The organism is Terrabacter sp. FW104-15G4B (assembly GCF_058790095.1).
Genome location: NZ_JBYTCI010000002.1, coordinates 113,219 through 165,090 on the forward strand (window position 1 = coordinate 113,219; position 51,872 = coordinate 165,090).

A 51,872-nucleotide genomic window follows, 5' to 3' on the forward strand; every position below is an offset into this window, starting at 1 on the left:
CGATCGCCGTGGTCGACTCGCACGGCAGCGACACGATGGCGCACGATCTGCACGTCTACGACCAGGCGTTCGGGCTTCCCGCGATGTGCGGCGAAGAGGGGGTGCGCTGCGCCGCCGGCATGCCGACCTTCAGCGAACTGCACCTCCAGGGCAGTCCGGCCACCAAGGCGCCTCCCTCGACCAGCAAGGGGACCGGCCTGCAGGACAAGTCGGCATGGGCGCTCGAGGTCGCGCTCGATGTCGAGACGGCTCACTCCATGGCCCCCGGCGCCAACATACTGCTCGTCACCACCCCGAACTCCGAGACCCTCGGCGTCCAAGGCTTCCCGCAGATGATGGCGGCCGAGCAGTACGTCGTCGACCACCATCTGGCGAATGTCATCTCGCAGAGCTTCGGCTCGGCCGAGGAAGCCTTCGGCAGCACCCAGTCCCTGCTCAACCTGCGGCACGCGTTCGTCTCGGCAGCCCGGAGCGGCGTGACGGTGCTCGCGTCGTCGGGTGACGACGGCAGCGCGAACGGCAAGAAGCAGCCTGTGGGCACCGGAGGTGCTCTCATCCCCTACCCGACCGTGGGGTGGCCGGCCTCCGACCCGCTCGTGACCGGCGTGGGCGGCACCTATCTGTGCACCGATGCCCAATCGACTGCTGGTCGCATCACCGACCGCATCCACCCCCCGGCAAAGTGTCAGGTGAACCCGGGCGTCGCCGAAATCGGTTGGACCTTCTCGGGCGGTGGCTTCAGCCACGTCTTCGACACGCCGGCCTACCAGGCGACCCTGCCGGCCGGCAGCACGTCGATCGGCGCCAAGCGCGGCGTTCCCGACATCGCCCTGCAGGCCAGCGCAGGCACCGGGGCGCTCGTCTACCTCTCACTCCCCCCGGACGGAACGAGCGGGCTCCTCTGCGGGAACACACCCTGCAGCACCGGGTGGTACGACATCGGCGGCACGTCCCTGTCGTCCCCTGAGTGGGCCGGGCTCGTCGCCATCGCGGACCAGATCAACGGCGGCGGCCTGGGCCTGATCAACCCCGGCCTCTACCGGATCGGGGCCGACCCCACCCGGTATGCCGCGGACTTCCACGACGTGACGCTGGGCAACAACACGGCTGAGCCCGGCATCCCCGGATACCCGGCAACCACTGGCTGGGACCCGGTGACCGGTCTCGGCACACCGAACGCGGGGGTGCTACTGCCCGACCTCGTCCAGGCAGTGCACGGCCACTGAACCCCGGCTCGTGTGGGGGGAAGTGCCCACTCGATGGTCGAGTGGGCACTTCCCCCCGTCCACTGGGCGCCTTCCCCGGCCGGTGATCAGACCTCGACGCCCTCACCGAAGCGGTCGCGAGCCTCGTGCGGGATGAGCGGCTTGTCGGCGCGAGCGGAGATCTGCTGGACCGCCCACGAGTTGCCGTCCGGGTCGGAGAAGCCGAAGAAGGTGCCACCGTCTCGCGGGTCGATGACCTGGACTTCGGAGCACTCGACCCCACGGCCGACGAGCTCGGCCCGGGCCGCCTCGGCATCGGCCACGACGAGCTGGATCCCGTGCAGCGAGCCCGGCGCCATGGCCTGCTGCGAGGGCAGGTCGCCGATGACGATCGAGCAGCCAGAACCTCGTGGCGTCAGCTGGGCGACGTGCATGTGCTCGTTGTGGGTGTTGTGGTCGAGGTGGAAGCCGACCCGGTCGCGGTAGAAGGCGATCCCGGCGTCCAGGTCGCTGACCGGGACGATGACGACCTCGAGGGTCCAGTCCACCGTCAGGCCTGCCCGGTCCCGGCGGCGGCCGGCTGGGCGACGAGCTCGTCCAGTCGCTCGTAGCCCTCCGCCATGCCCTTCTCCATCCCGCTCTGCACCATCATGTCGCGGCCCTCGACCGTGCGGCCGACGCTGCGGCCCTCGAGCCGGCACCGCCCGTCTCCGAGGTCGACGAAGCGCATGAACTCGATGGCGACCTCGTCGGGCGCGCCCTCGAACTCGAAGGTCTGGATGGCGAGGTCGTTGTCGCGCACCGTGTGGAACGTGCCGCGGAAGCCGTAGACGTTGTCGCCGTCGCGGTGCGTGTAGCGGTAGCCGCCGCCGGACGTGAAGTCCCAGCGCTCGATCTGCATCTCATAGCCCCGCGGGCCGAGCCACTGGCGGACGAGCTCGGGGTCACGATGGGCATTGAAGACGGCGTCGACCGGGGCGTCGAACTCGCGCGTGAAGTCGATCCACGGGACGCCAGCGGGGATGTCGAGGTTGAGTGGGTTGGTCATGACTGGTGCTCCTGTTCGGTGCTGTGTGGTGCGGGAACTGCGGTGCGGGTGCTGCGTTCGAGCACGGCGTCGAGCGCCCGGAAGCGCTGCTCGGCAAGAAGGCGGTAGCGGTCGATCCAGGCCGTCATCGCCTCCAGTCGCGCCGACTCGAGGTGGACCGGGCGGCGCTGCGCGTCACGGGTCCGACTGACGAGGCCCGCCTGCTCGAGCACCTGGATGTGCTTGCTGACGGCCTGCTTGCTGATCTCGAACGGTTCGGCGAGCTCGTTGACGGTCGCGGCGCCCCTGCTGAGGCGGGCGATGATGGCGCGCCGGACGGGGTCGGCCAGGGCCGCGAAGGCGCGGTCGAGGTCTGCATCCGAGACGGGCGAGAGGATCATTGACAACGAGCTCCTTTATCAACCAACGTATTGATTAGACGCCGGGCCAGGCGTTCCGTCAACCCCTCCCCCATCGAAAGAGCACTTCGTCGCAACGCATCGCTCTCTCCATTCGGCGCAGTGCTGGCGCATCTGCGGGTGTACGGTCGCATCTATGCCGCATCTGCGCATCACTGAGGCTGCCGCTTTGCTCGGCGTCTCCGACGACACGGTCCGGCGCATGGTCGACTCCGGCCGCCTTGCCGGCGGCTCCGACGACGTCGGCCGGCGCACGGTCGACGGCGCCCAGCTCGCCGCGGTGGCGCAAGAACTCGCGCATCCCGCCGTGGTGGGCACGATCGGCGCTGCCTCGGCTCGCAACCGGATGCGCGGCATCGTCACCGCGATCACCCGCGACACCGTCATGGCCAAGGTCGAGCTGCAGTGCGGCCCCTTCCGCATCGTGTCGCTGTTGTCGAGCGAATCCGTAGACGACCTCGCGCTGGAGGTCGGCTCGGTCGCCGTCGCCAGCGTGAAGTCGACCCACGTCGTCGTGGAGGTGCCTGCGTGAGCACCCTCTCGCCCGCGGGCTTGGGACGCCGGACCCTCCCAGCGACGCTCGCCACCGTCACCGTCCTGCTCCTCGGCTCCTGCGGCAGCGCCGCCCCGTCCGCGAGCGAAGGCGCGCAGGCGTCCGGCGGCTCACCGACGTCGCTGAAGGGCACCGTGACCGTGCTGGCCGCCGCCTCGCTCACCGAGTCGTTCGACCAGCTGAAGAAGGACTTCGAGGCCGCCAACCCAGGCGTCACCGTCGAGACGTCCTACGGCTCCAGCGCCACGATCGTCCAGCAGGTCGACAACGGCGCACCCGCCTCGGTGGTTGCCCTCGCCGGCACCGCCGCCGCCGCGCCGCTCGACCACAGCATGGTCAAGGACACGAGGACCTTCGCCACCAACGTCCTCGAGATCGCCGTGCCACCAAGCAATCCCGGCGCAGTCAGGTCGATCGACGACCTCGCGAAGCCGGCCGTGAAGGTCGTCCTGTGCGCCGACACCGTGCCCTGCGGCAAGGCCGCCCAAGCCACGTTCGCGAAGGCTCGCGTCGTGCCCAACGTCGTCAGCAAGGAGGTCGACGTCAAGGCGACGCTCGCCAAGGTCAAGCTCGGCGAGGCCGATGCGGCCGTCGTCTACCACTCCGACGTCGTGGCCGCGAAGGACACCGTCGCGGGCGTGCTGATCCCGGCGCAGCGCAACACGAGCCTCTCCTATCCCGTGATCACCCTGTCCGAGGATGCGGCGACGAGAGCCTTCGTCGCCTACCTCCAGAGCGCCAAGGGCCAGGCCACCATGCGGTCGTTCGGCTTCGGCGCGCCCTGAGCGCCTCGCCACACAGCCAGAGGAGAGGTGACCAAGCATGAGGTATGCCGTCTCGTGGCGTTCGCGGGTCACCCTCGGCGTGCCGGCGGCGCTCGCCCTGCTGCTGCTCGTCGTCCCGCTCGTCGCCCTGCTGCTGCGGGCTGACTGGGCGCGCATCCCGTCGGACCTCGCGACACCGACCGTCCTTCCGGCACTGCGCCTCTCGCTGACGACAACCTCGGTCACGGCGATGCTGTGCCTACTCCTCGGCACGCCCCTGGCCTGGCTGCTGGCGCGCGCGAACCACCCGGCCACCAGCTGGGCACGGGCCCTGCTGACCGTGCCGCTCGTGCTCCCGCCCGTCGTGGGCGGCGTGGCGCTGCTCATGACGTGGGGGCGCAACGGGGTCCTCGGGCAGTACCTGACGCCCCTCGGCATCCAGATCCCGTTCACGACGGTCGCCGTGGTGCTGGCAGAGACGTTCGTCGCGATGCCCTACTACGTGCTCGCCGTCGAGGGTGCGATGCGCGGCCTCGACCCCCGGCTCGAGTCCGTGGCCCGGACGCTGGGAGCCGGCGACCTGCGCTACCTTCGCACGGTCGGGATCCCGCTCGTGCTGCCCGGCATCGCCAGCGGCCTGGCGCTCGCCTGGGCGCGCGCGCTGGGAGAGTTCGGGGCCACCATCACCTTCGCGGGCAACTTCCAGGGCCGCACCCAGACCCTGCCCCTGCTGGTCTACGTCGAGCTGGAGCGCGACCCGCAGGTGGCGATCTCGATCAGCATCATGCTGCTCGCGGTCAGCGTGCTCGTGCTCGGAGCGCTGCGAGGCCGGTGGCTCCGGTGAGCCGCCCGAAGCCCGAACAGGCAGGGCTCGAGGCACGAGTCCGACTCTCCCGCGGACCGATCGAGGTCGACGTCGCACTTCGCGCACAGCCGGGCCAGGTCATCGGCATGCTGGGTCCCAACGGCGGCGGCAAGACGACGACGGTGCTCGCCCTCGCCGGCGTGCTGCCCCTCGCCGAGGGCCACATCCGCGTCGGCGGCGACGTCTGGGACGACGGACGTCGGCGGCGGCCACCAGAGCAGCGCGCCGTGGGGCTCATGCTCGCCGACAGCCTCCTCTTCCCCCACCTCAGCGCCGTCGACAACGTCGCCTACGGGCCCCGCAGCCGCGGCACCGACCGTCACCGGGCACGTGAGCGGGCGCGCACCGAGCTCGAGCGGGTCGGGCTCGCGGACCGCGCGGGGTCGCGTCCGGCGGAGCTCTCGTCGGGCCAGCAGGCTCGCGTCGCTCTGGCTCGTGCCCTCGCGACCGACCCGGCGCTGCTGCTGCTCGACGAGCCACTCGCAGCCCTCGACCCGGACACGCGCGCGCGGACCCGGAGCGACCTGTCGGCCCGGTTGGCGGCCTACGACGGCGTGACGGTGCTCGTGACGCACGACCCCCTCGACGCGCTGACGCTCGCCGACCACCTCGTCTTCGTGGAGGACGGCCGGGTCAGCCAGTTCGGAACTCCGGCAGAGGTCCTCCGGGAGCCGCGCAGCGCCTACGTCGGGACCGTCGTCGGACTGAACCTGTATGCCGCACAGGGCGACACGCACGGCCACGTGCACACCGGCGATGGTGGGCTCCTCGTCACCACCAGCCCGACGGAGGGGGCGGTGTGGGCGACGTTCCCGCCGAGCGCCGTCTCCCTGCACCAGCACGAGCCGGAGGGCTCGCCCCGCAACACGTGGCACACGCGGATCGCCTCGGTGACGATGCAGGGACAGTCGGCGCGCGTGGGCCTCGCCGGTGACGTGCCGCTGACAGCCGAGGTGACGCTCGAGTCGGTCACGGCTCTGGGCCTCCAGGTCGGGCAGCAGATCTGGGCCGCCGTCAAGGCCACCGAGGTGCGCACCTACCCGCGCTGACGTCCTACGCGTCGACGGTCGCGGGCGGCGTCGGCGCGCCGGAGGTGCGGCGGACCCGGAAGAAGGCGATGACCGAGGGGGCCTGCACGACCGCACCGACGAGGAGGGCGACCGGGATCGACGTGCGGGTGGCGAGGGCGCCAAGGGGCGGGCCGCCCGCGACCTGGCCGATCGCGTTGGCCTGGCTGTTCATCGACAAGACCGTGGCGCGCGTCGGCCCCTCCAGGTTCCGGTTGACCCACGTCGCCTCGATCGGCGCGCTGAATGCCATCGCGGCGCCCCGCATCCACACGCAGACGAGCGCGAGCCAGAGGTTGCCGAGCAGCGCCACGCCCACGACCGCGAGCACCTGGGCCAGGGCGGCGAGCGCCACGGGCAGGCCGGGGCTCCCGTCGAGGATCCGCCGCGGGAGCCAGCGTCCGCTCGCCAGCGACGCGGCGAGCGACAGCATCGTCCCGACGAGCGCGAAGGCGGTGAAGGCGACCGCCTCGTCGCCGCCGAAGACGGCCGGCATCTCGAAGACGTCGAGCATCCGCACCTGCCACAGCCGGTCGAAGACCTCGCTCGCCAGCCCGGACAGCAGGCTCACCAGTAGGAAGACCCGCAGCACGCGCCGCCCCCGGGCGATCCGCAGGCCGGCGACCAGCTGGTCCCTCATGTGACCGAAGGTCTCGCGATCACCTCGCGGCGTCGGGTGGAAGTGACGTTCGGGCATGACGACCACCAGCCAGACCGCGAGGAGCACGAGGATCGCCCCGGCCGTGATGACGGGAACGCGCAGGGCCACGAGCCCAAGCGCGCCGGCAGCGAGCGTGCCGACGATGCTGAACGTGAGGTCGAGCTGGGTCTCGCGCCGGAAGACGGGCGCGACGTCCTCCTCGCCCACCTCGTCGGTGATCCACGCCTGCAGGGCGCCGGAGGTGAAGGTGTAGCCGATGCCCCAGACGACGTTGGCGACGACCGCGGCCGCGAAGGTCGCGACAACCCCCTCGATCGCGAAGCCGGCCCCGACGAGGAAGAACCCGATGATGACCGACACCCGGCGGCTGTAGAGATCGGCGACGATCCCGGTCGGCACCTCGAAGAGGAAGCAGGTCGCCTCGAGCACCGTGCCGACGAGGACCATCTGGAAGGGGTCGAGGCCGATGACGCGGTACTGGAAGACCAGGTTGAGCGTGAAGCACATGGCGAAGGCGAGGGCCGCGACAGCCGTCAGCGCGTAGAACGTGGACGTCGCGTCCGCTTCACGCAGCGGTCGCCGCAGGAGGGTGAGCACGAGCCGACGGTAGGGCGCCGAGTCGGGCCGCGTCTCGCACTTTTCGAGGCCGGCGCCGCCGTGGCCGCCGCGCTCATCTCACACTTTGGACAGAATGCTCGGACGTCCTAGTATCTGAGCATGCCAGCGACGAGGCTGATGCCCTCCGACGAAGCCACCGACCTGATCGAGCTCACCCGCGAGATCTGCCGCAAGGACCTCGCCCCGAAGGTCGACGACGCCGAGCGGGCCCGCACCTTCCCCGCCGAGACCTTCCGCACCCTCGGGCGGGCCGGCCTGCTGTCGCTGCCCTACCCGGAGGAGTTCGGCGGCGCCGACCAGCCCTACGAGGTCTACCTCCAGGTCGTCGAGGAGATCGCCTCCGTCTGGATGAGCGTCGCGGTGGGCGTCAGCGTCCACAGCCTCACGGCATACCCCGTCGCGACGTTCGGCAGCCGCGAGCAGCAGGAGGCCCTCCTGCCGGGGATGCTGTCCGGCGAGCAGGTCGGCGCCTACTGCCTGTCCGAGCCGCTCGCCGGCTCCGACATCGCCTCGATGACCACCCGGGCCACGCGCACTGTCAACGGCTGGTCGCTCAAGGGCACCAAGGCGTGGATCTCGCACGCCGGCCACGCCGACTACTACACGACCTTCGCCCGCACCTCCGACGACGGCGGCAAGGGCCTGTCGACCTTCATCGTGCCCGGCGATGCCGCGGGCCTGGCCTTCGCCGAGCCGGAGCGCAAGATGGGCCTGCACTGCGACCCCGTCGCGCAGGTCATGTTCGACGGCGTGCCCGTGGATGGCGCCCGGCTCATCGGCAGCGAGGGCGACGGCATGAAGATGGCCCTGTCGGCCCTCGACGCCGGTCGCCTCGGCATCGCCGCGGCCGCCACCGGGCTCGCGCAGGCAGCGCTCGACGCCGCCGCCGACTACGCCACGGAGCGCCAGCAGTTCGGCCGCCGCATCGCCGACTTCCAGGGCCTGGCCTTCCTCCTTGCCGACATGGAGGCCGCCGTCACTGCGGCCCGCGCGACCTACCTGCACGCGGCCCGGCTCAAGGACGCCGGCCGCGGCTTCGGCAAGGAGGCCGCCGTCGCCAAGCTCATCGCCACCGACGCGGCCATGCGCGTCACGACCGACGCCGTGCAGGTGCTCGGGGGGGCCGGCTACACCGAGGACTTCCCGCTCGAGCGCTACCTGCGCGAGGCCAAGGTGACGCAGATCTTCGAAGGCACCAACCAGATCCAGCGGGTCGTCATCTCGCGCCACCTGCTCAACCGCTGACCCCACTGCCCGAAAGGCTTGCCATGCAGCTGAACTCGTCCACCGTCGCCGTCGTCACCGGTGGCGGCTCGGGCCTCGGCGGCGCCACCGCGCGCCGCCTCGCCGCCAACGGCGCCACCATCGTCATCCTCGACCTCGCGGGCTCGACCGCACCGGCGCTCGTCGACGAGCTGAACGGCCAGCGGGAGGGCAGCGCCGCCTTCGTCGCCGCGGACGTGCGCGACGAGGCCCAGGTCCAGGCTGCGATCGACCGCGCGACCCAGCTCGGCGAGCTGCGCATCGCCGTCAACTGCGCGGGCGTCGCCACCCCCGGCCGGGTCATCGGACGTGGCGGCCCACTGGCCCTCGAGACGTTCAAGACGGTGATCGACATCAACCTCGTCGGCTCCTTCAACGTCCTTCGCCTCGCCGCCGCGGCGATGCTCGGCAATGAGCCCGTCGAGGGCGACCGCGGCGTCATCGTCAACACCGCCAGCATCGCCGCCTTCGACGGGCAGATCGGGCAGGCGGCCTACGCCGCGAGCAAGGGCGGCATCGTCGGCCTCACCCTGTCGGCCGCACGCGACTTGGCGGACAAGGCGATTCGCGTCATGACGATCGCTCCCGGCACCTTCGAGACGCCGATGCTCGCCGGCCTGCCGAGCGAGGTCAAGGAGGTCCTCGAGAGGCAGGTGCCGCACCCGTCGCGCCTCGGTCGCCCCGAGGAGTACGCGAACCTGGTGCGCCACATCGTCGACAACCCGATGCTCAACGGCGAGGTCATCCGCCTCGACGGCGCCTTGCGTATGCCGCCCCGCTGAGTCACGCGGTCATCCCCGTCGCGGCCGCGCCCGGGAGATGATGGCCACATGAACGAGCCCGGCGACGACCTCGTGATCGCAGCCGGGCCCGGCCTGCGGCGTGGCCTCGTCATCCCCGCGTCCGAGCTCCTCGAGCGGTTCAGCCGCTCGTCCGGCCCCGGCGGTCAGGGCGTCAACACGACCGACAGCCGGGTCGAGCTCGGCTTCGTCCCGGAGACCTCCACGGCGCTGACGGCGGCCCAACGGGAGCGCCTCGTCAGCGCCCTGGCCGGACGGATCGTCGGGGGCCGGATCACCGTGGTGGCGTCGGAGCACCGCTCCCAGCTGCGCAACCGCGCGGCCGCCCGTCAGCGCCTCGCCGACCTGCTGCGCGAGGGTCTCGCTCCCCCGCCGCCGGATCGCCGCGCGACGAAGCCGACGCGCGGGTCGCAGCGCCGGCGGATCGAGGGCAAGAAGCGCCGCTCGCAGGTGAAGTCGGGCCGGGGCCGCGTCCAGCCGAAGTGACGGGAAGCGCGAACTGTGCCCCCTCGACGTGCGCGAGTCCACAGATCGTGGCCGTCGACGGCGGAGGGGGCCACAGATCGTGGCCCTTCGACGGTGGAGGACGCACAGATCGTGGCCTCTCGACGGTGGAGGACGCACAGATCCTGGCCTCTCGACGGTGGAGGACGCACAGATCCTGGCCTCTCGACGGTGGAGGGGGGAGCGCTCCGCGCGTCCCCGGCATACGCCCTCGGGGTGAGTGTCAGCCGTGCGGAGGGTGGAGGACGGTCGTGCCGACGACGGCGTCCACGTCGATGGGGCCGTAGACGTGCGGGAAGGTCTCACCGGTGGCCGGGTCGCCGACCTCGTGCACGACGGGCGCGCCCAGCCGTGACTCGTCGACGTGGAGCAGCACGAGCGGGTCGGCGACGTCGGCGTAGAAGCGGGACCGCACGACCGGCCACTGCTCGGCCGAGGAGGCGTGGATGAAACCCTCCTCGGCCAGGGAGCGTCCGCGCGTCGAGCGGGTGTAGCTGCCCTCGGCCAGCGCCCGCTGCCAGTGGGCCTGCTCGGCCAGGTGGTAGATCATGCGGCGCGACGTTACCAACGACGCCCGCGGGCCGGTGACCTGTGTCTCAGGCAGCGTCCCCCGGCCGCCGGTGGAGGGACGCTGGAGGTGTGGACCGTCGCGGGAGGCGTCGCCGGGTCGCACGCATGCCAGGAGGGGCGGACCATGACCACGACCCAGGGACCGGAAGGGGACACCGAGCTGAGCTACCCGGCCAGCGTGGCGATGCTCAACGGCCACGACCTCTCCTACGTCGACACCGGCGAGGGATCGGCCATCCTGTTCATCCACGGCCTCCTCGGCTCGCACGAGAACTGGACCCACCTCCTCGACCGCCTCGGCATCGACCGCGTGACCCTCGTCGAGCACTAGCTCGGCGGCGGCATCGCCATGCAGTTTCGCTACCTCTTCCTTCCTCGCCACCACGAGGGGCGTGATGGACCCGGGCGGGCAGACCATCGGCGCGCAGGTGCACCTCACCACGGGGGACCCCATCCGCACCCTCGTCATCTGGGGCACCCGTGACCGCATGATCCCGGTCGGCCACGCCGAGCGCGCTCCCTCCATCTTCCCCGGCGCCGAGGTCGTGCTCTTCGAGGGCGCCCGCCACTTCCCGCATCTGGAGCAGCCGGACCGGTTCGCTAGCGTGCTGGAGGATTTCATCCACGGCTGAGGCGCGGCGCGCGCCGGGCTGGGTATGCCGTCAGGCGTGCCCGGGCACGTGCGCACCGTTCCCGGACCGGCGCAGGGCCGCCGGGTCCCGCACCGTCACGCGTCCACGGTCGAGAGCCACGACCCCCGCCGCCTCGAGACGGCGCAGGACGCGGTTGGCAGTCGGGCGGGTGACCCCGGCCAGCTCGGCCAGCTCGGACTGGTTCAGCTGCACCGTCACCGCCGAGCGCGCCGCTGCGCCAACGGCATACATCCCGCACAGCGAGACGAGGCTCCGCACCACGCGTAGCTCGGCCGGGGTGTGCAGGGCCTCCATGAGCGCCTCGGTCAGCCGGTTCACGCGTGCGGCCAGCAGGCGCACCAAGAGCCGGCTGACCTCGGGGTGGCGGTCGCAGAGGCGCTTGAAGTCCGCATAGGTCAGGGCCAGGGTCACTGTCGGCTCGAGGGCCTCGATGGTGGCCGTGCGTCGCCCACCACGCACGACCATTGCGAGCTCGCCGAAGGCCTGGCCCGGACCCATGACGGCATAGGCCAGCCGGTCGCCCAGCTCCGAGCAGCGTCGGGCCACGACGCGACCCTCCACGACGAAGTGCACGCTGTCGGCGGCATCCCCCTCGTGGAAGACGACCTCGCCCGTGTCGTAGGTGTGGCGGTGCATCGTCGCGACCACCTCCCGGCGCTCGGTCGCCTCGAGGTCGGACAGCAGGCCCAGGTCGAGGTTCACGGCACTGCCGCGCCACACGCGTGCGCGCGGACACGCCCCGCGTGTCGCCACGAGCACAGACGGTCGACCGCGGCCGCGGGACCGTCGGAGGTGAGCACCACGCCACGAGAGCCGACGAGGGCCTCGCGGCCGAGAGAGACAGCGACCCCCACCCTGAGAAAGGGCACGACCATGACGACGACAACAACACGACACCGGGTCCACCCGGACCTAGCGCGACACCACCCGCGGGTGAGGCGGCTACCCCTCGGCGGCTGGACATGGGAGTGCAACTGCGGCGGCGCCTCCGCCCGCTCGGCCGTGGCCCGACTGACCTGGCACCAGGCCTTGGTCGGGGCCCTCATCCACTCGGCCTCGCTCGCACCCTGAGCGGTCATCGCAGACCATCGCCGGGGCGCCCCCGGAGGGGCACGGGGAGCGGCAGCAGCGACGCACGCGCCTCGGCGAGCAACGCCGACTCCGCCCGGTCGAACACATCCTGGGCGGAGTCTGGCGTGTCACCGATCGCCGTCATCCCGACCCGACCGCACTCGGTGATGGAGCTGATCATGTGGAAGACGACGCCGGTCTGGCGGGACTGGTCGAAGTGCAGCCCGGCCCGCGCGACGAGGTCGAAGAGGTCGTCGACCCCCAGACCGCGCAGCGACTCGTCCTCGAGGTGGTCGGTCGCCACGAGGTGGCGCTCGGCCCCTGACGGGGTGACGAAGCGTCCCTCCTCGTGCACGTACGAGCCGTCCGTCAGGAACTGCAGGGTGAGGAACGGGTGCGTCGTGCCGCCCTTGCGCAGGTTGACCTCGATGGCGTGCGTCTGCCACTGCTCGCCCTGCCGGACGACGACGAAGTCGAGGGCGAAGCGGCCGAGGACGCCCTTGCCGGCCAGGACGCGACCGACCTTCTCCGCCTCCCGGGTGATCGCCGTGGCATAGGCGGGGTCGGCCGGGAACCGAGCACCGAGGTACATCTGGCCGGTCGGCCCGCCGAGGACCTGGTCGTGCGTCGAGAGGATCTCCAGCTCACCCAGCGGGGTGACGCGCAGCTGCACGCTCGGGCTGCGTACCTCGTCCCCGACCACCCGTTCCTCGACGATGCCCCCACGCTCCTGCAGGCGCCGGAGATACGCGTCGACCGCGATGCGTTGGTCCTCGAGCTGCATCCGGTCGAGGCGCTCGCGGACGGCCTCCCGCAACGAACGAACCTGCGGGACAGAGCCGCTCGCCGGCGTGGTGAGATCGCCCAGGTCGACGAGCGCGTTGCCTGACCCGGAGACGCCCTCGTTGAGCTTGACCATGGCCCACCGCGCGCCGGGACGGGACGTGTGCAGGTCGAGCACCGCGTCGACGAGGTCGTCGACCGAGTGGAGGTCCTCGGCGCCGAAGGGGTGGTCGACGCCGGCCTCGGCGAAGACGCGCCGGCAACCGGTCTTGGTCCCCAGCGGGTAGAGGCGCGGGTCAGCCGCATACATGGGGATGCCGAGCAGCAGCGACAGGTCCCGTTCGCGGGTGGTGCTGGTGTACGGGACGAGGTGCGAGCGCAGCGGGTCCGGCACGAGGCCCGCGATGCGCGCCAGCAGCCGAGGCCGGGCCAACAGCTTGTCGATGAGCGGCTCGGGCGATGAGTCACCGACGGAGACGAGCTGGAGGCGTGACCTGGCATGGCTGGGAATGACTCCGGGCAGCAGCGACAGGTAGTACTCCACGATGTGCTCGTTGATCGGCATCGACGTCACGAAGACCATGCGCAGCCGCGGCTGGCGCAGGAGCAGCAGGAGGAAGAGGAGGCGCTCCTCCAGCGCCTGGTTCAAGGCGCCCCCGGACGGTGCAAGCGTGTCGGCGCTCATCGACGGTACGACGACGACGGACTCCTGCGGATCCCCTTGGCGCATCAGCCGCCACACCTCTGGAAGCCGCTGCTGCAGGCCGTCGAAGAGCTCGCCTCGCGTGAGCTCGTCCAGCTCCTCGAGCAGGCCGCCTGACGGAGCGGTGGAAGGCGTGGCTTGGGTCAACGCGTTCATGGGTCGTCCTTCCGGGTGGTGGTGCCGATGACCTCGTGGACCTCCAGCGGCCGTGAGATGCCGCGCAGCTCGACCTGGCCCAGTGAGCGCGTCTCGAAGCGCTCGTCGAGGCCGGCCAGCACGCGGGGGCTGATGAGGATCTGACGGGCGGCGGCGACAGCGCAGAGCCGGGCCGCGACGTTCGTCACGGTGCCGATGGCGGCATAGTCCCAGCGGCCCTCGAAACCCACCCGGCCGAGCGTCGCGTAGCCCTGCGCGATGCCCACCCCGAAGCCGAGGTGATGCCCCTGGCGGGCCCAGGCGGACGTGAGGCCGTCGACCCGGTCCCGCATCTCGAGCGCCATCCCCACGGCCCGTAGGGGTGCGTCGGGGCACGGTGGCGGGTCGTTGAAGAAGACCATGAGCCCGTCGCCGGCGAAGTGCTCCAGGGTGCCCTCGTAGGCGAACACCAGCTGGCCCAGTGCGGCGTGGTAGTCGCCGAGGACCGACATGGTCTCCTCGGGCTCGGCGGTCTCCGCGAAGGCCGTGAAGCCACGCAGGTCGGTGAACACGGTGGTGATGTCGCGACGGTGGCTGTCGAGGAAGGACTCGTCCCCCGACTCGACGATGAGCCCCGCGATCTGCGGCGAGAGGAAGCGACGCAACCGGCCCAGCCGCTCGAGGTCGTCGACCTGCGCCGCCACGCGCGTCTCCAGCTCGGCGTTCCACCGCTCGAGCGCGGTGGTCTGCTCGAGCACCGTGTCGTGCAGGCGCTTGACCCGCGCCAGCGAACGGACCCGCGCCAGCAGCTCCGCCTGGTCGAACGGCTTGCTGATGAAGTCGTCCGCTCCCGCCTCGAGGGCACGGAGGCGCTGCTGGCGCCCGCTGGCTGTCACCATGACCACGGGCAGCATCGCGGTGCGCGGCTCTGCCTTGATGCGGGCGCACGTCTCGTAGCCGTCCATGTCGGGCATGAGCACGTCGAGCAGCACGACGTCGATGTCGCCATCGGCCAGCGCGTCGAGCGCGGCGCTGCCCGAGGCCTCCGAGCGCACGACGAAGCCTCGGGGCTCGAGGACGGCGTGCATCAGCTTGCGGTTCTGCTCGAGGTCGTCGACGACGAGCACCCTGACGCCGGTGAGCTGCTGGGCCAGCGTCCCCTCGCGCGCCGTCATCCTGGGTCCGGCGCTCGTCGCGGGAGGTGGCGACGCACCTGCGCCGGGAACTCCCGCACGCTGATCGGCTTCTCGAGATAGCCGGCGAAGCCGCAGGTCAGCGCCCGGTCGCGGTCGGTGCGCATGGCGAAGGCGGTGAGCGCCACCACCGGGATGTGGGCCGTCGGGCCGTGGTCGCGGATCAGCTCCAGGGCGGCGAAGCCGTCGATCCCAGGGAGCTGCAGGTCCATCAGGATGACGTCCGGAAGTGCCACCCGGGCCTGCTCGACGCCCTCCTCCCCCGTCATCGCCACGAGGACGGAGAAGCCGGCGTACTCCAGCACGTCCCGCGCCAGCTTCAGGTTGCGCGGGTTGTCCTCGACGAGCAGGACAACCGGTGGGCGGCTCACGACTCCCCCTGCGCTGCGTGTTCGGCGCTCCCGGGGTGCCCTGCGCTGCCGGCGTGCCCTTCGTGCTCAGCCGCCACCGTCGCGAGCCGGCGGGCAAGGCCGGGCAGGTCGATGCCGGCCTTCTCCGCCACGAAGCAGATCCGCCCCTCCAGTCGCGAGCGGTCTTGTGCCGTCAAGGACTTCGCGGTCAGAACGACGATCGGCGGTCCGTCCGAGTCACGGTTGGGGCGGAGCTCGTCGATGACCGCGAAGCCGTCGACCTGCGGCATCAGCAGGTCCATGACGACCACCGACGGTGCGACGGCCCGGACGAGGTCTGCGGCCTGCTGGCCCCCGGCGCACGTGTGGACCTCCCAGCCGAGGGGCTCGAGGGTGCCGCGCACGAGCTTCAGCGCGAGCGGGTCGTCGTCAACGACGACGACGCTGAGCCGGGTGCCCGTCTCGTCCGCACGCGGCGTGGGCAGCAGCCGTGTCACGGCGGCCAGGAGGTGCTCCCCGCTCACCGGCTTGACGAGGTACTCGGTCGCCCCGAGCGCAAAGCCTCGGCCGCGCTCCGGCTCGACGCTGACGACGACGACCGGCACGTCAGACGTCGCGGGGTCGCTCTTGAGGGCAGTGAGGACCTCCCAACCGTCCATCCCGGGCAGGTGGATGTCGAGGACGACCGCCACGGGGTCCAGCTCGCGCACCAGGTCGAGCCCCTGCTCGCCGGTCGTGGCACCCACGGCCCGGAGGCCCGCCGCGCGCAGGTGCAGCTCGACGAGCTCGGCGGAACGCGGGTCGTCCTCGATGACGACGACGGTCGGACCGGTCGCGGAGCCGTCCACGGTGGCCCAGTCGGGGACGAGGACCGACGTCGCCTCGGACTGCAGGAGGGAGATCCCGAAGGTGCTGCCCTCGCCGGGCGCGCTGGTGAGCCAGAGGCGCCCGCCGTGCAGCTCGACGATGCGCCGGCTGAGCGTGAGGCCGAGTCCGGTGCCCTCGCTCGACGACGCAGACCGTTCCCCCTGCTGGAACGAGTCGAAGATGCGCTCCTGGTCCGCCGGGGCGATGCCGATGCCCGTGTCGGTCACGGTGACGTCGACGGCGTCGCCGTCGCGCCAGGCTCGGACGACGACGCTGCCGCCGTCCGGGGTGAACTTGACCGCGTTGCTCAGCAGGTTGAGCAGGACCTGCTTGAGGCGCAGCTCGTCGGCCGTGACGGCCCCGAGCCCGTCCTCCGCCTCCAGCATCAGGCGTATGCCGTGCAGTGCCGCCCGCTCGCGCACGAGCGACAGTGCCTGCACGAGTACGTCGTCGATCGGGAACGTCGTGAGGTCGAGCTCCATCCGACCGGCCTCGATCTTCGACAGGTCGAGGATGTCCGCGAGCAGCGCGAGCAGGTGGCGGCCGGCGGAGTGGATGTCCTGGAGGTAGTCCTCCTGTCGCTCGTTGAGGTCGCCGAACATCCGCTCCAGCAGTACCTCCGAGAAGCCGATGACGGCGTTGAGCGGTGTGCGCAGCTCGTGCGACATGCTCGCGAGAAACTCCGACTTGTGACGACTCGCGTCGGCCAGCGCGACGCTCTGCTGCTCGAGCTGCTGGTAGAGACGCGCGTTGGTCAGGGCGACCGCCGACTGGCTTGCGAACGCCGAGAGCAGCTCGCATGTCTCGTCGCTGAAAGACCCGGTCGACTTCCGTCGCACGACGAGCGCGCCCACGACCCGGTCGGGGCGCACGAGCGGGATGGCCACGAGGGACCGCCAGCCGGACGCATGCAGCACGGACAGGTGGGGGTCGAGCGGCTTGGGCTCGGCGTCCAGGTCGTGGATCTGCAGGACCTGGCGGTTGCGCGCGGCCCGGCCGACCCACGTCCGGTCGATGTGGATCTGCGCGCTGCGCAGCGCCTCGATGACGTGCTCGTCCGTGCCGTAGGCCGTGCGCACCCCGAAGAGGCGCGTCGACTCGTCGAACTCCATGAGCGAGCCGCCGTCGGTCTCCGACAGCTCGACGGCGTGCGTGACGATCGTCGCCAGCACCTCGTCGGCGACGAGGGTCGAGCTGACCGCCTCGCCGACCTCGGCGAGCGCCTCGAGCTGGTCGACCTTGCGGGCGAGCTCGGCGGAGCGAGTCTCCAGCGTCGAGAAGAGCTCGACGTGACGCAGCGCCAACGCCGCCTGCTCGGCGAAGGTCGACATCAGCGCCTGTTCAGCCTCGTCGAAGGGCGCGACCTCGGTGCGCCACACGTTGAGGGCACCCACGACCTGGTCGCCGACCACCATGGGGGCACCCATCATCGTCCGGTAGCCGCCCATGCGCTGGAAGTCGGTGCGCCGGTAGTCCGGGTCCATGAGCACGTCGTCGATCTGGTGGACCTTCCGGTCGATGGTGACGCGCCCCACCAGGGTGGCTCGGTCGTGAGCGATGGGATGCCGGGCGACGAAGGCCACGAACTCCGGTGTCAGGCCGCTCGACCGGGCGAGCACGAAGGACTCGTCGTTCACGAGATAGATCTGGGCCGCCTGGGCGCGGAGCAGCTTCCGGGCGTTGTCGACGACTGCGTCGAAGACCTGGTCCCGGCTGGCGGTTCCACCCGTCGTCGAGGCGGTGAGCACCTTGAGGATGTCGCTGCTGGCTCGCAGCTGTTCCTGCGTGGTCGCCAGCCTGACGGCGAGATCATGGACGACCTCGACCTCCGGCTGGCTGCTTTCGCCCTCGAACCCGCTCATGCGAGTCCCCCATCGTGCTGTGAGTCCCTGTGGTCCCCCACCCGAGTGTCCTCCTCGGCACCGTTGCGCACCCACGGAATCGGCAGCCGGGGCCGTGGTGGCCGGGTCGGGCGGCCCTCGGCCGCGACCCGTCGGGCTACGCCGGAGCCCGTGCGGCCGGTTCGCGGCGCAGCCGGGTGACGCGCTCGAAGGCGTACGCCATCGACAGCAGTCGCCCGTCGTCGCCAGGACGGCCGATGAAGGTGGCTCCCGCGGGCATCCCGCTGCTGCGCATCCCCACGGGCACGGTGACGGCGGGGAAGCCAGCGGTGGCGTAGACGGCGGAGTGGCAGTTCGACAGGCTCACCAACATCTCGGAGCGCGACCCGTCGAACGTCTCGGCGAGCAGAGCGGCTGCACGATCGCGGTAGCGGTGCGCGTTCCCGGCCTCCGCGTCGGCGTCCGAGTGGGGGCCATGCAGCACGGCGGCGTCGAGCAGCGCCTGGCCGGACGGCATACGCCGTCGGGGGTCGGCGAGGTTCCACGCGTGCAGGTCCCCGGCCGTTGTCACCCGTGCTGTGACCGGCCCCGCCGCGGCGGCGGCCAGCCATGGCACGGTCTGATGCAGCAGGCCGCCCAGGACGACGTCGAGGAAGCCGTTCTCGTACTCCTCGAGCGACCCGGCGCGGAGACCGAGCAGCACGTCGGCCGGGTGGGCCCCGGCGCGCGTGAGCCCGTCGACGACCCGCGCCAGCACCACATCGTTCTCGGACGTGTCCTCGAGCAAATCGTCCTGGGCGATCACGTCGGCACGCAGCACCCCCACCCGCACCTTCTCCAGGGCATCGTCGGCGAGGTCCACCCGCAGCGGGCGCGTGGCGATCGCCTCGAGGACCAGCGCGACGTCAGCGACCGACCTCGCAACCGGGCCGGCCGAGTCCTGGGTGCGCAGGAGCGGCACGATGCCGTCCGTCGAGACGACGCCCCGGCTGGGCTTCATCGCCACCACGCCGCTGAAGGCGGCCGGTGCGACGAGCGAGCCCGACGTCTCGGTCCCGATGCTCGCGACGCAGAGCCCGGCGGCTACCCCGACAGCCGACCCGCTGCTGGAGCCCGCCGCCGGGAACTGCACGCCGAAGGGGTTGACCGTCTGTCCCCCCACGGCGCTGAAGCCGGCCTTCGACGAGAGCGCCCCGGCCAGCTCGGAGAGGTTGGCCTTGCCGAGGACGACGGCGCCCGCGCGGCGCAGTCGGGAGACCACGGGCGCGTCCTCGGCAGCCAGGTGGTCGACGAGGAGCGCGGACCCCGCCGTCGTGTGCATCGGTGGCGCCGTCGAGATGTTGTCCTTGACGCTCACCGGGAGGCCGCACAAGGGAGACGTCACCACACCGGCCCGACGCTGCTCGTCCGCGGCCCGCGCCTCCTCGAGTGCGTCAGGATTCAGCTCGACGAACGACCTGAGCGACTCGTCCCGATCAGCGATGCGCTTGAGGCACAGCAAGGTCAGCTCCCGGGACGTCAGCCTCCCGGAGTCGAGCAGACGGCTCAGCTCCACGATCGACATGTCGTGCACCAGGCCGGCGACCCGGGCTTCCCGGTCTGCCTGGAAGGTGCGCAGGGCGGCTTCGAAGGGGCGCAGGTCCAGGGGACGCAGTCGTGGCGACGATCCCGACCGGCGCCCCAGCCACAGCCCCGTACGGCGCGAGCAGGCGACGAGCAGAAACCGGTTCACGCGCCCATGATGTCCACGACCGGTGGGCGGCCACAGCCAAACGGTGGACAGAACCCGAGTGGTCCCGCACCTCGCGGCCCTACCCTGACACTGAGCGCCCGGGGGAACGGGTCTCGCTCGCCCCGCACCGGAAGGACTGCCATGCCAGACTCCAGCACCGTTTCCGGCCCGACACCAGCCCTCACGCGCAAAGTCGTGGCCGAGGCGGTTGGGACCTTCATCCTCGTCTTCTTCGCCGTCGGCTCCGTGGTCTACGGCAAGGACACGATCGGCCTCGTCGGCGTCGCCCTCGCCTTCGGCTTCGTCCTGCTTGCCCTGGCCTACGCCATCGGCCCGGTCTCGGGCTGCCACGTCAACCCGGCGGTCACCCTGGGCGTCCTCCTGCGCAAGGGCATCACGACGACGGAGGCGGTCTGGTACTGGGCGGCCCAGCTCATCGGCGCGATCCTGGCCGCGGCCCTGCTCAAGCTCATGGTGTCCGGCTTCGGTGGCGTCAAGGACGCCACCGGCGCGCTCGGCACGAACAACTGGGGCGACACCATCTCCGCCGGCGGTACCTTCCTGCTCGAGGTCGCAATGACCTTCCTGCTCGTGCTCGTGGTGCTCCTCGTCACGAACCGCGCCGCGGCTCCGGGCTTCGCGGGCCTCGCCATCGGCCTCGTGCTCACCGTGGTCCATCTCGTGGGCCTCCCCCTCGACGGCACGTCGGTCAACCCTGCCCGGTCCCTCGGGCCCGCCCTTCTCAACGGCGGTGAGCCGCTCGCGCACGTCTGGATGTTCATCCTCGCCCCGCTGGTCGGCGGCGCCATCGCAGCCCTCGCAGCTCCCTTCTTCGAGACGCGCACCGCCCCGTCGGAGGTCGACCCGACCGGCGCCGACGTGCCGGCCTGACCCGGACCTAGCTCATGAGCGACGCATCCGGGGACAGCCGCAAGCCGACGAGGCCGAGGGGACGTTCGGCGGTTCGCTGGGTCGCAGCCCTGGCGGTGCTGGCCTGGCTGGCCATCGGCGGCGTGGGCGGTCCCCTGGTGGGCCGCCTCTCGGAGGTTGCCACCAACGACAATGCCAACTTCCTGCCACCGTCGGCTGAGTCGACAGCCGTGAGCAAGGTCGTCGCGCGAACAACGGACACCCAGACGCTCCCCTACCTCATGGTCATCGAGCGCAGGAGCGGCCTGACGCCGGCGGACCTCGGTGCCATCCAGGCGTACGTCGCCGGCATCCCGGCCCTCGAGATCGCGGGCTCCAACCGAACGGTCGGAGAGTTCCTGCAGGCACCGCCCGCCGGGGCGATCCCCAGCCAGGACAAGCAGGCCGCGCTCGTCCCCGTGGCCTTCCTCGCCGACAAGGCGGAGGACACGGTCAACGGCGACACCGCCCTGTATGCCGTCGCCCAGACCCTGCGCGAGTCCGCGTCGTCGTCACTGGGGGCGTCCGGGATGACGGTGCACGTGACGGGTGCCGGTGGGTTCTTCGCCGACTTCATCATCGCCTTCAGCGGCATCGACGGGATCCTGCTGCTCGTGGCGCTCGGCGTCGTCTTCCTCATCCTGCTCATCGTCTACCGCAGCCCGATCCTGCCCTTCGCAGTGCTCATCACCGCGATGTTCGGCCTGTCCCTGGCCGCCCTCGTGGTCTTCCCCCTGGCCAGGAACGGCGCCATCAGCCTGAGCGGCCAGAGCCAGGGCATCCTCTCGATCCTCGTCGTCGGTGCGGCCACCGACTACGCCCTGCTCCTCGTCGCCCGCTTCAAGGAGGAGCTGCACGACCGGGACTCGACGTGGGTGGCGATGAAGATCGCCTGGCGCGCCTCCGTGGAGCCGATCGCGGCGAGCGCGGCCACCGTCGTCCTCGGGCTGCTGTGCCTGCGGCTGTCCGACCTGGGCAGCACCAAGGGCCTGGGCCCGGTCGGCGCGTTCGGCATCGGCGGCGCCTTCGTGGCCTCCCTGACGTTCCTGCCGGCCGTGCTGCTCCTCATCGGGCGCCGGATCTTCTGGCCGCAGGTCCCGCGCGTCGACCACGTCCACAGCGCCGACGCCGTGGGCACCCGCGGGATCTGGGGCCGAGTCGCCGGCATGGTGGGCCGGCGCCCGCGTCGCACCTGGGTGGTGACCCTGCTCGGCCTGCTCGCCTGCGCCGCGTTCCTGCCGACCCTCAACGCCCGCGGCATCGCACAGTCGGACCTGTTCCTGACGAAGGTCGACTCCGTGACGGGACAGGAGGTGCTCGCGCGCCACTTCCCCGCCGGGTCGGGCTCGCCCGTGCAGGTCACCGCGCCGGCGGGCAAGGCGGACGCGGTGGTCCAGGTGCTCCGGTCGACCGCGGGCGTCAGCAACCCGCAGGTGGGCCTCGTCCCCGGCCAGCCGCCGAAGGTCGTCGACGGCCAGGTGGTCGTGCAGGCGACGCTCGATGCGGCCGCCGACAGCGTCGCTGCCGAGGACACCATCGAGACACTGCGCTCCTCCCTCGACCGGGTGGGCACGGACGTGCGTGTCGGGGGCACGACGGCGACCAACCTCGACGTGCGCCTCGCCAGCGAGCGCGACCTCAAGGTCATCATCCCGACGATCCTCGGGGTGATCTTCGTCGTCCTCGTGCTGCTGCTGCGCTCGCTCGTGGCACCGCTCGTCCTCGTCGCCGCGAACGTCGTGTCGTTCGCCGCGACCATGGGCGTCGCCGCCATCGCCTTCAACCACGTCTTCGGCTTCCCGGGGTCCGACCCCTCCACGCCGCTCTACGGCTTCGTCTTCCTCGTGGCCCTCGGCATCGACTACTCGATCTTCCTGATGACGCGTGTTCGCGAGGAGTCGCGCACCCGCGGCACGAGACCGGGCATCCTCGTCGGACTCGCCGTCACGGGCGGCGTCATCACGAGTGCCGGCATCGTGCTCGCGTCGACCTTCTCGGCCCTCGCGGTGCTGCCGATCCTCTTCCTCGTGCAGATCGCCTTCATCGTCGCCTTCGGCGTGCTGCTCGACACGCTCATCGTCCGCAGCCTCCTCGTCCCTGCGGTCTCCTACGACCTGGGCGACCGCATCTGGTGGCCGCTCGGCCTGCCGCGAGCGGGCCGCGACGACGGCCGGAGGGGCGACCCGGTCCCGCGCGACGCGCCCGCCGCCGAGGTCGAGGGCGTCGAGGGCGTCGAGGGGTCCGTGGTGGGCGGCGGCCGCGCGGTGGACGATGGGTCATGACCTCGCCTGCTCGACCTGCCTTCACCCACCGTCCCAGCCTGGTCGTCTTCGACGTCAACGAGACCCTGTCCGACCTGACGCACCTCGGCGACCGGTTCACCGAGGTCGGCGTGCCGCCCTACCTCGTCGCCCCGTGGTTCGCCGGGCTGCTGCGTGACGGCTTCGCGCTGACGGTGACGGGCGACAACCCGTCCTTCGCCGACCTCGCCCGCTCGTCGCTGCGCGACGTCCTGCACGGCAGGGCGAACGTCGAGGCTGCGACGCGCCACATCATGGCCGGCTTCCTGGACCTGCCCCTGCACGACGACGTACCGGCCGGCGTCGCCGCCCTGGCCGGCCTCGGCATCCGGCTCGTGACGCTGAGCAACGGCTCCGCCGCCGTCGCGCGGGGTCTCCTCGAGCGCGGCGGACTCGCCCCTGCCTTCGAGCGCCTCCTGTCGGTCGAGGATGCGCCCGCCTGGAAGCCGGCGGCGTCCGCGTACGCGTATGCCGTGGACGCCTGCGACGTCGCCGCAGCGGACGCGATGCTCGTGGCCGCGCACCCGTGGGACGTCCACGGGGCCGTCAGTGCAGGGCTGCGGGCGGCGTGGATCGACCGCTCGGGCATCCCCTACCCGGACCGGATGCGAGCCGCGGACGTGGTGGCGTCGTCGCTGACCGACCTCGCCGCGCAGCTCGAACGGCTGCCGGCCCCCTGAGACATCGGCGATTCGTCGTCCGCAGGAAGCCCTCAGCCAGTGGGCTGCTCCGCCCACCGGACGACCTGCCACTCGAGCAGGGCGAGCGTCGTCGCGACGACGCCGCTCACGACGTAGTAGCGCCGGTCCCGCCGGGTCAGCCCAGCCCAGGGCGCCATGCTGAGGCCGTGCAGCCCGTCGAGGGCCCCGCCCGCGCGGTGTGCGGCCGGGTTCCCGGCCCCGAGCACCACCACTGCCTGCACGAGGTGACGGGCCCCGAGCAGCCGGGCGACCCTCCGGGTACCGGGCTGTGGCCGGTGACCGAGCTCCAGCGTCGCCAGTCGATCGGGCGCGACCAGACCGGCGAGGCCGTATGCGGCCCTCCCGACCTCGAGCACGGACCCAGCGGGCGTGCGGCCGAGCGCCGAGCCCGCCGTCACCGCGAGCGCCTCATGGTCGCCAGGGCCAGGGCGCCGAGAACGACACCGCCGACCCCGCCGAGCAGGCCGTGGTGCTGCGAGGCCCACAGCTGCGGCGACCGGTCGGTGGAGCGGCGGTCGAACGGGCCACGGGTGCCGAAGTCACGGTGCTCGTCGGCGGGCTGCTCGAGGTTGTCCGGGCGCTCGGGGTCGCTGGGCTGGTCGGTCTGCTGTGAGTCGAAGCCGGTGCGGGCCAGGTAGCGGTCGAGCAGCCCGGGGGCGATGGCGTTGGCCGACAGCGTGCCGACGGTGCTGCCGCCGACCCAGTACTCGCGGCGCTCTGGGTGGTCGGCGGCGTGCACGACCGCATTCGCCGCAACGTGCGGCTCATAGATGGGCGGTACTGGCTGCGGCTTCTTGGGCAGCCGGGAGCGCACCCACCGGAACTGCGGGGTGTTGACGGCGGGCATCTGCACCATGGTCACGCGCACCGGGCTCTTCTCGTGCAGCAGCTCGCAGCGCAGCGACTCGTGAAACCCCTGGATGGCGTGCTTGGCGCCGCAGTAGGCCGTCTGCAGCGGGATGCCGCGGTAGGCGAGCGCCGAGCCGACCTGCACGATGGTGCCGCGGCCCCGTTTCTTCATGCGCGGCAGGATCGCCATGGTCGCGTAGACGTAGCCGAGGTACGCCACCTCGGTGACCCGCCGGAACTCCTCGGGCGCGATCTCGTCGAACGGCGCGAAGACCGAGGTGAAAGCCACGTTGACCCACACGTCCACGGGTCCGAGCTCCTTCTCGACGGTGTCGACGGCGGCGGTCACGGCATCGGCGTCGGCCACGTCGACCTCGACGACCAGGGGGTGGCCGCCGGCCGCGCGCACCTCGTCGGCGGCCGCCTCCAGACCGGCCGAGCCGCGGGCCAGCAGCGCCACCTTGGCGCCGCGCGCACCGAAGGCGACCGCCGTGGCGCGTCCGATGCCGCCGCTGGCACCGGTCACGGCGACCACCTGCTGGTGATGGGTGGCGTTGCGCTTCATGGGTTTTCCTCTCCTCTTCTCGGGCGGGGGGTGCTGGGGGTGGGCGAACCGGCCAGGCGGGCGCTCGCCTCGAGGAGCCCGGCGTGCACGAAGGCCTGCGGCAGGTTGCCCCGGAGCTGGCGCTGTCGGACGTCGTACTCCTCGGTGAACAGGCCGGGTGTGGTGCAGGCCGCCCGTCCGCGCTCGAACCAGCGCAGCGCCTCGGCGGCGTGGCCCTGCTGGTGCGTGGCCAGCGCCATGTGGAAGCCGCAGAGCAGGAAGACGCCCTCGGCTTCCGCCAGTGGGCGTTCGTCGTGTCGGAAGCGGTAGAGGTAGCCCTCGTCGGAGAGCTCGTCGCGGACTGCGGCGAGGGTGGCCGTGCTGCGAGGGTCGTCCGGTGGCACGGCCCCGCGCAGCGCCGGGAGCAGCAGGGCCGCGTCGACCCGCTCCAGCTCGGGGCTCTGCTGCCAACGGCCGCTCGGGTTCAGGCAGTCGTTCGTGGCGTCGGCGACGATGGTGTCGGCGAAACCGGCCCACTCGGCGGCCTGGGCGGTGGGGGCCACGGCCGCCACCGCCCGCAGGCCCGCGGCGCACATGAGCCGGGAGTGCGCCCAGCGCCGGTTGTCGAGCTCCCAGATGCCGGCGTCGGGCTCGCGCCACCGCCTCCGCATGACCTCGATGCACGTCTCCACCGCCCGCCAGCCCTGCAGATCGAGCATGCCGTGGCGTTCCGCGGCCGCGAAGAGCAGCAGCGACTCGCCCAGGGTGTCGAGCTGGAACTGCTCGTTGACCCAGTTGCCCACGACGTCCTTGCCGCCGGGATAGCCGGGCAGGTCGAGGCGCCGCTCGTCCGGCACCCGGCCGCCGTCGACGGTGTAGGCCGGCCGCAGCTCGTCGCCGTGCTCGAGCAGCGCTCCGGACACGAAGTGCACCGCGGAGCCGAGGAGCGGGAGGGGCCCGCACGCCGCGACCGCCTGCCCTGCGTAACACTGGTCGCGGATCCACGCGTAGCGGTAGTCGTAGTTGCGGCTGCGGCCACCGTGCTCGGGCAGCGACATGGTCGCCGCTGCCACCATGCCCCCGCTGGCGCTCGTCAGGCCACGCAGGACGGCATACGACTGTTGCGCGTCGGTGGGGGCGAGGGTGTGCTCGAAGCTCGGCACCGCGTCGTTCCACGAGCTCACCGTGGCCGACCACTGTGCGTCCGGCTCGGGAGGCCGGTCCGGCAGCGGCCCGCGGCCGATCTCGAGGACGAGGTCGTGACTCTCACCTTCGCGCAGCTCGATGGCGAGCTCGAGACGGTCCTCCGAGCCGACCCAGTGCGCCTCCCCGGCACCGCTCCACCGGACGTGGTGCTCTCCGGCGCGGGCCGTCCAGATGCCGTGGGAGCGGTGCACCTCCGTCATCGGCTCCGTGCCGAGCCCGGCTCCCACCGACAGCAGCGCGGCGAAGTGGGCATCCCCGGTCTTCGCCGAGACCCGGTGAAGCAGCACCAGTCGGTCGCGGTCGCCGGGAAAGGCGAGGGCCTGGCGGCACTCCATCACCCGGTCCCCCGAGGTCCACCGTCCCCGCCACACAAGACTGCCGGTCTCGTAGTAACCACCCCACACGTAGCGCTCCTCGAGGGGGGTGACGGCATACGTCCCGTGACCGCCGATGAGCGAGCCGAAGACCGGGTCGTCGTGCCACTGCGGCGCGCACAGCCAGGCGATCTCGCCGCGCGGCCCGACGAGCGCGGCGCGCTCGCCGTCGGCGAGGACGGCATACTCGCGCAGCACGTGGAGCGGCAGCCCGGCAGGCAGCCTCATGCGACCCGCCACTGCTCGGCCCCTTCGCTGACTGTCATGCCGTGGCCCGGCCGCTCGCAGACCGGGTGCAGGGCGCCCCCGCTGACCTCCGGGACGTCGTCGACCAGCTGCGGCTCGAGCCGGGCGTGGTCGACGAACCACTCGACGTGCCGCAGGTTGGGGACCGCGGCGGCGACGGACGCGTGGAGCGAGGGCGCGCAGTGCGCCGACACCTGTAGATGGGCCGCCTCCGCGAGCGCGGCGGCGCGCAGCCAGCCGGTGTAGCCGCCGCAGCGGGTGGCATCGAGCTGGAGACAGTCGACGACGGGCAGCAGCGCGGTCACGTCGTCGGGGGTGGCGGCATACTCCCCCGCCGCGACGTCGCACGCGAGCGCCTTACGGACGGCAGCCAATCCGGCGGTGTCGTCGCTGGACACGGGCTCCTCGAACCACACGATGCCGAGGTCGTCGAGCCGGTCGCCCACGCGGATGGCCTCACCGAGGGTGTAGCCGCCGTTGGCGTCGACCATCAGCTGCGTGCCTTCGGGGGCGAGGCGGCGCAGCTGTCGGGTGCGGTGCAGGTCCCGCGCGGGGTCGCTGCCCCAGTTCTCGCCGATCTTGATCTTCATCGCCGTGCAGCCAGCCTCGGCCCAGCCGGCCACCTGTTCGGCGAGCTCGGTGTCGTCGAGCGTGGTGAAACCGCCTGAGCCGTAGACCGGGACGTCGTCGCGGCATCGTCCGAGCAGGTCGGCGAGCGGCACCTCGAGCAGGCGCGCCTTGAGGTCCCACCAGGCCACGTCGACGGCGCTGACCGCCTGCATGGCCAGGCCGCTGCTGCCGAGGTTGCGCACGGCGCGGCGCATCGCCGACCAGCCGTCGGTCACGTCGAGGGCGCTCCGGCCCAGGACGTGGGGCTGCAGCTCGTCCTCGACGACCGCAGCGGCCGCGCGGCTCGAGTAGGTCCAGCCGAGTCCGGTGCAGCCGGCCGCCTGCAGCGTCACGGTGACGGCCGTCGTGGCGTGCCACTCGAACGTGCCGTCGGCCTCCGGCTCGGGTGTCGGGAAGCGGTAGACCGCGCTCGACACGCCGGTGATCGCGCTGTCGTCGCGGGCGTATGCCGGGTGCCCGGCTCGGGCGCTCATGCTCGCACCGCCTGCTGCTCGGTCAAACCCCGGCGAGCTTGCGCTGCAAGGCGGTCGGCGGCGCGGGCCGCGAGCGCCATGATCGTCAGGGCCGGGTTGGCCGAGCCCTGCGTCGGCAGCACGCTGCCGTCGACGACGTAGAGGTTGGGGATCCCGAAGACGCGGTGGTCGGAGTCGACCACGCCGTCCTCCGCACGCACCGCCATCCGGGCTCCGCCGACGAGGTGGGCGTAGCGGTCGATCGTCATCACCTCGCTGGCACCGGCCGCCTCGAGGATCGTCTCCATCGACTCGGTCGCGGCCTTGGTGAGCATCCGGTCGTTGTCGCACTGCGAGTAGGAGAAGTGCGCGATCGGTAGGCCGTGCCGGTCCTTCTCGTCGGCCAGGGTGACGCGGTTGTCCGGCTGGGGCAGGAACTCGCAGAGGGCGCCGATGGTGGCCCAGTGCACGAAGTCGCGAAGGTACTCCCGCAGGGGCGCGCCCCAATGTCCTTGCGCGACCACGTGTTCGGCCCAGGTGATGGGCAGCGGGCTGACGTTCTGGATCGACCAGCCGCGGCGGTAGGGCTTCGTCGGGTCGGTCTCGTAGAACTGCTCCGAGGACACCTCCGGCGGCGGAGCCTTGTAGGCGCGCACCTCATCCGCGAACCGGCCGGAGGTCTGTGGCGCGCCCTGGACCATGAGGTAGCGCCCGAGCTGGTCGGTGTCGTTGCCCAGCCCGGCGGCATACCGCTCGGTGGCCGACAGCAGCAGCAGGCGCGGCGTCTCGATGGAGTAGCCGGCGACGGCGACCGCCCGGGCCCGCTGGAAGTGCTCGCGACCGCGGCGCACGTAGGTGACGCCCCGCGCCTGGCCGGCGTCGTCGTCGATGACCACGCGAGTCACCATGCTGTCGGGGCGGATCTCCGCGCCGTGCGCGAGGGCGTCCGGCACGTGGGTGATGAGCGGGCTCGCCTTGGCGTTGACCTTGCAGCCCTGGAGGCAGAACCCGCGGTAGACGCAGTGCAGGCGGTGGCCGAAGCGGCCGTTGGCGATGGCGACCGGGCCGACGCGGGTTTCTAGGCCGGCCGCGCGTGCGCCGCGCTGGAAGGTCTCGCCGTTGCCGCCGACGGGGTGGGCCGAGTGGGGGTAGGTGTGCGGGTCGCCCCAGGGCCAGTCCTGTCCGGCGACGGGCAGCTCCTGCTCGATCTGCTCGTAGTAGGGCCGCAGGTCGGCGTAGCCGATCGGCCAGTCCGCGCCGACCCCGTCGTCGGTGAGCACGGAGAAGTCGCTGGGGTGGAAGCGCGGGGTGTAGCCGGCGTAGTGCACCATCGACCCGCCGACGCCACGGCCGGAGTTGTTGGAGCCCAAAGGAACCGGGTCGGTACCGCCGATCTGCCGCGGCTCGGTCCAGTAGAGGGTGTGGGATCCGCGTTCGTCGGAGACCCAGTCGCGATCCGGGTCCCAGAAAGGGCCCGCGTCGAGGCACACCACACGCCAGCCGGCTCGGGCCAGGCGCTGGGTGAGGACGCTGCCGCCCGCACCGGCGCCCACGACGACGAGGTCCACCTCGTCGGTGTCGTCGAAGCGGCGCATGTCGTCGCGCAGGCGGTGGTTGGTGCGGCTGCCGTCGGTCGGCAGCAGCCAGGCGGAGTCGTTGCGGGCGCGCACCTCGCGCTCGCTGCGCGGACCGTCCAGCCGGGTCACTGCCCTGCTCCGTCCGGCGAGCGCCCCTCGAGCAGGGCGCTGTGCTCGCGGCGGGCCGCCTCGACCCGCTCCGCGAAGGGAGTGGGCCGCCGGTCCACTGCGTCGGCCACCTCCCAGTGGTCCCGGCCGCCCACACCGAGGTTGACGTAGCCGCGCGGGTAGGCCGGCCCGGGGAAGCCGATCTCGTTCCAGACCCAGGGGTGGGAGTAGAAGGCCGTGCACGCATACCGTGTCCAGAGGCTCCAGACCCGTTCGGCGGACACGCCGTGCCACTGATCCCCGGCCGAGGAGCGCGTCTGCACGTCCTGGACGAGCGCGGCCTGCCGGCTGGCGTCGAGCTCGGCGAAGCGGGCGCCGTCGAAACGCCCGGCCGCGTCCTCGTCCAGCCACGCCAACGTGTGCCGCCACGCCTCGGCGTCCTCCGGGAGGTCGTCGTAGTGCCAGCCGTCCGTCTCGCCGACCGCCAGCCGGGCGTCGAGCAGCTCCAGCACCGGCACTCGGGGCTCGCGGTCCTGGGCGAGGATCAGGTCGAGCAGTGGCGCGGCGACCGAGACCTCGTGCGGGCTGAAGAAGGCCAGGTCGGAGGGGTGGGCCAGGCGACCGAGGACCACACCCGCCGTCACGTCGTCCCACTCGTCGACGGAGTCGAGCACGTCGAAGCCGGGGAAGCGGCCGCGACCCTGCGGCGTGACCGCCCGGCGGTGCGGGGGTCGGTACGGCATCAGCGGCGCCTTCCCCGCAGGGGGGAGCGGCCGGCCCGCGGCCTGCTGCGGCGTGGGGACTGGTCCTCACGCCGGAGCACGGCTGCGAGCAGGCCCATGCCACCGACGACGGTGGCGAGCAGCGGGGCGAACAGCGGCGGGCCGGCCTCGAGGTTGTAGCGGGTGACGCCGCCGGGGCGCTGCGCCACGCCGCGCCAGTGCAGCCACGTGCCCTGCAGGCCGTTGGCGACGATGAGCGCCGAGGCGACCGGGAGCACGGTGTGGGCCGCGCGCTTCGAGAAGATGCCCGCCACCCCGGCCGGAACGGCCGCGGGGAGGATGGCGACCGGCCACCACATCAGCTTGTTGCCGAAGCTGGCACCGTCGTGGGCGAGGTAGATCTCACCCGTCGTGATGGCGGCCCCTGCGGCGGTCAGGCCGGCGAGCGTCTGCTCGAAACGCCCCGTGCGCACGTCGGTGACGGCACGCTCGAGCCAGGTGGTGGCGCCAGCCACGGTCACTCACCGTCCTTGAGCCCCGGCACCACCTGCTGGGCCTTCATCTTGACTCCCTGCTTGATGAAGCCCCAGCGGTCCTCGTCGCCGTGCAGCACCGCCGCTGCCGCCGCCTTGACCTGCTCTCGGGTGGCGTGCGGCGGGATGGGCGGCACGTCGGGGTCGCACCGCACGTCGAGGACCGTGGGCCGATCGGCGGACAGGGCCGCGTCCCAGGCCGGTCCCAGCTGGTCCGGGTCGTCGATGTTGACGCCGACGAGGCCGAGGCTGCGGGCGAAGCCGGCGTAGTCGACGTCGGGCAGCGTCTGTGACTCGGCGAACTTCGGGGCGCCCTCCATCGCGCGCATCTCCCACGTCACCTGGTTGAGGTCGTTGTTGTGCAGGACCGCGACGACGAGCCGCGGGTCGGTCCACTGCTGCCAGTAGTGGGCGATGGTGATGAGCTCGGCAAGGCCGTTCATCTGCATCGCTCCATCGCCGACCAGGGCGATCGCCGGCCGGTCCGGGTGGGCCCACTTGGCGCCGATGACGTACGGGACCCCCGGGCCCATCGTGGCCAGCGTGCCCGACAGCGAGCCGAGGATGTCGCCGTGAAAGCGCAGGTTGCGGGCGTACCAGTTGGCCGCGCTGCCGGAGTCGGCGGCGACCATGGCGTTCGTCGGCAGGCGGGTCGAGAGCTCGGAGAAGATCCGCATCGGGTTGACCGGCTTCGCGTCGTTGAGCGCCCACCGGTCGACGGTCTGCCACCAGTCCTCGACGTTGCCCTCGATCTCCTCGCGCCAGGACCGGTCCTCCTTGCGCTGCAGCAGCGGGATGAGGGCCCGGAGCGTGGCCCTGGCGTCGCCGACGAGGTTGAGCTCGTAGGGATAGCGCATCCCGATCCAGGCCTCGGAGCGGTCGATCTGCACCGCCCGGGCCTGGTCGAGCGGTGGCATGAACTGGGTGTAGGGGAAGTTGGACCCGACGGTGAGCAGGGTGTCGCAGCCCATCATCAGGTCGTAGGACGCGGTGGTGCCGAGCAGGCCGATGGACCCGGTCACCCACGGCAGGGTGTCGGGCAGCACGTCCTTGCCGAGCAGCGCCTTGGCTGCGCCGGCGCCGAGCAGGTCGGCGACCTCGGTGAGCTCGGCCTCGCAGCCCCGCGCTCCCTGCCCGACGAGCATGGCGACCTTCTCGCCGGCGTTGAGCAGGTCGGCGGCGCGGCGCACCGCCTCGTCGTCGGGGCACACGGTGGCTCGTGCGGTGCCGACGCTCGAGGGCACCATCTTGAAGGCGTGACCTGGTGGGGCGTACTCGAGCTCGAGGACGTCGGACGGGAAGATGATGCAGGTGGGGGCACTCTTGGCCCGGGCGACCCGGATGGCGCGGTCGATGAGGTTGGGCAGCTGCTCTGGCACGGTGCACATCTGGACGTAGTTGGAGCAGACGTCCTTGAAGAGGGTCAGTAGGTCGACCTCCTGCTGGTAGGAGCCACCCATCGCGCTGCGTGCCGTCTGGCCGACGATCGCGACGACCGGCACGTGGTCGAGCTTGGCGTCGTAGAGGCCGTTGAGCAGGTGGATCGCGCCGGGGCCGCTCGTCGCGACGCAGACGCCCACGCGGCCGGAGAACTTGGCGTAGCCGACGGCCTCGAAGGCAGCCATCTCCTCGTGGCGCGCCTGCACGAACTGGGGGTGGTCGCCCGCCCGTCCCCAGGCGGCGAGCAGGCCGTTGATGCCGTCCCCCGGGAAGCCGAAGACCTGGCGCACATCCCACTCGCGGAGGCGGGAGAGGACCACGTCGGCAACCTGCTGGGCCATGTCGATCTCCTTTGTCATCGGTTGTCGACGAGCGGGGACCGGTTGCGGTCCGACCCGCGGCTCGCCTGGTGCGAACCCTCCGCCGGCGGCGTCCAGCGAGAAGACCCACTCCCTTTCTACGCCGCCACAGTTGCGATCCGCAAGAGTTGCGCTGCGTAAGAGACGCCGGTAGAACAGAGGTGTGCCGCATCGCCCCGCTGCCGCTCGTCCACGGCCGACTGGCCCCAGCACCACGTCGTCACCGAGCACCTCGTCGTCCGTCTCCGACACGGAGGTCGACGCGGTCCTCGGTGCGTGCCGGGTCCTCGTGGCGATCACCGCCCGGTCGATGGCCGCGACCTCCGAGGTCAACGACCTGCTGCACCTGCGTGCCCTCGTGGTGCTGTCGAGCCGTATGCCGCTGTCTCTGGGTGAGCTGGCCGACGCGGTCGGCATCCACCTGACGCGTGCCAGCCGGCTGTGCGACCGGCTGGTGGCGCGAGGGCTCGTCGACCGGGCCGATGACCCCCTCAACCGCCGTCAGCTCATGCTGCGGCTCACGCCCGCCGGGGGCGAGGTCGTCGAGGCCGTCACGCGCGAACGTGCCCGGGAGATCCGGCCCATCCTGGGACGGATGAGCGACGAAGGTCGCCGAGACCTGCTCCGCTCGCTAGGCGAGTTCGCCCAGGCTGCAGGGGGTTTCGCGGAGGAGGACCTCCTGGCCCTGGGCTGGAAGCCCTAGCGGAGGCCGGTACCTCCGCAGAACCCGCGTGTACTTCCCGTCCGCTGTCTGCTTGTTGTCCCACGGCACGTCGCGTTCTGCCACATCCACGCGTGCGCCAGCTCGTGCAGCATCCTCAACCGCTGGAACGGCGTCCCGGTGCGGACGTACGCGCGTCCCGTGGTTCCCGTCTCGATGGCGTCGAACCTTCCCGCCAGGAAGCTGGACAGCGCAGCCGGCCCTCGATCGGCTCCACCTCGATGCAGCTCAGCACCGGGAGCTGGTCAGCAGGGGCGAGCGACAGCGCCGCGATGGGCCCAGCACCGCGGCCCCGTGCCGCGCTCGGCGTCGTCCACCATGACCTCGCATGAGAGGACCGTGCAGCCTCGCCCGTCGCTGCACGTAGGAGCGAAGGTCGCGTCGACATCAGCCTCGGCCTCGGCCTCGAGAGAGCATCGGTCCCGTCAGCACGGTGGGCGGCCGAAAGACGATGAGTTGGTGCAATCGCGCCCGCCGCGAAAGGTGGCGTTCTACCGTGGAGACACAACCGCGGCGTTCGCGCGTCGGCGGGTGTAGTCGGGGGACTTCGTTGCATTGGGGTTCGACATGACGACATCGACGACGCCGCTCGCGGCCTCGGACCAGCTGCTGACTCCCGCGGAGGTCGCTGCGCTCTTCCGGGTGGACCCGAAGACGGTCACCCGCTGGGCGAAGGCAGGCCGTCTCGAGGCGGTCCGCACTCTGGGCGGTCACCGGCGGTTCCACGCCGCGCAGGTGTACGCGCTCCTGGATCAGTCCGCCGGCGTGTAGCGCAGCCCGGCCGGCGCCTCGCTCGGCCTGGCTGCTCCTTCGCGAGGTCGTGCAGCATCGACCGGCACGGCATGCCGCCATCCCTCCAGGGGCCGTTGCGGCGCAGGTTCGTCTTCAACCGGGTCTGCTTTCCATGCAGACACTTCCCGGGACCCGCCTCTGGCTCAGCCCAGGACGTCGAACTGTGATCGGACCGGACTCCGTCCGGGCTGCTCCGCCGGTTCGCGTTGGCCGCCACGTTGAGCGGCGGCTCCGGCGAGGACAACAAGTGCGATGCCGCCGATTTGGGCCGCTGACGGTTGCTGGTGGAGGACCAGAAGCCCGAGCACCACACCGATCGCCGGCTCGAGTGCCATGAGCGTGCCGAAGGCGAGATGGGTCATGCGACGCAAGGCCAGCAGCTCCAGCGCGTAGGGCATCACCGGAAGGAGGAGGGCCAGACCCGCGGTGGCGACGACGACGTGGAAGGTCAGCTGCCCGGCAGCTTGCGGAACGCCCACGGCCGCTGCGGTGGCTGCGGCGACAGGGACGGTCATGGACAGGCCGCTCAGTCCAGAGAATCGGTCGCCGAGGCGCTGCGTCAGCAGGATGTAGGCAGCCCACCCCACCGCAGCCAGTGCCGCGAAGACGATGCCGGCGGCATCGACGTCACCGCGCCAGGGCTCGGTCAGGAGCACCACCCCCGCGAGAGCGAGGGCGGGCCAGGTCAGCGCCCGGCGGGAGTGGCTGCGGACGGCGGCGACGGTGAGCGGACCGAGGAACTCGATCGCCACCGACGTGCCGAGGGGGATTCGCTCGATGGCGGCCAGGAAGCTGGTGGTCTGCAGGCCGGTGGTGACACCGAGCCCGAGGACGACCGGGATGTCGGTGCGGCGCAGCGTCCGCAGTGGTGGCCGAGCGATGGCGAGGAAGACCATGGCCCCGATCGTGAGGCGCAACCAGGCAGTACCGGCGGGTCCGATGGAGTCGATGACGCCGAGCGACAAGGCGGAGCCCAACTGCACCGACAGCATGGCGGCCACGGCGAGTGTCCATGCTGGTACGACCGGGCGGGAGGTCATTCGGGTAGCCGTCCGTCCCCGTAGGTGGCTTTGACCTCGCTGATGACGATGCGGTACCCGTCGTACCAGCGATGGACCTGCCCCTTGGCTTCGCGGTGGGTGGGGAACGTGGCCAGGTGCGCGACCGACTCCTGGTCGGTGAAGTAGTACGTCGCGTTCACCAGGCCCTGTTCTGGATCGTGCCAGGTCTCGATCTTGAGGAATCCGGGCAGGCCGCGGGCGTACTCCTCGATCCGTCTGTCGAGGTCGTGGAAGTCGTCGTCGTACGTGCCGGGCTTGAAGATGAACTGGCAGCAGATCACGAGATCTCCGGGTGGGGCGCGGGGCGGGTGGTGATGTCGGTGATGAGCCGCTCCATGACCCGCACGTCCGGCCCCATGGACCGCAGGTGCTCGGCGAGCGCTTCGCCGGCGGCTTTCAACTGACTGTCGGTGGCGGGTTCGAGCCCGTCGAGGATGAACAAGGCGGTGGTGGTGTCGTCCCGCAGCGCGGTACGGCGACCCTGTCGCCAGTTCCAGCGGCGGCAGGTCACGCCGATGTCATCGCACCAGACGACCTCACCAACCTCGGGGTGCTCGATGACTGCCTGGCCGTCGGCCACGGTGTCGAACGGTTCACTGCCGGTGGCTCGGAGGAGCCTCGGGCTGCCGACATACCGATCGAGGTCCTCGCCGCCGATGGGCACCTGGTGCAGCACCGAAATGGCGTTGTACAGGTCGGTGAGCCTGTTCACGCGCGGCAAGCCCGCCGCGGCACGTCGGGTCAGGGCTTCGAGGCTGTTGCGTGTGCGTTGCGGTTTGGCGCCGAACGCCTGGTACGCCTCCCGCCAAGCCGATACGTGCGGGAGCCCCTCCACGGGGCCGACTGCCAGCTGGGCGGTGGCCGCCTCTTCGGCGCGACGCAGCAGCGCGTCACTTCGCTCGTCACTGGGCGCCGGGGTGATGCCCTCCGCGACCAGAAGCAGCGCACGGTAGTCGGGCCGTAGGTCGAAGACATCGGCACCGACGACGGCGCCGGTGAGCAGAGCCGCTGTGGCGTGGCGGTCAGCCATGCGACTCCTCCCCGTGCGACCCCGACCCGACGCCGGGCTCGAACACCGCCAAAGAGAAGTGCGCGACCGCCTGGCCCTCGTTCGCGTACGCGTGGTCGACGTCTCCGGGGAACGACACGGCGTCACCGGCGGCCAGGGCGTGGCGCTGGTCTGCCACGGTCAGCGTGACGGTCCCGGCCCGGACCTGGAGAAGCTCCTTGGTCCCGGCCACGTGCGCCTCGCTCTCATGAGAGTCCCCGACCCCCAAGGTCCAGTCCCACAACTCCGCCACATCGGGAGGCTGCGTGCCCGCAACCAACAGCCCCCGGCCACCGTGCTCGCCACTCCAGAGGGCCGCCCCGTGACCCGCGCGGGTCACCGTCACCGGCTTGGGAGCCGGCGGCGCGACGAGGGCGGGCAGACCCATGCCCAACGCGTCACTGATACGCAGCAGGGTCCCGACGCTGGGGTTCGCCGTCCCTTGCTCCACGTTCACCACGGCGCGACGGCTCACCCCGGCGGAGGTGGCCATCTGGTCCAACGTCCAGCCCCGCGTCTGCCGCTCATGCCTGACCCTCGCGCCGATCGCAGCAGCCAGGCCCGCGGTTTGCTCATCCATAAGTGCATTGTACTGCACTGCAAGTGCATCTTCTCGCCCGAAATGCTCCCTGCTGTTGTGGTGTTGGTGTTGCCCGGGAGTCACAGGCCCGGTGCCGCCCGACTGTTGAAGCCACATCCCCGCGGCCATGGCTACGGTTCGGCGCCGCCGGGCCTATGTCAGAACGGCTGGTCACTGCTGCGCTCGACATGCTGCGGCCCATCGCCTCCGACCTGCTCGGCCGCGCAGGCGCGATCCAGCGCGCCCACCGATTTGGACTCTTCCCTTACGTGAGGGTAGGGTCGCGACACGTCGACCTACCCCGAGGAGTGCTGTGACCGAGGCGCGAACGCCCATCGATCTGATTCAGATCGGCGACGTCGCCGACCGCACCGGCTTGAGCCTTCGCACCATCCGGCACTACGAGGAGGTCGGGCTGCTGCCTGAGCCGCAGCGCAGCCCCGGCGGCTTCCGGCTCTACAGCGACGAGGCTGTCGAGCGGCTGCTCCTCATCAAGCGGATGAAGCCGCTCGATTTCACGCTCGAGGAGATGCGCGACCTCATTGACATCCGAGACCGACTCGCCAACACGCGCCTCTCCCGCACGACGCGACGTGAGCTCACCGAGCGGCTGCGCACCTACCACTCGCTCGTCGAGCACAAGCTCGGTCGCCTTCGCGAGCGCGTCGAGAACGCCGAGACCTTCGCGTCCCAGCTGCGCGACGAGGCCCGGCTGCCCGACTGAACGGGCTGGCTGACCGGCCCATGGGCCCACAGCCGGCCTATGCCGGACGATCTCGGACAGTGCCGTCCCATCATGCCCACGGCCGATGACGTATGCCGTGGCGCCAGACGTTCCTGCCGCGACGCCGCGGCCCCCAGCCCCAGACCGCCAGACCGCCAGACCGCCAGGAGATTCCCCATGAACACGACACCCGGCGCCGCGCCGGACCTCGATCCGGCCCTGCCGCTCGACCCGCCGACCTCGCACCGCCCGCTCGGCTCGGACGTGCCCTTCCCACACGAGCGCGACGTCACGTCGGTGCGTGCCGCGCTGCGATCCCCGAAGCGGCTGCGCATCGAGGTGCTCGGCGGCCTCGTCGTCGCCCTGGCGCTGATCCCCGAGGCCATCTCCTTCTCGATCATCGCCGGCGTCGACCCGCGCGTCGGCCTCTTCGCGTCGTTCACGATGGCGGTCAGCATCGCCTTCCTCGGCGGCCGGCCCGCGATGATCTCCGCCGCCACCGGCGCAGTCGCCCTCGTCATCGCCCCGGTCGTCCGCGAGCACGGCATGGACTACCTCATCGCCACTGTCATCCTCGCCGGTGTCATCCAGGTGATCCTCGGCGTGCTCGGCGTCGCCAAGCTCATGCGGTTCATCCCGCGCTCGGTCATGGTCGGCTTCGTCAACGCCCTCGCGATCCTCATCTTCCTGGCCCAGGTCCCGCACCTCGTCGGTGTCTCATGGGTCGTCTACCCACTCGTCGCCGTCGGCATCGCCATCATGGTGCTGCTGCCCAAGCTGACCAATGCCGTCCCGGCGCCACTCGTCGCGATCGTCGCCCTCACCGTCTTCACCGTCGCCGCGTCCGTCGCCGTCCCGACCGTCGGCGACGAGGGCAAGCTCCCCGAGAGCCTGCCCAGCCTCTTCTTCCCGAACGTCCCACTGAACCTCGAGACCCTGTCGATCATCGGCCCGTTCGCGCTCGCCATGGCCCTCGTGGGACTCATGGAGTCGCTCATGACGGCCAAGCTCGTCGATGACGTCACCGACACCCACTCCTCGAAGACCCGTGAGGCCTGGGGTCAGGGCGCCGCGAACCTCGTCACCGGCTTCTTCGGCGGCATGGGCGGCTGCGCCATGATCGGCCAGACGATGATCAACGTGAAGGCCTCCGGTGCCCGCACCCGCATCTCGACCTTCCTCGCCGGCACCTTCCTGCTCATCCTTGTCGTCGGCCTCGGTGACGTCGTCGCGATCATCCCGATGGCAGCGCTCGTTGCCGTGATGATCATGGTGTCGGTCGGGACGATGGACTGGCACAGCATCCAGCCCGCCACGCTGCGCCGGATGCCCAAGAGCGAGACCCTCGTCATGCTCGCCACCGTCGCGGTCGTCGTGGCCACCCACAACCTCGCCATCGGCGTGATCGTCGGCGTCCTCATGGCCATGGTCATGTTCGCCCGGCGCGTCGCCCACTTCACCCACGTGATCGACGTGGCCCACCCCGACGAGAACACCCGCGTGTACGCCGTCGAGGGCGAGCTCTTCTTCGCCTCCAGCAACGACCTCATCACCCAGTTCGACTACGTCGGCGACCCAGCCACCATCGTCATCGACCTGTCCCGCTCGCACATCTGGGATGCCTCGACCGTGGCCACTCTCGACGCCATCACCCAGAAGTACGCCGCCAAGGGCAAGACCGTGAGCATCACCGGCCTCAACCACTCCAGCCAGGAACGCCACGATCGGCTCGCCGGGCACCTCGCCGGCGGGCACTGACAGCCCTAGACCGCCCGGCCCGCCCCCCCCGGACCCGGGTAGGTGGTCCGCGCGACAACACCTCCTGCCGAGCCGAAGCGGCCGATAGGCTGAGGACCCAGGTGTGCCGGGAAGTCTGGTCGGCGAACTCCACAGCCGACCCCGCCGCACTCGTGTCCTTGTGACCGGCTCGGCGGACCGACTCGCGAAGGACCCGCATGCCTGACACGCCCAGCCCGGACCCGACCGCCGACATGACCCCCGAGGTGACGCCCGACCCGACGCCCGGGCAACCGCTGGTGCCCGCAGGAGCGGCCCGGTCGGCGCGGTCGTCGCTGTTCGGGCGGGGCAGCTGGCCGGAGGTCTCGCGAATCAGCGAGATCCTGCGCCGAGAGACCGTCGGCGGGGCACTTCTGCTGGCCGCGACCGTGATCGCCCTGGTGTGGGCCAACTCGCCGTGGGCCGCCGCCTACGACGCGCTCCGAAACTTCACCTTCGGGCCGCAGATCCTGCACCTGCACCTGACTGTGAGCGCCTGGGCCGCGGACGGGCTGCTGGCGATCTTCTTCTTCGTCGCCGGACTTGAGCTCAAACGCGAGTTCGTCGCCGGCGATCTGCGCGACCGGCGCAAGGCCGCCCTTCCCGTCGTCGCAGCCCTGGGCGGCATGCTCGGTCCCGCGCTGATCTTCGTGGCCGTCAACGCCGGCACCGGCGGCGACGCGCTGCAGGGCTGGGCCATCCCCACCGCCACCGACATTGCGTTCGCCCTTGCCGTGCTGGCCGTCATCAGCACCCACCTCCCAGCCGCGCTGCGCACCTTCCTGCTGACCCTGGCCGTCGTCGATGACCTCTTCGCGATCACCATCATCGCGCTCTTCTACACCCGTGAGCTGCACCCGCTGTACCTGCTCGCCGCCTTGGCTCCGCTCGTGGCCTTCACCGTGCTGGTCCAGCGGCGGGTCCGGTCCTGGTGGCTGCTCCTCCCCCTCGCCGGCCTGACGTGGGCGCTGGTGCACGCCTCCGGGGTCCACGCCACCGTCGCCGGGGTGCTGCTCGGCTTCGCCGTGCCCGTCGTCCGCAGCCGCGCCGCGGGCGGACCGGAGGCAGGACCCGGCCTGGCGGAGCACTTCGAGCACCGGTTCCGTCCGATCTCCTCCGGCATCGCCGTCCCGGTGTTCGCCCTCCTCGCCGCGGGGGTCACCGTAGGCGGCTTGACCGGGTTCGTCGAGTCGCTCAGCGACCGGGTCGCCATCGGCATCGTCGTCGGGCTCGTCGCCGGCAAGGCGCTCGGCATCTTCGCCGCCACCTACGTGATGGCACGCTTCACCCGCGCCAGCCTCGACCAGAACCTGCGCTGGATCGACGTTTTCGGCCTGGCCGTCCTTGCCGGAGTGGGGTTCACCGTCTCCCTGCTCATCGGCGAGCTCGCGTTCGGCGCCGGCAGCGTCCGGGACGCCCACGTCAAGGTCGGCGTGCTGACCGGCTCGCTCCTCGCCGCACTCTTGGCCGCCGCCATCCTGCGCAGCCGCAACCGCGCCTATCGCCGGGCGTGCGAAGAGGAGGAGGCCGACACCGACCGCGACGGCATCCCCGACGTCTACGAGGACACCGCGCAACGCTGAGCCCGAGACCGGTGCCTACCCAGGCCAGCGCGTTTCGATGTACACGGGCTACCCGCTCAAAGCCACTCGGCTCCTCTGATCGGAGTGAGGCGTCTACCTGACATGCCGCGGTCAGGACGGGACGGTGAACGATGGAGCCGAACGGTCGTGCCGATGAGCGCGCTTGTGCTGGAGCGTTCGCTGTTCTCCGCACTGGACGTGTTCGCGCGAGACTGTCTCATGACCATCAACGGCCAGCCGATCGACCGGCAGCGCATCCACGACGGACTAGAGAGAACGCGCGCCGACCTGCACGCCGTCGTCGCCCACGCCACTCCGGTCGAGCTCCGTCGCCGCACCCGAGGAACCAGGTGGACGAACGGCCAGCTGCTCTGGCACATGACGTTCGGCTACCTGATCGTGCGCCGACTCCTCCCGCTGGTCCGGCTCTTCGGCCACCTGCCAGACCGGTTCACTCGCACCTTCGCCAGCGCGCTCAACGCGGCCACCGGACCGTTCCACCACATCAACTATCTCGGCGCTGTGGGCGGCGCCCTCCTCTTCCGTGGTCCGCGGCTGACTGCGCAACTCGACCGAACCATTGCCCAGCTTCACCGCCGGCTCGACGCCGAGGCCGACCGGGCGCTCGATCGCGGCATGCACTTTCCCGTCGGGTGGGACCCCTTCTTCCGCGACTCCATGACGCTCGCCGAGGTCTACGCCTACGGCACCCAGCACTACGACTTTCACCGAAGCCAGCTCACCCTCGAGCGCTTCTGAGGGCGGCATCACCCCCACCCTGCCGAGCGACTTCCTCCGTGATCAGGCAAGGCACCCGGGCTCACTCGTCGATGGCTCCGGCACCCCTGTCGACCTACAACCCCAGACCCAGGACAGGCGAAGGCGACGCCCTCAAAGACCCAGTCGCCTCGGGAGCCGACGTGCCGCGTGCGCGAGCGGCGGGAATGCTGTTGTGCCGAAGCTGCGGAGCGGCAGCGTTGTCCAGCCCAGGTCTCTGCTTGAGCCGGCCGCACGGCGCGCCCGGACGGACGTCTGCGCCCTGCGATCACCGTGCGGAAGGCGGGTGGCACGTCGTGCTCGAGCACTCGCGGTGGGACGATCGATGGGTGCATCGGGCGCAGGAATCAGGCGTGGCGGCAGACGTTCGGAGAAAGGGGAGGCTTCCGCGACCGCTCAGTAGCTTCATCGGCAGGGAGAACCTTCTCGCCGACGCACAACGGCTCATGGGCGAGCATCGGCTACTCACGCTCACCGGGGCGGGCGGCAGCGGCAAGACCCGCATGGCCATCGAGCTCGCTACCAGAGTCGGCGGCCGTTTCCCCGACGGCATTCATTTCGTGGCGCTTGCTGCCGTCGACGAACCAACCCTCATCCCGTCCTCGATCGCGCAGTGCCTCGGGCTCGCCGACTCACATGACGTCCCGCTCGTTGAGCACGTCGGTGACCACCTGCGCGGCCGCTTGGTCCTGCTCATCCTCGACAACGTCGAGCAGGTGATGGCGGGGGCTCCGCTCATCGCCGCCTTGATCGCCGCAACCGACACGCTGCACGTCCTCGTGACGAGCCGGTCGTCGCTGCACCTCGACGGCGAGCAGGAGCTCCCGGTCGGCCCTCTGGAGTTGCCGCCGTCTGGCGCCGAGCCGTCACCGGCGTCACTCGCCCAGTGGGAGTCGACCGCGCTGTTCCTGGACAGAGCCCGGGCTGTAGCACCGGACTTCCTGCGAGGCACGGACGAGGCCGCCGCGGTCGTCCAGATCGTCCGGCGCCTGGACGGCCTTCCTCTGGCCATCGAGCTGGCAGCAGCGCGGGTGAAGGAGCTTCCCCTCGCGAGCATCTTTGACCGACTGGACGGCTCGCTGGGTCTACTCGTGGGCGGGCACCGCGACGCGCCTGCTCGACACCAGACGCTGCGGGCCACGCTCACGTGGAGCTTCGACCTGCTCGGCGAGAACGCGCGTCAGCTCCTGACCATGATGGGGGCGTTCCGCGGGGGCGCCGCCCTGACCGACCTGGAGCGGGTCTGCGGGTCGGTCCACCCTGAGCTGCCGGTGCTTGAGGCGGTGGGGCAGCTCGTCGACCACCACCTCCTCCGGCTGCAGCCGGACCCCACGGATCCGACGGAGCCGCGCTACACGATGCTGGAGGCGGTCCGCGAGCTCGCCGTCGAGCGGCTGAACGGGTCGGAGGACGCTCAGCCGGCCCGTCGGGCGCATTCGAGGGTGTTCGCGGAGCTGGCGGCGCAGGTCGAGAGGCCGCCGATCTGGCCGGCCCCGGGCCTGATGGCGCGGCTCGACCGCGACCATGACAACCTCCGGGCTGCCCTCGACTGGCTCCAGGCGCACGACCCCACCGCAGCGCTCGCCACGGCGGCGCACCTCACGGGGTACTGGTCGGTGCGCGGTCACTTCGGCGAGGGCCGACGGCGGCTGGCCACCCTGCTTGGTTCCCCCCACGCGGGCAGCCCCGAACGAGCAGCAGCACTCAGGAGTGCGGCTTGGCTGGCGATGGACCAGGGCGACCTCGAGGCCGCGATAGCTGCAGTCGACGAGGCCCTCATTCTTTCCCGCGTCCTCGGTGACCGCGTCGAGGAGGGTGCCGCCCTGCTGACACGTGGCCGCGCCGCCCTCGGCGGACTGGACCTGCTGGCCGGTGGCGACGACGTCGAGGCCGCCCACCGGGTGCTCTCCGCGGCAGGCGACGCCAAGGGCGCTGCCGCCGCACTATTCCTCAGTGGACTGGCCCCGCAGTTCACCGGTGACCTGGCCGCCGCGTGCTCACGGTACGACGCCGCCGTGCAACGCTGCGCCGAGCTGGGCCTGACGACCGTCAGGGCGCGCACCCTCCAACTGCTCGGCCTTGCTCGGGTGCAGGCCGGGGAGGTGCGCGAGGCCCGGGACGCCCTCGCCGAGGGCGTCCCGATCGTGGTCGAGAGCGGGGACCGGTTCGGAATCGCCGTCGGCCTCGGCGGCCTCGTCGGCTTGGCCGCGGTCAGCGCCCGTCCGCGCCTCGCCCTGCGCCTGGCAGGGGCGCTGGACGAGTTCGTACACGCCCACCAGGTCGTGCCGCCTCGGCCGCTGCACGACCTGACGGAGCGTCTGCTGGAGCCGGCGCGCCTCGCGGTCGGCCCCGCCGCCGAGGCGGTGCGCGCCGAGGGCCGCCGGCTCTCGGTGGCTGACGCCTTGGCCGCCGCCCTCTCCGACGAGAAGGAGCAACGTTGGGGCGCTCGTTCCGGGACCGCGCTCACCGGGCGCGAGACCGAGGTTGCCGGGCTCCTGGCAAGCGGACTGACGAACCGCGAGATCGCCGCTCGTCTCGTCCTCTCGGTGCGCACGGTCGAAGCCCACGTCGACCGGGTTCTCACCAAGCTCGGCTTTCACTCGCGCACCCAGCTGGCCGTCTGGGCACACGAGACCGGCGTCCTGGCGCAGCCGCGCGGCTCGGAAGCACCGGATAGGTAGGCAAGTAGGTAGTCCTTCGGACGACGGGGCTTGGCTGCGCCCGCATGGTGGCTGCATGGACACCACCCGAAGCTCCACCGACTACGACGTGCTCGTCGTCGGAGCCGGCCCGACCGGCCTCACCCTCGCCATCCAGCTCCTCGCCAGAGGCGTCTCCACCCGTCTCATCGAGCGAGACGTCGGGCTGCCGCACCTCAGCCGCGCAATCGGCATCCAGGCCCGCACCATGGAGACGCTTGAGACCATGGGCATCCTCGACCGATTCCTCGAGGTAGGCCACCGGGTCCGCGGAATCCGCGTCCAGCGGGGTACTCGCGAACTGGCCGTCGTCGACATGGCTCACAACGGCTCCCGGTACGACTTCATCCTCCATCTCCCGCAGGAACGAACCGAGGCCCTGTTGCGTGAGCGGCTCGCCCAGCTCGGAGGCGAGATCGAGTACGGGGTGGAGCTGGTCTCCTTCACCGATGAGGATCGTCAGGTCACTGCGACCCTGCGTCACCGCAGCGGACACCCCCACGTCCACCACGCCGTAACAGCGGCGTACCTGGTCGGCTGCGACGGAGCGCACAGCACGGTCCGACACCTGCTGGGAGCGCCATTCGTCGGCCAGCCGCACCCGTTCGACTGGCTGCTCGCCGACACGCGGGTGGACTGGGACGGCCCTGCTGACCTGGTCCACGTCTTCGCTCGGGCAGAGGGGGCGCCCTTGCTCTGCGTGCCGATCACCCCCGACCTCTGGCGCCTCTCCCTGCCCATGCCGGGTCCCCGTGACGGCAGGCCGCCGACGCTCGAGGAGGTCCAGGCGCTGGTCGACGTGCGGTCACCTCGACCCCTGACCCTTCACGACCCGGAGACGCTGACCAGCTTCCGCTGCCAGCTCCGCTCAACCACCGCGTACCGCACCGGGCGCGTGCTGCTTGCGGGTGATGCCGTGCACATCCACTCCCCCGCTGGCGGGCAGGGCATGAACACCGGAATGCAGGACGCCACCAACCTCGCGTGGAAGCTCGCCCTCGTCCTGGACCGTCACGCGCCAGACAGACTCCTCGACAGCTACGGCCTCGAGCGCGGCCCCGTCGCCCGGGAGGTGCTCGCCTTCACGGAGGCATTCGTCAAGTTCGGCACCGCCCCCCGGTCGGCCGCTCGCGCGATGCGCGACGCTCTGCTTCCCGCGCTGCGGCTTCCGGCCGCACAACGCCGCCTCGCCGGCCGCACAGCACAGACCTCCATCGCCTACCGGGAGAGCCCACTCAACCGTCCCAGCCGCGTGGTGGGCCTCCCTCGCGCCGGCGACCGCATGCCAGACCTCGCAGTGCGCACCGTCCAAGGCGCGACAACCCTGTACGTCGCCCTGCGCGGCGGCCGGCACGTCCTGGTCGACGGAACGAGGGCCGAGAGGCCTTGCGCGCCACTAGAACTGGGCGGCATGGTCGACGTGGTCACCGCACGTCTGCCCCGGAGCGCGATGGTGCTCGTCCGCCCAGACGGCTACGTGGCCTCAGTGGACACCAGACTCGGGCCCGCGGAGCTCCTCGCGTACCTGCCGGCCGGCCGCAAGCCCCTTCCGGCCCCAGAACTTGAGGCCCATGGCAGGTGAGCGCGATCGCGCCGCGGGCCGCGGCATACGGCAGCGCGTCGTATGCGGTTGGACCCGCCTCCGCCCAGAGGTGGCTCAAGGGTGCGCGGCGGCTCGAGGCCGCGGCCACACTTCAGCATGGCGCACTGGTCGCACTGGTCGCCGGACGACGAAACATACTCACGTCAGCCGCTTTCCGGCGCAACCGTCAGGCGGGGTGCCGGACCGCGTGGCGCACGTAGACCACGCCGTTGTCGAATCGTCGGTGGTCAAGCAGTTCGAGGTCGAGCCGCACGCCTCGGGGCAGCGCCGGCTTGCCGCCGCCGACCAGGACCGGGCACAGCAGCAGCACGCACTCGTCGACGAGGCCGTGCCGGAAGGCCTCGGCGGCGATCCCCGCGCCTCCGATGCTCAGGTTCGAGGCGGAGGTCTCCTTGAGCCGCCGTACCGCCTCGGGTTCGAACTGCCGCTCGATCCTCGTGCGCGCGGTCGACACGTCGGTAAGCGAGGTGGAGTAGACGACCTTGTCGGCGTCACGCCAGATCTCGGCGTACTCGCGGACCACGGGGGGCTCGTCCGTCAGCCAGTCGTCGCTCTCCCAGACACGCATCATCTCGTACATGCGTCGCCCGTAGAGCGACGTGCCGACGTGCCGCTCGTGCTCGTTCCAGAACGCGTGCACCTCCTCGTCCGGCACGGACCAGTCGAACGAACCCGTCTCGTCCTCGAGGAAACCGTCGAGCGAGACGTTGGCCGCGTATATCAACTTGCCCATGGAGCCCTCCGCCCAGACGCGAGCAACTTGCGACGTCACACAGGCACAGTCAACAGCATCGACTTGCGGATCGATGAGCCCACCGCGAAGAGAAGGTGCAAAGTGGCCACCGTCGACGGAAGGTGATCTGTACCGTCGCCGGCTCATGCCGCCGAGCGAGCGCGTTGTCGTCCCTGACATGCGGACATGGATGACCACGCAGACTGGCCGAGCGACGCTCGCTGTGGCAGAGCCTTCGTTCAGGCGCTCGCGGCCGCCTCCATCGCGCGCTCGACCGCGCTCGGGAAACGAGTCTCGAAGTCGAGCACGCCCACCCAGTCGGGCGTGACGAAGATCCGGGTCATGTGGGCCGTGATTGCCCGCAGGTTGCCCAACCATGCCTGCGCCGGCTCCTCAGCGAGGCTGCGTATGCACATGGCCTCGTACTCGGGCGCCAGCCCGTCGACGGTGTCCATCCGGATAGACCCACGGATCTGCAGCACCTTGTAGGGCATCTCGTCCGTGTCGAGCGACACTGCGACTCGGGCGCCATCGCGTAAGGCCTTCATCTTCGGTGAGTCCGGGGGTGTGCCGAAGACAATCTCCTTCCCGGTCCAGTGGAACCAGATGGGCACGACGCGTGGAGTCCCGTCCGTCCACTGGTAGGCCAGCCGTGCGGGCCGCGGAGACTGGAGCAGCCGCTGCGCGGCCGCCAGACGTCAGTGCAGATCCCCTCTTCCCGGTAGGACTCGCGCAGCGCTGCTGCGTCGACCTCCTCCCCGCGCTGGAGACGTCGACCACGCTCTGTCCGCTTTCTGCCGCGCTCCGGCGGGCGTCCAAGCGGCGAGCTGGCAGGACCAGTGCCGAAAACACAAGTCGTCCGCGCGCTTTGGTACGTCGTGATTTCGTGCGATCGATGTGCGATTAGGCAGCGGATGCAGGTAAGGAGAGCGGCCACCGTGCGAGGCCTGCGGCCGCGTTCCTGCAGGTCAGAGGCTGTTCTCGGCCGTCGCCACCACCTGTTGTCACTTAACAGGTGGTCTGTGAGACCCCACAGGACCCGGGCTCACTTGTGTACCAAGCGAATACGAGCTGGCGAGGGGACTCGAACCCCTAACCGCCTGTTTACAAGACAGGTGCGCTACCAATTGCGCCACGCCAGCGGGCCCCCGGCACGAGCGTCGAGGACGGGCGAAAGCGTAACCGAGCCCGGCGGCATCCGCCCAACCCGGCAGAGCCGGGAACGAGGAGGACGGCCCCGCGCGAGTCCAGGGGTTGGTCGCGCGAGGCCGTCCGGCTCAGTTCTGCCAGAGACTCAGGGCAGACGCAGAGTCTGGCCGACGAAGATGAGGTTCGGGTTGGTGACCCGGGCTCCGTTGGCCTTCCAGAGGGCCTTCCAGCCGCCGGCCACGTGGTAGCGAGCCGCCAGCTCGCCGAGGGTGTCACCCTTGCGGACCGTGATCGCGGCTCCCTTGGCGGTGTTGCGTGCCGTGGTGCGTGCCGTGGACGTCCTGGTGGGCTTCGCGGTCGGCTTGGCCGCGTAGGTCTTCTTCTTGTCGACCTTCTTGGTCGTGAGCGGCTTGCGGGCCGTCGAGCGAGACACCGGGGCTGCGGTGGCGCCGCCGTTGGAGCGCGTCAGGCCGGCACGCTGTGAGCACACGGGCCAGGCGCCCGGACCCTGCGAGGCGAGCACGCGCTGGGCAATGGCGATCTGCTCGCCCCTGGAGGCGAGGTCAGCGCGCGGCGCGTAGGCCGAACCGCCGTAGCCGCGCCAGGTGCTCTGCACGAACTGCAGGCCCCCGTAGAAGCCGTTGCCGGTGTTGATGTGCCAGTTGCCGCTCGACTCACACTGTGCGACGCGGTCCCAGACCGAGGAGGCCTTGGCCGAGCCTGCGGTGGCGATGCCGCCGACGATGGTTGCGGCTCCAGCGATTCCGACTCCGGCGATGCGCTGCTTGGTCGAGATCTTCTTCGCCGCGGCATGCTTGGACAGGTAGTGCATGGGAGTTCCTTCCTGACGTGCGCCTGCGGGGTTAGCTGTCGGGTTGGGACGTCAGGTGCCCCGTCGCGGATGCGACTTCACCCCAAGGCCAGGTCTCGTCCTCTTTGGACATGCGCTACAACACACATGCACTCACTGGCCACACTGGGTCCCCCGTCCTCGCCCGGCCCACGGGTGTGGGCTACTTCCCTGGCTGGCGAGGCTCGGCGCGCTCAGGGAACGGATTCAATGGGTGTCCATGTGAAATTGTGGTGCGTTCGTGTGGAGCCGGACGCGACGAAGCGACCCGGGAGTCAGAAGCTCATCTCCCGTTCGACCCGAAAGTCGAGGCCGCCGAGCACAGACGGTACGTGACACTTCAACCCTGCACAAGGCATGTCGAGATACTTCTGTGATGTTTTTTTCCGCCGCCATCCGGCTGGATGCGCTATAGCACACATGCGCCGCACAGTCCCGTCACACGTCTCGGACAGCAGTCACGGGGGGCTACCCGCCCCCGCCCGGGAGGGTGTCAGTCCCCGAATGGGTTGGAGCTGAAGGGATTCCACGTGAAGCTCGCCCCGTGCTGCAGCGCGACGAGCGCTGCCGCGACCCCGCAGACGGTGAGCAGCCCGGCCACGAGCTGGGTCCCCAGGCCGGCTGGGACGACACGCCGCGCGATCGAGCGCGACCCCCGCCGCAGCGAGGCGCCGCCGGGTCCCCACCACAACATGAGCAGACCGACGGCCCCACCGACGGCCAGCGTGACCGGCGCTCCCGGACCGAGCTGCGAGCCATTCGTGCCGGCAAGGAGCAGGGCCGTGGCGAAGACAGCGGCCAGAGCGACCGCGACGGGCAGCAGCATCCCCACGGCGGTCGCGATGATGCCGACGACGAGGTGCCAGGGGCTCGAGACCACGGCGAACGGCACGTCGCTGCGTCGCCGTCCGTAGTCGTAGCGGCGCAGCACGAGCGCCGTCACGGAGCGGTCCGTGGCGCGTGCGAGCGCCGACAGCACGACGAGCACGACGAGGGCGATGCCGGGCCACGCCGTCAAGGCGCCGACCCACGCCACCGCCACCGCGGCGAGCAGCCCCGTGCGCATCGGCAGCCCGATGCGGGGGTCGCCCTCGCGCTGGGCCTGCTCGTGCTCCTCCTCGTCCCAGTCGTGCTCGTCCCACGCCTGGTCGTCCCATCCCTGGTCGTATGCCGTAGGGCCGGGTGCCGGCTCCCGGCGCACGCTCGTTGGTGGCGCCCACCGCGTCGGCTCGTCGACGGGTGAGCGCACGGGGAGCTGCGCGACGCGCGGGGGAAGAGCGGGCGGCATGACGGCGGTGCCGCCGTTCTGCACGACCTGCGTGTCTCCCGGCGCGGCGGCGGCGCGGCCGTCGTCCCAGGGGCCGCCACCGGGGGCGGGGACCGTCGCGGCCCGCCCTGCGGCGTAGGCCTCGAGCGCCCCGATCACGTCGTCGGCGTGCGGCCGCTGGCGCGGGTCGGGCGACAGCGAGGCCCGTAGCAGCGGGACGAGCCGCGGGTCCACGCCGTCGAGGTCGACGTCGCCGGCGCGAACGCGGGTGAGCACGGCATCCATGCGAGCGCGCCCGAACGGCGGGCGTCCGGACGCGGCATACGTGATCGTCGCGGCCCACCCCCACCAGTCCGTGGCGTCGGTGATCGACGCCCCCTCGACGAGCTCGGGCGAGAGGTAGCCGGGTGTGCCCATGACGAGCCCGCCCACGGTGTGGCGCACGTCATCCTGCAGGTGCGCGATGCCGAAGTCGATCAGGACGGGCTCGCCGTCCTCGATCAGCACGTTGCCGGGCTTGATGTCGCGGTGGACCACCCCGCACGCGTGGATCGACCGGATCGCCTCCGCGACGCCGCGCGCCAGGCGCAACAGGTCTGCCGGAGGCAGCGGGCCGCGCTCCTCGACGACCTCGTCGAGGGCGGGTCCGGGCACGTAGCGCGTCACGATGTAGGGACGGGGGGCCATGACGTCGGCGTCGATGACGCTCGCCACCCGCGCGTCCCGGATGCGCGAGAGCGTGTCGACCTCGCGTGCGAGTCGCTGGCGCGCCTCGGCGTCATGGGCCACGTGAGCGCGCAGCACCTTGATCGCCACCGCCCGCCCCCTGGGGTCCAGGGCCAGGTGGACGACGCCCATCCCGCCCTCACCGATCTCCTCGATGAGGCGGTAGGGACCGATGCGCTGGTCGGTGCCGAGGGCCGGAGCTGCGGGCCCTGACGGGACCCTGCCCGTGCGCGCGCCCGAAGGCGGGCTCGGCACCCGCGCGGTCCGGTCGTACGCAGTCATTCCCCTACGGTAAGCGACCGGGCGCCCGAGCCATGAACCCTGCGGCAGCGTGCCGCGGAGTGTCCGGTTTCCTCCCGGTCACCGGGATGTCCGTGACGTTCAGTGGCTGATGTAGTCGCGCAGCTGGTCGCGCTCCGACTGCAGCTCGGAGAGCCGGTGCTTGACGATGTCGCCGATGGACACGATGGCGGCGAGCCGGCCCTCGGCGTCGACGATCGGCACGTGCCGTACCCGCAGCTCGGTCATGGTGGCGGCGAGGTCGGCGATGTTGTCGTCCGTCGTGCCCGTCGTGACCTCGCCCGTCATGATTCGCGACACGGGGCCGTCGAGGACGCCCGGCCCATGGCTGTGCAGGTGGCGCACGACGTCGCGCTCGCTCACGATGCCCTCGACGGACGAGCCGTCCGTGCTGACGACGACCGCACCGATGCGATGCTCCGCCAGCAGGGCGAGCAGGTTCGAGACGGTCTCCCCGGGCTCCACGGTGATGACCTCGCTGCCCTTGTGGCGCAGCACGTCAGAAACCTTCACGGCGACTCCTTCACCTCGAGCGATGCCTCTCCCGGCGGCCCACTCACTCCGCCACAGAGGCCATGACTCGACCCTAGAGCGGGACCGGACGGGCCGCCAGCATTCGGTCGTTAGAGTGAGTCGACCCGCGTCACGTCGCATCCCCGTCCCGGCGACCGGGGTACGAAGCACGGCGACACCACCCCCGAGTCCAGGAGTTGATCGCGTGCCGGCAGCCCGGCAGAGCTACGACCTCGTCATCGCCGCGAACCGCCTGCCCGTCGACAAGGTGGTCACCGACGACGGTGAGGTGGAGTGGCGCCGCAGCCCGGGCGGGCTGGTCACGGCCATGGAGTCCGTCATGCGCAGCCAGCCGGGCGCGTGGGTGGGCTGGGCC

The 51,872-nt window shown here is 71.2% G+C and carries 49 protein-coding genes, 1 tRNA gene, 1 pseudogene and 1 riboswitch (1 of these 52 cut by a window edge); of the genes and pseudogenes, 22 read left to right on the forward strand and 29 right to left on the reverse strand.

Annotation, left to right across the window (positions count from 1 at the left end):
- Nucleotides 1-1,226, forward strand: the 3' portion of a protein-coding gene (locus AC3WRT_RS02360; protein WP_492718678.1) for a S53 family peptidase. Its footprint begins 307 nt before the window's first position; only the last 1,226 of its 1,533 coding nucleotides appear in the window; its start codon lies beyond the left edge, outside the window; the stop codon is at nt 1,224-1,226.
- 86 nt (nt 1,227-1,312) lie between these two features.
- On the opposite strand, the gene AC3WRT_RS02365 is transcribed toward AC3WRT_RS02360, so the two are convergent.
- The 3 genes from AC3WRT_RS02365 to AC3WRT_RS02375 are packed head-to-tail and all read right to left on the reverse strand — an operon-like array spanning nt 1,313 to nt 2,633.
- A complete protein-coding gene (locus AC3WRT_RS02365) occupies nt 1,313-1,753 on the reverse strand; it encodes a VOC family protein (protein ID WP_492718680.1) in 441 nt (146 codons plus the stop codon).
- 2 nt (nt 1,754-1,755) lie between these two features.
- Nucleotides 1,756-2,253 (reverse strand): SRPBCC family protein, encoded by a 498-nt coding sequence (locus tag AC3WRT_RS02370; RefSeq protein WP_492718683.1) that lies wholly within the window; start codon nt 2,251-2,253, stop codon nt 1,756-1,758.
- Nucleotides 2,250-2,633 (reverse strand): ArsR/SmtB family transcription factor, encoded by a 384-nt coding sequence (locus AC3WRT_RS02375; RefSeq protein WP_492718686.1) that lies wholly within the window; start codon nt 2,631-2,633, stop codon nt 2,250-2,252. Before AC3WRT_RS02375 ends, AC3WRT_RS02370 begins: the two co-directional genes overlap by 4 nt.
- Before the next feature lie 154 nt (nt 2,634-2,787).
- Here AC3WRT_RS02375 and AC3WRT_RS02380 point away from each other — a divergent pair, with 154 nt between their 5' ends.
- Genes AC3WRT_RS02380 through AC3WRT_RS02395 form a run of 4 tightly spaced genes read left to right on the forward strand, consistent with a single transcriptional unit; the run spans nt 2,788 to nt 5,882 of the window.
- Nucleotides 2,788-3,183, forward strand: a complete 396-nt coding sequence (locus tag AC3WRT_RS02380; protein WP_492718690.1) for a TOBE domain-containing protein — start codon at nt 2,788-2,790, stop codon at nt 3,181-3,183.
- Nucleotides 3,180-3,989, forward strand: a complete 810-nt coding sequence (gene modA, locus AC3WRT_RS02385; protein WP_492718693.1) for a molybdate ABC transporter substrate-binding protein — start codon at nt 3,180-3,182, stop codon at nt 3,987-3,989. The genes AC3WRT_RS02380 and modA overlap by 4 nt, the downstream gene beginning before the upstream one ends.
- Nucleotides 3,990-4,026: 37 nt before the next feature.
- Nucleotides 4,027-4,812: an ABC transporter permease gene (locus AC3WRT_RS02390; protein ID WP_492718696.1), complete on the forward strand. Its 786-nt coding sequence runs from the start codon at nt 4,027-4,029 to the stop codon at nt 4,810-4,812.
- Nucleotides 4,809-5,882, forward strand: coding sequence for an ABC transporter ATP-binding protein (locus AC3WRT_RS02395; protein ID WP_492718698.1), 1,074 nt, complete (start codon nt 4,809-4,811; stop codon nt 5,880-5,882). The genes AC3WRT_RS02390 and AC3WRT_RS02395 overlap by 4 nt, the downstream gene beginning before the upstream one ends.
- Before the next feature lie 4 nt (nt 5,883-5,886).
- Here the strand turns inward: AC3WRT_RS02395 and AC3WRT_RS02400 are convergent, their stop codons facing one another.
- Entirely contained in the window at nt 5,887-7,158 is a 1,272-nt protein-coding gene (locus AC3WRT_RS02400) for an MFS transporter (protein ID WP_492718701.1), read from the reverse strand.
- Between the two features lie 120 nt (nt 7,159-7,278).
- Here AC3WRT_RS02400 and AC3WRT_RS02405 point away from each other — a divergent pair, with 120 nt between their 5' ends.
- Genes AC3WRT_RS02405 through arfB form a run of 3 tightly spaced genes read left to right on the forward strand, consistent with a single transcriptional unit; the run spans nt 7,279 to nt 9,728 of the window.
- Nucleotides 7,279-8,424, forward strand: coding sequence for an acyl-CoA dehydrogenase family protein (locus AC3WRT_RS02405; RefSeq protein WP_492718703.1), 1,146 nt, complete (start codon nt 7,279-7,281; stop codon nt 8,422-8,424).
- A gap of 23 nt (nt 8,425-8,447) precedes the next feature.
- Entirely contained in the window at nt 8,448-9,224 is a 777-nt protein-coding gene (locus AC3WRT_RS02410) for an SDR family NAD(P)-dependent oxidoreductase (protein WP_492718707.1), read from the forward strand.
- Between the two features lie 48 nt (nt 9,225-9,272).
- The gene (gene arfB, locus AC3WRT_RS02415; RefSeq protein ID WP_492718709.1) at nt 9,273-9,728 is read left to right on the forward strand and encodes an alternative ribosome rescue aminoacyl-tRNA hydrolase ArfB; all 456 of its coding nucleotides are present in this window, start codon (nt 9,273-9,275) and stop codon (nt 9,726-9,728) included.
- Nucleotides 9,729-9,969: 241 nt separating this feature from the next.
- Here arfB and AC3WRT_RS02420 read toward each other — a convergent pair whose 3' ends face one another.
- Nucleotides 9,970-10,296 carry a DUF952 domain-containing protein gene (locus AC3WRT_RS02420; protein ID WP_492718711.1) on the reverse strand — a complete coding sequence of 109 codons (327 nt, stop codon included), beginning with the start codon at nt 10,294-10,296 and terminating at the stop codon, nt 9,970-9,972.
- 144 nt (nt 10,297-10,440) lie between these two features.
- Between AC3WRT_RS02420 and AC3WRT_RS02425 the strand changes: the two genes are divergently transcribed.
- Nucleotides 10,441-10,647 (forward strand): alpha/beta fold hydrolase, encoded by a 207-nt coding sequence (locus tag AC3WRT_RS02425; protein WP_492718713.1) that lies wholly within the window; start codon nt 10,441-10,443, stop codon nt 10,645-10,647.
- A gap of 64 nt (nt 10,648-10,711) precedes the next feature.
- A complete protein-coding gene (locus tag AC3WRT_RS02430) occupies nt 10,712-10,948 on the forward strand; it encodes an alpha/beta fold hydrolase (RefSeq protein ID WP_492718715.1) in 237 nt (78 codons plus the stop codon).
- Between the two features lie 30 nt (nt 10,949-10,978).
- On the opposite strand, the gene AC3WRT_RS02435 is transcribed toward AC3WRT_RS02430, so the two are convergent.
- From AC3WRT_RS02435 to AC3WRT_RS02460, 6 genes are all read right to left on the reverse strand, one after another.
- Nucleotides 10,979-11,671, reverse strand: coding sequence for a Crp/Fnr family transcriptional regulator (locus AC3WRT_RS02435; protein WP_492718717.1), 693 nt, complete (start codon nt 11,669-11,671; stop codon nt 10,979-10,981).
- Nucleotides 11,672-12,044: 373 nt separating this feature from the next.
- Nucleotides 12,045-13,682 (reverse strand): peptide ligase PGM1-related protein, encoded by a 1,638-nt coding sequence (locus tag AC3WRT_RS02440; RefSeq protein WP_492718719.1) that lies wholly within the window; start codon nt 13,680-13,682, stop codon nt 12,045-12,047.
- Nucleotides 13,679-14,836: a response regulator gene (locus AC3WRT_RS02445; protein ID WP_492718723.1), complete on the reverse strand. Its 1,158-nt coding sequence runs from the start codon at nt 14,834-14,836 to the stop codon at nt 13,679-13,681. Before AC3WRT_RS02445 ends, AC3WRT_RS02440 begins: the two co-directional genes overlap by 4 nt.
- Nucleotides 14,833-15,225, reverse strand: a complete 393-nt coding sequence (locus tag AC3WRT_RS02450; RefSeq protein ID WP_492718725.1) for a response regulator — start codon at nt 15,223-15,225, stop codon at nt 14,833-14,835. Before AC3WRT_RS02450 ends, AC3WRT_RS02445 begins: the two co-directional genes overlap by 4 nt.
- Entirely contained in the window at nt 15,222-17,933 is a 2,712-nt protein-coding gene (locus AC3WRT_RS02455; RefSeq protein WP_492718727.1) for a response regulator, read from the reverse strand. The genes AC3WRT_RS02450 and AC3WRT_RS02455 overlap by 4 nt, the downstream gene beginning before the upstream one ends.
- 136 nt (nt 17,934-18,069) lie before the next feature.
- Complete coding sequence (locus AC3WRT_RS02460; RefSeq protein WP_492718729.1) at nt 18,070-19,644, reverse strand: amidase family protein; 1,575 nt, start codon at nt 19,642-19,644, stop codon at nt 18,070-18,072.
- Nucleotides 19,645-19,785: 141 nt separating this feature from the next.
- Here AC3WRT_RS02460 and AC3WRT_RS02465 point away from each other — a divergent pair, with 141 nt between their 5' ends.
- From AC3WRT_RS02465 to AC3WRT_RS02475, 3 genes are read left to right on the forward strand one after another with little or no spacing between them, the layout of a single operon-like run.
- On the forward strand, nt 19,786-20,535 hold the full coding sequence (locus tag AC3WRT_RS02465) for an aquaporin (protein ID WP_492718731.1): 750 nt from the start codon (nt 19,786-19,788) through the stop codon (nt 20,533-20,535).
- Nucleotides 20,536-20,549: 14 nt separating this feature from the next.
- Nucleotides 20,550-22,835: an MMPL family transporter gene (locus AC3WRT_RS02470; protein ID WP_492718733.1), complete on the forward strand. Its 2,286-nt coding sequence runs from the start codon at nt 20,550-20,552 to the stop codon at nt 22,833-22,835.
- Nucleotides 22,832-23,533, forward strand: a complete 702-nt coding sequence (locus AC3WRT_RS02475; RefSeq protein ID WP_492718735.1) for a haloacid dehalogenase type II — start codon at nt 22,832-22,834, stop codon at nt 23,531-23,533. Before AC3WRT_RS02470 ends, AC3WRT_RS02475 begins: the two co-directional genes overlap by 4 nt.
- Before the next feature lie 32 nt (nt 23,534-23,565).
- Here the strand turns inward: AC3WRT_RS02475 and AC3WRT_RS02480 are convergent, their stop codons facing one another.
- The 8 genes from AC3WRT_RS02480 to AC3WRT_RS02515 are packed head-to-tail and all read right to left on the reverse strand — an operon-like array spanning nt 23,566 to nt 32,576.
- Nucleotides 23,566-23,952, reverse strand: coding sequence for a hypothetical protein (locus tag AC3WRT_RS02480; RefSeq protein ID WP_492718737.1), 387 nt, complete (start codon nt 23,950-23,952; stop codon nt 23,566-23,568).
- Nucleotides 23,949-24,968 (reverse strand): SDR family oxidoreductase, encoded by a 1,020-nt coding sequence (locus AC3WRT_RS02485; RefSeq protein WP_492718739.1) that lies wholly within the window; start codon nt 24,966-24,968, stop codon nt 23,949-23,951. Before AC3WRT_RS02485 ends, AC3WRT_RS02480 begins: the two co-directional genes overlap by 4 nt.
- Nucleotides 24,965-26,755, reverse strand: coding sequence for a glycoside hydrolase family 15 protein (locus AC3WRT_RS02490; RefSeq protein ID WP_492718741.1), 1,791 nt, complete (start codon nt 26,753-26,755; stop codon nt 24,965-24,967). The genes AC3WRT_RS02485 and AC3WRT_RS02490 overlap by 4 nt, the downstream gene beginning before the upstream one ends.
- Entirely contained in the window at nt 26,752-27,876 is a 1,125-nt protein-coding gene (locus tag AC3WRT_RS02495; protein WP_492718743.1) for an enolase C-terminal domain-like protein, read from the reverse strand. Before AC3WRT_RS02495 ends, AC3WRT_RS02490 begins: the two co-directional genes overlap by 4 nt.
- Nucleotides 27,873-29,561 carry a GMC family oxidoreductase gene (locus AC3WRT_RS02500; RefSeq protein WP_492718745.1) on the reverse strand — a complete coding sequence of 563 codons (1,689 nt, stop codon included), beginning with the start codon at nt 29,559-29,561 and terminating at the stop codon, nt 27,873-27,875. The genes AC3WRT_RS02495 and AC3WRT_RS02500 overlap by 4 nt, the downstream gene beginning before the upstream one ends.
- Complete coding sequence (locus tag AC3WRT_RS02505; RefSeq protein ID WP_492718747.1) at nt 29,558-30,283, reverse strand: gluconate 2-dehydrogenase subunit 3 family protein; 726 nt, start codon at nt 30,281-30,283, stop codon at nt 29,558-29,560. Before AC3WRT_RS02505 ends, AC3WRT_RS02500 begins: the two co-directional genes overlap by 4 nt.
- Nucleotides 30,283-30,777, reverse strand: a complete 495-nt coding sequence (locus tag AC3WRT_RS02510; RefSeq protein WP_492718749.1) for a hypothetical protein — start codon at nt 30,775-30,777, stop codon at nt 30,283-30,285. Before AC3WRT_RS02510 ends, AC3WRT_RS02505 begins: the two co-directional genes overlap by 1 nt.
- Nucleotides 30,778-30,779: 2 nt before the next feature.
- Nucleotides 30,780-32,576 carry a thiamine pyrophosphate-requiring protein gene (locus tag AC3WRT_RS02515; RefSeq protein WP_492718751.1) on the reverse strand — a complete coding sequence of 599 codons (1,797 nt, stop codon included), beginning with the start codon at nt 32,574-32,576 and terminating at the stop codon, nt 30,780-30,782.
- 181 nt (nt 32,577-32,757) lie between these two features.
- Between AC3WRT_RS02515 and AC3WRT_RS02520 the strand changes: the two genes are divergently transcribed.
- Nucleotides 32,758-33,297 carry a MarR family winged helix-turn-helix transcriptional regulator gene (locus tag AC3WRT_RS02520; protein ID WP_492718753.1) on the forward strand — a complete coding sequence of 180 codons (540 nt, stop codon included), beginning with the start codon at nt 32,758-32,760 and terminating at the stop codon, nt 33,295-33,297.
- A 585-nt stretch (nt 33,298-33,882) separates the two neighbouring features.
- A complete protein-coding gene (locus AC3WRT_RS02525) occupies nt 33,883-34,086 on the forward strand; it encodes a BldC family transcriptional regulator (protein WP_492718755.1) in 204 nt (67 codons plus the stop codon).
- 164 nt (nt 34,087-34,250) lie between these two features.
- On the opposite strand, the gene AC3WRT_RS02530 is transcribed toward AC3WRT_RS02525, so the two are convergent.
- From AC3WRT_RS02530 to AC3WRT_RS02545, 4 genes are read right to left on the reverse strand one after another with little or no spacing between them, the layout of a single operon-like run.
- Nucleotides 34,251-35,099: an EamA family transporter gene (locus tag AC3WRT_RS02530; RefSeq protein ID WP_492719121.1), complete on the reverse strand. Its 849-nt coding sequence runs from the start codon at nt 35,097-35,099 to the stop codon at nt 34,251-34,253.
- 44 nt (nt 35,100-35,143) lie between these two features.
- Nucleotides 35,144-35,449 carry an antibiotic biosynthesis monooxygenase family protein gene (locus AC3WRT_RS02535; protein ID WP_492718757.1) on the reverse strand — a complete coding sequence of 102 codons (306 nt, stop codon included), beginning with the start codon at nt 35,447-35,449 and terminating at the stop codon, nt 35,144-35,146.
- The gene (locus AC3WRT_RS02540; protein ID WP_492718759.1) at nt 35,446-36,198 is read right to left on the reverse strand and encodes a B3/B4 domain-containing protein; all 753 of its coding nucleotides are present in this window, start codon (nt 36,196-36,198) and stop codon (nt 35,446-35,448) included. The genes AC3WRT_RS02535 and AC3WRT_RS02540 overlap by 4 nt, the downstream gene beginning before the upstream one ends.
- On the reverse strand, nt 36,191-36,796 hold the full coding sequence (locus tag AC3WRT_RS02545) for a helix-turn-helix domain-containing protein (RefSeq protein WP_492718761.1): 606 nt from the start codon (nt 36,794-36,796) through the stop codon (nt 36,191-36,193). The genes AC3WRT_RS02540 and AC3WRT_RS02545 overlap by 8 nt, the downstream gene beginning before the upstream one ends.
- A gap of 313 nt (nt 36,797-37,109) precedes the next feature.
- Between AC3WRT_RS02545 and AC3WRT_RS02550 the strand changes: the two genes are divergently transcribed.
- From AC3WRT_RS02550 to AC3WRT_RS02575, 6 genes are all read left to right on the forward strand, one after another.
- Nucleotides 37,110-37,520: a MerR family transcriptional regulator gene (locus AC3WRT_RS02550; RefSeq protein ID WP_492718763.1), complete on the forward strand. Its 411-nt coding sequence runs from the start codon at nt 37,110-37,112 to the stop codon at nt 37,518-37,520.
- Between the two features lie 177 nt (nt 37,521-37,697).
- Nucleotides 37,698-39,278 (forward strand): SulP family inorganic anion transporter, encoded by a 1,581-nt coding sequence (locus AC3WRT_RS02555; protein ID WP_492718765.1) that lies wholly within the window; start codon nt 37,698-37,700, stop codon nt 39,276-39,278.
- Nucleotides 39,279-39,511: 233 nt separating this feature from the next.
- Nucleotides 39,512-40,879, forward strand: coding sequence for a Na+/H+ antiporter NhaA (gene nhaA, locus AC3WRT_RS02560; RefSeq protein WP_492719123.1), 1,368 nt, complete (start codon nt 39,512-39,514; stop codon nt 40,877-40,879).
- A gap of 153 nt (nt 40,880-41,032) precedes the next feature.
- Entirely contained in the window at nt 41,033-41,638 is a 606-nt protein-coding gene (locus tag AC3WRT_RS02565) for a DinB family protein (RefSeq protein ID WP_492718767.1), read from the forward strand.
- A gap of 464 nt (nt 41,639-42,102) precedes the next feature.
- Nucleotides 42,103-44,337, forward strand: coding sequence for an ATP-binding protein (locus AC3WRT_RS02570; RefSeq protein WP_492718769.1), 2,235 nt, complete (start codon nt 42,103-42,105; stop codon nt 44,335-44,337).
- A 55-nt stretch (nt 44,338-44,392) separates the two neighbouring features.
- Nucleotides 44,393-45,937, forward strand: coding sequence for an FAD-dependent monooxygenase (locus tag AC3WRT_RS02575; RefSeq protein WP_492718771.1), 1,545 nt, complete (start codon nt 44,393-44,395; stop codon nt 45,935-45,937).
- A gap of 187 nt (nt 45,938-46,124) precedes the next feature.
- On the opposite strand, the gene AC3WRT_RS02580 is transcribed toward AC3WRT_RS02575, so the two are convergent.
- From AC3WRT_RS02580 to AC3WRT_RS02605, 6 genes are all read right to left on the reverse strand, one after another.
- Nucleotides 46,125-46,691, reverse strand: coding sequence for a dihydrofolate reductase family protein (locus tag AC3WRT_RS02580; protein WP_492718773.1), 567 nt, complete (start codon nt 46,689-46,691; stop codon nt 46,125-46,127).
- 239 nt (nt 46,692-46,930) lie between these two features.
- The gene (locus AC3WRT_RS02585) at nt 46,931-47,386 is read right to left on the reverse strand and encodes a pyridoxamine 5'-phosphate oxidase family protein (RefSeq protein ID WP_492719129.1); all 456 of its coding nucleotides are present in this window, start codon (nt 47,384-47,386) and stop codon (nt 46,931-46,933) included.
- Nucleotides 47,387-47,760: 374 nt separating this feature from the next.
- Nucleotides 47,761-47,833: transfer RNA gene (locus AC3WRT_RS02590), tRNA-Thr, on the reverse strand.
- 152 nt (nt 47,834-47,985) lie between these two features.
- Complete coding sequence (locus AC3WRT_RS02595; RefSeq protein WP_492718775.1) at nt 47,986-48,672, reverse strand: transglycosylase family protein; 687 nt, start codon at nt 48,670-48,672, stop codon at nt 47,986-47,988.
- A 3-nt stretch (nt 48,673-48,675) separates the two neighbouring features.
- Nucleotides 48,676-48,865: riboswitch (cyclic di-AMP (ydaO/yuaA leader) on the reverse strand.
- Nucleotides 48,866-49,183: 318 nt separating this feature from the next.
- On the reverse strand, nt 49,184-50,965 hold the full coding sequence (locus AC3WRT_RS02600) for a serine/threonine-protein kinase (RefSeq protein WP_492718777.1): 1,782 nt from the start codon (nt 50,963-50,965) through the stop codon (nt 49,184-49,186).
- A 99-nt stretch (nt 50,966-51,064) separates the two neighbouring features.
- Nucleotides 51,065-51,496, reverse strand: coding sequence for a CBS domain-containing protein (locus AC3WRT_RS02605; protein ID WP_492718779.1), 432 nt, complete (start codon nt 51,494-51,496; stop codon nt 51,065-51,067).
- 115 nt (nt 51,497-51,611) lie between these two features.
- Here AC3WRT_RS02605 and AC3WRT_RS02610 point away from each other — a divergent pair.
- Nucleotides 51,612-51,872, forward strand: a pseudogene (locus tag AC3WRT_RS02610) (hypothetical protein); the annotation flags it as partial.

What these genes read in the sequence shown, in the direction of transcription:
- AC3WRT_RS02405 (WP_492718703.1), top strand. Translation starts at nt 7,279, where the DNA reads ATGCCAGCGACGAGGCTGATGCCCTCCGACGAAGCCACCGACCTGATC.
- AC3WRT_RS02595 (WP_492718775.1), bottom strand. Translation starts at nt 48,672, where the DNA reads ATGCACTACCTGTCCAAGCATGCCGCGGCGAAGAAGATCTCGACCAAG.
- AC3WRT_RS02530 (WP_492719121.1), bottom strand. Translation starts at nt 35,099, where the DNA reads ATGCTGTCGGTGCAGTTGGGCTCCGCCTTGTCGCTCGGCGTCATCGAC.
- AC3WRT_RS02440 (WP_492718719.1), bottom strand. Translation starts at nt 13,682, where the DNA reads ATGAACGCGTTGACCCAAGCCACGCCTTCCACCGCTCCGTCAGGCGGC.
- AC3WRT_RS02390 (WP_492718696.1), top strand. Translation starts at nt 4,027, where the DNA reads ATGAGGTATGCCGTCTCGTGGCGTTCGCGGGTCACCCTCGGCGTGCCG.
- AC3WRT_RS02375 (WP_492718686.1), bottom strand. Translation starts at nt 2,633, where the DNA reads ATGATCCTCTCGCCCGTCTCGGATGCAGACCTCGACCGCGCCTTCGCG.
- AC3WRT_RS02445 (WP_492718723.1), bottom strand. Translation starts at nt 14,836, where the DNA reads ATGACGGCGCGCGAGGGGACGCTGGCCCAGCAGCTCACCGGCGTCAGG.
- AC3WRT_RS02580 (WP_492718773.1), bottom strand. Translation starts at nt 46,691, where the DNA reads ATGGGCAAGTTGATATACGCGGCCAACGTCTCGCTCGACGGTTTCCTC.
- AC3WRT_RS02600 (WP_492718777.1), bottom strand. Translation starts at nt 50,965, where the DNA reads ATGACTGCGTACGACCGGACCGCGCGGGTGCCGAGCCCGCCTTCGGGC.
- AC3WRT_RS02380 (WP_492718690.1), top strand. Translation starts at nt 2,788, where the DNA reads ATGCCGCATCTGCGCATCACTGAGGCTGCCGCTTTGCTCGGCGTCTCC.
- arfB (WP_492718709.1), top strand. Translation starts at nt 9,273, where the DNA reads ATGAACGAGCCCGGCGACGACCTCGTGATCGCAGCCGGGCCCGGCCTG.
- nhaA (WP_492719123.1), top strand. Translation starts at nt 39,512, where the DNA reads ATGACCCCCGAGGTGACGCCCGACCCGACGCCCGGGCAACCGCTGGTG.
- AC3WRT_RS02540 (WP_492718759.1), bottom strand. Translation starts at nt 36,198, where the DNA reads ATGGCTGACCGCCACGCCACAGCGGCTCTGCTCACCGGCGCCGTCGTC.
- AC3WRT_RS02425 (WP_492718713.1), top strand. Translation starts at nt 10,441, where the DNA reads ATGACCACGACCCAGGGACCGGAAGGGGACACCGAGCTGAGCTACCCG.
- AC3WRT_RS02410 (WP_492718707.1), top strand. Translation starts at nt 8,448, where the DNA reads ATGCAGCTGAACTCGTCCACCGTCGCCGTCGTCACCGGTGGCGGCTCG.
- AC3WRT_RS02525 (WP_492718755.1), top strand. Translation starts at nt 33,883, where the DNA reads ATGACGACATCGACGACGCCGCTCGCGGCCTCGGACCAGCTGCTGACT.
- AC3WRT_RS02565 (WP_492718767.1), top strand. Translation starts at nt 41,033, where the DNA reads ATGAGCGCGCTTGTGCTGGAGCGTTCGCTGTTCTCCGCACTGGACGTG.
- AC3WRT_RS02470 (WP_492718733.1), top strand. Translation starts at nt 20,550, where the DNA reads ATGAGCGACGCATCCGGGGACAGCCGCAAGCCGACGAGGCCGAGGGGA.
- AC3WRT_RS02570 (WP_492718769.1), top strand. Translation starts at nt 42,103, where the DNA reads ATGGGCGAGCATCGGCTACTCACGCTCACCGGGGCGGGCGGCAGCGGC.
- AC3WRT_RS02485 (WP_492718739.1), bottom strand. Translation starts at nt 24,968, where the DNA reads ATGAAGCGCAACGCCACCCATCACCAGCAGGTGGTCGCCGTGACCGGT.
- AC3WRT_RS02515 (WP_492718751.1), bottom strand. Translation starts at nt 32,576, where the DNA reads ATGGCCCAGCAGGTTGCCGACGTGGTCCTCTCCCGCCTCCGCGAGTGG.
- AC3WRT_RS02370 (WP_492718683.1), bottom strand. Translation starts at nt 2,253, where the DNA reads ATGACCAACCCACTCAACCTCGACATCCCCGCTGGCGTCCCGTGGATC.
- AC3WRT_RS02545 (WP_492718761.1), bottom strand. Translation starts at nt 36,796, where the DNA reads ATGGATGAGCAAACCGCGGGCCTGGCTGCTGCGATCGGCGCGAGGGTC.
- AC3WRT_RS02475 (WP_492718735.1), top strand. Translation starts at nt 22,832, where the DNA reads ATGACCTCGCCTGCTCGACCTGCCTTCACCCACCGTCCCAGCCTGGTC.
- AC3WRT_RS02495 (WP_492718743.1), bottom strand. Translation starts at nt 27,876, where the DNA reads ATGAGCGCCCGAGCCGGGCACCCGGCATACGCCCGCGACGACAGCGCG.
- AC3WRT_RS02430 (WP_492718715.1), top strand. Translation starts at nt 10,712, where the DNA reads ATGGACCCGGGCGGGCAGACCATCGGCGCGCAGGTGCACCTCACCACG.
- AC3WRT_RS02465 (WP_492718731.1), top strand. Translation starts at nt 19,786, where the DNA reads ATGCCAGACTCCAGCACCGTTTCCGGCCCGACACCAGCCCTCACGCGC.
- AC3WRT_RS02490 (WP_492718741.1), bottom strand. Translation starts at nt 26,755, where the DNA reads ATGAGGCTGCCTGCCGGGCTGCCGCTCCACGTGCTGCGCGAGTATGCC.
- AC3WRT_RS02555 (WP_492718765.1), top strand. Translation starts at nt 37,698, where the DNA reads ATGAACACGACACCCGGCGCCGCGCCGGACCTCGATCCGGCCCTGCCG.
- AC3WRT_RS02575 (WP_492718771.1), top strand. Translation starts at nt 44,393, where the DNA reads ATGGACACCACCCGAAGCTCCACCGACTACGACGTGCTCGTCGTCGGA.
- AC3WRT_RS02420 (WP_492718711.1), bottom strand. Translation starts at nt 10,296, where the DNA reads ATGATCTACCACCTGGCCGAGCAGGCCCACTGGCAGCGGGCGCTGGCC.
- AC3WRT_RS02505 (WP_492718747.1), bottom strand. Translation starts at nt 30,283, where the DNA reads ATGCCGTACCGACCCCCGCACCGCCGGGCGGTCACGCCGCAGGGTCGC.
- AC3WRT_RS02455 (WP_492718727.1), bottom strand. Translation starts at nt 17,933, where the DNA reads ATGAGCGGGTTCGAGGGCGAAAGCAGCCAGCCGGAGGTCGAGGTCGTC.